We start from the raw sequence: 57,671 nt of genomic DNA, 5'->3' as shown, positions 1-57,671 counted from the left end.
TATCTAGACCCAATGGATCGAAACTTAGCCAGTCAGCGCTAGATGATTTTTGCGAAGTATCAATGTTAGTGTCAGTATTAGTAACAATGTTAGGATTAATATCAGTCGCTATGTGGTCTTTTTTTTTAGCCGTATCTGCTTTACTGACTATAGCTGAATGGCCGCTGTTTGAGGTGACACCTAAGTTTGCCAGCTCATCTGCTTTTTCGTTACCAGCATGTCCAGCGTGACCCTTGACCCAATGCCAGCTAACATCACGCTGTTGGCAGAGCTTATCCAATTGTTGCCATAGGTCTTGATTGGCGACGGGCTTTTTACTGGCAGTTTTCCAGCCCTTTTTCTTCCAACCTTCAATCCATTCAGTTATGCCTTTTTTGACATAACTGGAGTCAGTCCAAATCTCAAGAGTATGCTCATGCGGGCTATGCGTCAGGGCTTGTATCGCACCCATTAGTTCCATACGGTTATTGGTGGTTTCTTTGTCGCCGCCGTATAAATCTTGTGTGCTGCCATCACTAAATATAAGATGTGCGCCCCAGCCGCCAGCGCCAGGATTGCCTTTGCAAGCACCATCAGTATAGGCCACAGTGGTGTTTGTTTTAGCAGCCAATGGATCAATCGCGTTGTCTTTATGAGTGTTTGGCATTGAATTACGGTTGTCTGACATAAAAGAGTATGGACCTGATAAGTGGTAAGCATAGGGTAGTACTAGAGCATCTCGTTTACGTTATTCGAACGATGATGATGACGTTGTGAGTATAGCAAATCTATCATAAATATGGGCAGTCGTGACGCACAAAGTCAGAAAACCGTTACGGTAACTTATAACATAATAGTAACGTCCTAGTTTTCTGTTAAAATAGCGAAGCTCACTGAAAGCCACTGGTTTTTAATGACTGAGCTGTCTTTGCTACCAAGATGCCTAAGCGCATTTTTCTTATACAGCTATCTAGTGACATTTTGATAATAGTACACTTAATAAAAGTTTTTAATGCATGATTGCAGGATAACCCCATTATGTCCTTACGCTCGAATTTATTTAATAAGAGACTGACGTATCTGATGCTCAGTGTAACTACTAGCAGCGCGATTTTTCTGAGCGCTTGTAGTGATACTAGCCTTCAAGCAGATACCGAAGTTGCGGCAGATCTTTCTGTCTTTGAAGGTTGTTATACGGTGAGTCAAGATGAGCCTGCTCAGATAAAGGTCAGCCAGCAAGATGACACTTGGGTGATGCAGATGAAAGAGCCCGTCACTGCTAAGCGCGTCTGGGATACTCCAGAGCCGTTAGAAGTGATTGAAAATAGCGATATACCGCAGTTTTTCTCTATCGATCCAGACAATGTCGATGCAGTCATTGGTCGTCCTGATCGAGTGCTTGTACTGGCTCATGTCAAACCAGCTTACGCAAATATTGATCCGCTCTTAGACAGTGAGTACTTGTCGTACATTTATCGAGGCGCCAACACGATCTACCGTGTAGAGTGCGATGAGGTGAATACCGATATTTTAGCCAATCCACATGCCAATCTTGTTATCGATAATGTTGATGATAGTATTTAAATAAGCATTAACGATAGTACTTGGATAAGTATCGACTATAAATATCATTGTTGGTGGATGATATTTGCATAGACAGTATTTTGTTATAAACAGTCATACCATTAGAGTTAAGCAATATGAATTTTTTTAGTTACGTGGTGTTAGGTGGACTCTCTTATGCAGCTGGTTGGGCGGTAAGAACGTATGTATTAGACAAACAACCGACGCCTGAGCAGCCTTATAATTTGAAACATCCTGCGATTTTGGCATATTTGGGTGCATTCTTTATTATCATGTTGATCGTCTCTTGGCTGCTTGGTCGCTATGCACTTGGTCATGCTGCGATTGATTTACCTTTCATTATTGTCAACAGCCTCGTTGCGACATTCGTTTACTCGTTTGGTCTTAACCCAGAAAAAGCCAATTATGAAGTGCCTGATTAAAATATAGTATTGAATAAGTCAAAAATAACAAAAGCCACGACCGAAATATTAATTCGCGGTTGTGGCTTTTTCGATAGTGCAGTTTTTAATCGCTGAAAGTATTAATATTTATGAGGCTTTCTTCAGATTCGTACCAGTCTCGTCGCTGTCTTTCTGATCACTACTAGTTTTATCGTTATCAGTCTTATCCGTGTCGTTCTTATCTTCTAATTTATCCTTAGTAGCTGATTGTTCCTGCTTCCATTCTTTATATTTTTGCAGATCTTTTCGGGCCTGCTTTAAACAAAATTTAAGTACTAACGCATCATCGATATGGCCGATAAACGGAATAGAATCAGGAATGAGGTCAATTGGATTTAGCACATAGAGCGTACCAATAACGCCAGCTGAGATTGTCTTAAAAGGAATTTTACGGTAGTCACCTTTGTAATAGTCTTTGACAAGACTCATAAATAGCATTAAATCATCACTAAACGGCTCAAGGTAGCCGTTGTCCTCTAACTTTTCTTTCAGCTTGTCTTCTTTGCCCAGCAAGTATTCCAAATTAGAATCAAGTGACTTGTTTTTATCGGTTTTTTTATTAAACATAATTATTACCCTTTGTTTTTTGCGATGAATTTGTATTTACAGTAACAAATCTAGTCGACCTATATTGTGTGTCTCAGTAGCGAAAAAGTAAATATCGGTAAAGATCAGGCAACCATCAATGTCAGAAAAGCGTCTACAATATGCTGTCATAAGGTTTAAAAAAATCATAAAAATAAAAGCGATAAGGTAGCAGTAAGATATGGGGATTAAGCGTCAGTCATGGAAAGATGATAAAAATAATCGTGCAACTGAAACAACATCTGGGCTAAACCGTCGGCAGTTTCTACGTCGAATCGGTGTGAGTGCAGGCACAGCAGTACTAGCGAGCCAAGGTATGTCTCAAGCGCTGGCAGCCAGTCCTATCGAGTCTGGTCATAGTACGCAGCTGACCAAGGATGATCTGCCAACTTCGTTATTGGATGATAGCTCATCATCACAAACGTCACAGGAATTATTGACGCAGACAGGTTGTATCACGGCTATGATTGAGACGCGACTTTTTGCTAGCTCTAACGTTGGTGGTAGTGATGAGCGTAATCAATTGGCATTAGATCGTGTGGCTTGCGCTGGGTTTAAAGTAGAGAATCCTGCTATTACCAATCGTCAGTATTTACGCTTTGCGGGAACGGACTCACAGCGTGCTAGCGATTTTCAAAATCTTGCCACTGGGGCAATAGCCGCGCCAAAGCTGCTGCTAGGTGTGCGCGGTGGTTACGGTGCCATGCGCATATTGCCTATGGTGGATTGGGCGACGCTAGGACGGATTATGAAGGAGCGTGGCACGATACTCGCAGGCTTTAGCGATGTAACGGCTATTCAGTGTGCGCTATTGGCAAAAGGGTCAATGAGCTCGCTTGCCGCGCCAATGCTCTATAGCGAATTTGGTAAAACCGCGCCCGATAAAGTCAGCTGTCAGCAGTTTGTTGAAGCACTAACCAATCCCAATCTAACTATCAGCATACAAGATGCTTCATTAACCAGTCAGCAGCTACCTGTCATACTGACAAAGGGTGAGCCGAAACCATTAACTGGTACGATTTGGGGTGGCAACCTAAGTGTCGTATCGGCGCTGGCAGGTAGTGAGTACTTACCGCGTATCGATGGCGGCATTGTGTTTTTAGAAGATGTCGGCGAGCAGGCGTATCGTATTGAGCGCATGTTATATGACTTATATCTCGCAGGTGTGTTCAAAGGGCAGCAAGCGATTGTATTTGGGGCATTGTCTGGTACGGGCGAGGACAGCTATGACAAACGTTATGATGTCGCCACAGTCATTCGTCAGCTGCATGAATTAACAGGATTGCTGATATATAGTGGTATGCCTTTTGGTCATATCGGCAAAAAATACAGCTTTCCGCTGGGAGCGACTTGCCAGCTTATACCTAATACAGATGGTGGCTATCAGTTATCATTTAACGATTACCCAACTATTAAAGCTGATGCTATCCAAGTAGAAGGCTTGTGGCAGACTGCTTAAACGTTAATCACTGTCCTTTTTAAATAGCCAACCGCGAAAACTTATCTTGATACTCTTTAGGCGTCAGCTCTGTCGCGCGTTTAAATAGACGCGTGAATGAAGAGATATCATCATAACCTACTTGATCGGCAAGCGACTTTATCGATACATCGCCTAATTCAAGTAAGCGTTTGGCTTGTTCAATTCTGACAGCCTGAATATACTCAATCGGTCGCATCGCCACGCAGGACTGGAAGCGCCTGTTTAAAGTGCGCGGGGTAATATTTACCATAGCGGCTAAACTACTGACCTGTAAAGAATGCTGAAAGTTTTCTTCAATATATTCTTGTACTTGTTTAATCAAATGATCCGAATGTGGCTTGTGCAAGGTCACATTGGTATAGCTATTTTGACTACCTCTTTTGCTATCGATAATTTGGGTTTTTGCCACCTGTGTAGAAATCTCACGTCCGCAGTACCGCTCTATCAATAATAGCCCCAAATCATAAAAGGCGCTGCCGCCAGCTGCACAAAATATATTGCCTGATTGGTTTGTTGACTCGCTTCTTGAATGGGTCACAAACTGATTCTCTTGTAGATCCACCAATGGAAAATCTGCCTTAAACTTATTGGCATAGCCCCAGTGTGTGGTGGCTATCTTATGATCTAATAATCCCGCCTTTGCCAAAAAAAATGCACCGCTACAGTTGCTTGCTATATCGGCCTTGGTATTCGCAAGCCGTACTAAGTGTGGCAATAGCTCACTGTTTTGCGTCAATACCTTATCAATAGAGTCGCCAATAGTGGGTACGAGCAATAAATCGCACTCTGTTACGTCTCGAATATCGCAGTGGGCTTGCATGATTAACCGATTACTGCACCTAATATCGCCACCACCTAAGCTTGCAATCTGCACATTAAATCGTGGTTCTACAGACTCATTCGAAAAGCGTTGCCAGCTGACCCCTGTGAATGAAAACAAGTCCAATGCGCCAGAGAGCACACTGCCAAGTACACCATCAAAGCCAAGAATAATCATTTTAAAAGGTTTGAAATAGGGCATAAGTCACTCTTTTCCTTTGCTGTACTGACCAAAATAGCCATTATTTGGTTGATTTTAACTGGTTAGATACTCTGTTTATGTCTTATTTAACCATAATTATGTCATAAATGACAATACGGACAGGTGTCAAATTAGACTAATATCAATTGATAACCACATTTAATCAGTTAACGAGAATACTATGGCCGCAGATACCCTCCTAAACGATTTTGAATTACCTTTCCAATTGTATGATGTACTAGGCACAGAATCACTCACCGAGCACGCAAAGTTCTCAGAACATAGCCGCGAGACATTTGATGCTGTGTTAGAGACGGCAAATAAGATTGCGACAGATTTATTTTTACCACACAACCATATCGCAGATAAGAACGAGCCGCAGTTCGATGGTAAAAAAGTCAGCATGATAAACGATGTAAAAGTCGCTTTTGATGCGTTCCGTGAGTCTGGCTTTATCGCAGGTCGTTATAGCTTCGAAGATGGTGGCATGCAGTTACCTGAGACGGTTATGACTGCTGTGGCAGGCTACTTTATGGCAGCCAATCCATCAACGACTGCCTATCCATTTTTGACCACTGCGGCAATCAACGTTATCTCGCATTTTGCTAGCGATGATATCAAAGCAGCCTTTATGCCGCGTATGCTGACAGGTGAGTTCACCGGCACCATGGCACTGACTGAACCACATGCAGGTTCATCGCTTGCCGATATCAAAACCATCGCGGTAAAACAAAACGATGGCTCGTACCGCGTCAAGGGCAGCAAGATTTATATTTCAGCAGGTGATCATGAGCTATCTGACAATATCGTGCATTTGGTATTGGCCAAAGTGCCAGGTGGTCCAGGTGGCGTAAAAGGCATCTCTTTATTTGCCGTGCCTAAGTATCGCTTGAACGATGACTTGTCTGTTGGCGAGCGTAACGATGTACATCTGACTGGACTGATTCATAAGCTTGGTTATAGAGGTGCGACTTCTACGGCATTGAGCTTCGGCGATGAAGGCGATTGTTATGGTTATTTGATCGGCGAAGAGCATTTTGGCTTGCGTTATATGTTCAAGATGATGAATGAAGCACGTATCGCAGTTGGTTTTGGTGCTTCTATGATTGGTTATCGCGGCTATCAGTATTCGCTAGATTATGCCAAAGACCGTACACAAGGTCGCATTGCGCCAAACAATAAGCCTGAAGATGATGCAACGGCCATTATTCAGCATGGTGACGTAAAGCGCATGCTATTGGCACAAAAAGCTTATTCTGAAGGCGGCATCTCATTATGCTTATATGGCTCAAACCTAATTGACCGTATCAATACCTGTGAAGACGAAACACTAAAAAATGAGCTAACTGAACTATTAGATTTGCTAACGCCAGTGCTAAAAGCATGGCCATCTGAATATGGTCCAAAAGCCAATGATTTGGGTATTCAAGTATTGGGCGGCGCAGGCTATACACGTGAATATCAGGCTGAGCAGTTTTGGCGTGACAATCGTCTAAATCCTATCCATGAAGGCACAAACGGTGTGCAGGCGCTAGATTTGTCATTCCGTAAGTTATGGCAAAAAGGTGGGTTAGGCATTCAAATCCTAAAACGTGAAATTACACAAGATTTAGAAAGCATCACTACGCCTGAGAGCGCGCAACTTGCAGGCAAGCTGATGCCTTATATGGGTCAGTTGCATGAAGTGCTCGTGCATTTGGGCAAAGTGTTGCAGACAGAAGAAGCACTGACATTGACTGGTAATGCTCAAGCACTAATGAATATTTTTGCCTCAATTGTACTGAGCTGGATTTGGATTCGCCAAGCCAGTAAAGCCGAGCAGCTGCTAAGTACGACGCAAGATGTCGAGCAGCAAAACTTTTACAAAGGCAAGATACAAGCAGCCAAATACTTCATCGATTGGGAACTACCATTAGTTAAACGCGACATCGAATTATTAACCAACACCAATTCAGTTTGCACTGATATGCAAGCGGACTGGTTCTAAGGACAACTCTAAGGAAAGAGACATGACAAAGATAAATAAACAATGGCGCCTAAAAGCAAGACCAGTAGGCGAGCCGAGCGCTGAAACTTGGGATTATACCGAGACAGAAATACCGACGATTACTGATGGTCAGCTACTGATCAAGGTTGAATACATCTCTATCGATCCGGCGATGCGTGGTTGGTTGAACGATGCCAAATCTTACATCGCGCCAGTACAAATTGGTGAAGTGATGCGCGCCGGTACTGTGGGCGAAGTGATTGAAAGTAAGCATGAGAAATTTGCAGTAGGTGACTATGTCGCAGGTCACGACGGCGTGCAGTCATATGCAGTCAGCGATGGTACAGGTCTACATAAAGTTGATCCAAGTCTAGCGCCGCTGTCTTACTACTTAGGCGTCCTCGGTATGCCGGGGATGACAGGATATTTTGGGTTGCTAAAAACGGGTCAGCCAAAAGCAGGCGAGACGATAGTGGTATCAGGAGCTGCTGGTGCGGTTGGTAGCTTGGTCGGTCAGATTGCCAAAATTAAAGGCTGCCGTGTCGTTGGTATCGCGGGCGGCGCTGAGAAATGCAAATTCTTGGTCGATGAGCTTGGGTTTGATGCGACGATTGATTACAAAAATGAAGATGTGAAAAAAGCACTAAAGAAAACTTGCCCAGACGGCGTCGATGTATACTTTGACAACGTAGGCGGAGATATCTTAAATGACGTGCTTACCCAGATTAATCTACATGCGCGTATCGTTATTTGCGGAGCTATCAGTCAATATAACAACACCACAGCAGTAAAAGGCCCATCGAACTATTTATCATTATTGGTCAATCGTGCTCGCATGGAAGGCATCGTGGTGTTCGATAATATCAAAGAATATCCAATCGCAATGAAGGATATCGCTGGCTGGATTCAGTCAGGTGATATGAAAGTAAAAGATCATATCGTTGAAGGTATCGAGACGTTCCCAGATACTTTGATGATGCTCTTTAACGGTGAAAATTTCGGCAAACTAGTACTTAAGGTAGAGGGATAGATCATGACACTGAATACAAACGGAATTGCATCAGATGTAGCTGGCAAACGAATTTTGATCACGGGCGGTGCATCAGGCATCGGTGCAGCCAGTGCATTGTTGCTGGCCAGTCGTGGCGCAAAAGTCGTCATTGGTGATATGGCAGAAGAAATGGGCGAAGCAGTTGCCAAACAAGGTCAAGACGCTGGCAACAGTATCGTCTTCAAAAAAGTAGACGTGACCAGTGGTGATGAAGTACGTGCGTTGTTTGACTTTGCAGTAGAAACGCTTGGTGGCCTAGATGTTGTAGTAAACAACGCTGGTATCGACCACAAGCCTTCACCAATGCATGAGCTAAGCGATGATGATTTTGATCGTAATATCGCAGTGAATTTAAAGGGTGTTTGGCACTGTATGCGTGCTGCGGTCAATTGTATGATACCTAATGGCGGTGGTCATGTGATTAATGTCGCATCTATTGCAGGTCTGCGTTCAGCGCCTATGATCTCAGCTTATAGTGCAGCTAAACATGGGGTTATGGGTCTGACCAAATCTGCTGCTCATGAGTATGCTCGTGCCAATATCCGCTTTAACGCGGTATGCCCAAGCTTCATTGATACGCCGATGGTACGCAATACCATGGCAACGATGGATGAGCGTACGCAGCAAGCAACGATTAAGGCCAGTCCACTGCGCCGCCTAGGAAACGTCAGTGAAATCTCTAGTGCAATTGCATGGCTTGCCAGCGATGAAAGCAGCTTTATGAACGGTCATGCCTTTACACTCGATGGTGGTATGCTAGCGTAACCGTGATCGTTGAGCGCTCTTTGTTCAGTTCATTAGTGCTCGATAATCGCTGTTAGTTGTGACAGCGATTATCTGCGTTTAGTTATCTGATTTTAGATACACGTTTTAGATACATGAGTTCAGCGCTCAAAAATTATTGAAAATATAAAGTTTATAAAAATATAAGGAATAACGATGAAAGATTTATTTGATTTAACCGGTAAGGTTGCTCTAGTAACTGGTGCTAGCCGCGGTATTGGTGAGTCTATTGCTCGTCTATTGGCATCAAGAGGCGCACATGTGATTGTCTCAAGCCGAAAAATCGATGCTTGCCAAGCAGTCGCTGATAGCATCAAAGCTGACGGTCATAAGGCCAGTGCTTTTGCTTGTCACGTAGGAGACATGGAGCAAATTGACGCAATTTTTGAGCATATCAAAAGTGAATTTGGTCAAATTGATATCTTAGTCAATAACGCTGCAGCTAACCCTTACTATGGTCATATCTTAGATACAGATTTAGCCGCCTTTGATAAAACGGTTGAAGTTAATATCCGTGGTTACTTCTTTATGTCGACTGCTGCTGGCAAAATGATGAAAGAGCAGGGTGGCGGTGTCATCTTGAATACCGCATCGGTCAACGGCTTAGTAGCAGGCGATAAGCAAGGTATCTACTCAATTACCAAAGCGGCAGTCATCAGCATGACCAAAGCATTTGCTAAAGAATGTGGTCCACTTAATATCCGTGTCAACGCGCTATTGCCAGGTTTGACGGATACTAAGTTTGCCTCTGCATTGACTACTAACGATAAAGTCTTAAAAATGGCATTACACTCGATTCCGCTAGGACGCGTGGCTGAACCTGACGAAATGGCTGGTACCGTATTGTATCTAGTGTCGGACGCTTCAAGCTATACCACAGGCGCGACTATCGTTGTCGATGGTGGCATGCTAGCTTAATTAGCTAATCTATAAGACATAGGTTAGATAAGAAAGTAATTGTTCAAAACTGCATTAGACTCAAGAGCCGCATGAAATTTATTTTCATGCGGTTTTTTTGATTTATTTTTTAATAAAATGTCTAAGTAATCTTGGTTTTGCACTATCGAATAAATTGCTAATTTTAAATGAGCATCAGCTGTATAGTGGCATAATAAATATGCTAATAGCTACTTGGACAATATAATGGAGTCACGCATGGATTCAATTATCCACAATAAAATAAAAACGATTTCTCAAAATAAAACATGGCTGTTTGTGCCAGCGACTCGCATTGATAGAGTAGCGAAAGCCTTTGCTAGTGGTGCAGATGCGGTTATTGTCGATTTAGAGGATGCTGTTGCGCCAGAGGATAAAGCATCCGCACGCGAAGCATTACAGCAATATCACGACAGTGCAGGTTATCAGCCGATTTGGGTGCGTATTAATAAGGCAGGTAGCGAGGAGTTTTTTAAGGACATAGTGCTCTGTCAGAAGATGCCTAATTTGGCTGGCGTGTTATTGGCCAAAGCCGAGCAAGCAGAAGATATTAATAACGTACATCAGCTTACCAATTTACCCGTGATTGCACTGATTGAGAGTGCGATAGGATTGTATCAAATCGATAGTATGGCAAAAGCAGTCGGCTTGGCCGCGTTTAGTTATGGATTTTTAGATTTGTGCAATGATTTGCAAGTACAAGTAGGAACACCTGCCGCAGATATCATCGCCAATCAAATCCGCTATCAACTAATCCTGACGTCAAAAGTGCACCAATTATCGCCGCCTATCGATACTATTTATCCTGATTTCAATGATAAAGTAGGCCTAAGCGCCCGAGTACAGCTATGGTCACAAATGGGTATGTCTGGAATGTTGTGTATTCATCCTAAACAAGTGGCAGCTGTGCAACAAGCATTGCAACCAACAGATGAGGCCTTATTATTCGCACAGCGTGTGATTGAAGAATACGACCGAAGCGGGCAGGCAGTATTCAAAATAGATGGCGAGATGGTAGATGCACCTGTAATTGAGCGCAGCCGTCAACTGTTGGCAAAGTAGCAGACCAATCCGTATATAGTTAAATATAAGTAGTCGGTTCAGTATAATTTAGATACTAGGGCGTGTCCTCAATTCAATCGATAGTTATCTAAATGGGTTAAAAATGGCTAAATCTTGCCAAATGGCGTCAAATATCTGACTAATATCTCGATATTATCTGCGCTATTTTCCTTGTTTGACTGCGATTTATCTCATTTTTATTATCATTCTTAAAATGAGGACACGCCCTAGGAAGCCGAGTGAAAGTATTACAAGCAGTATACTAAGCGAGACTGACACCGTACCTAATTTATAGAGGATTGACTATATAATGCTTTATCATAAACCATATCCATTCACATTCGATAACAGCATACTATGATTTTCATTAATAATAATATCAGCCTCAATGATAATGAGGTAGAGATCAGCGCCATACGAGCGCAAGGCGCAGGTGGGCAGAATGTCAACAAAGTATCTTCTGCCATTCACCTACGTTTTGATATTAACAACTCAAGTCTGAGTGATGAGTACAAGCAGCGACTGCTAAATAGCAAAGATAGTCGAATAACTAAGGAAGGCGTACTGATTATCAAGGCGCAGCAGTTTCGAACGCAAGAGCGCAATAAAATAGATGCGCTTGAGCGTTTGCAAAGCTTTATCACCAAAGCCACTTACGTTAATAAAACGAGAAGGCCGACCAAGCCAAGCAGAAATGCCAAACGTAAACGGGTGGATAAAAAGACACAGCGCGGTAAGACAAAGGCTTTGCGCGGTAAAGTAGATTTTTAGAGAACTTGTGATAGTAGATTTTGTCGTTGAGAAGTTGTGCGGCAGAAAACTTGTAGAGCAAAAGCCATAGTAGGTTATGAGGTTTTTTTGAATTTATAATGGTATAGGCGATTAATTACCACCTATACCATTATTCTAGATTAACGACTTATTTAGAATGCACCATTAAGTCCAACGAATAAGCTGGTTGAGTCGTCGTCATCACCTTGTGAATGTGTGACACCAGCGTTGGCATTCAATAGACCAAAGCTTCTAGATAGGCCAAGTGTCATAGCAACGTTATCATCATCAGTTTCGACCATAGGCGTCTCAAAGCTGATATTTGGTAGCGTATTCAAACGTGCGGTTACTGCTTCGCGATTGTCACTCAGCTGCTTTTGGTAATGAATATCGCCAAATAAGTTGAGGTTCTCCATTAAGCTATGATTAGCCTTAAGACCAAGCTTGCCATATGTCGTAGAGTATTTCTGCTCATCGAACTGCATAGCAATGCCAGACATCTCTTTTTCTTTGAGTCCGTCAATTTTTACGCGGCTCGCTGTGGCACCGATATAAGGCGTAACGGCAATATTGCTCACTTGCATCGGATAGCCTGCCTGCAAGTTGGCATAAAAGCGCTTGCCATCAGCATTTGACTTAAACTGCTGTTGGTTACTGCCTAGTGTGACAGCACGTGTGACATCGACATCCATGTTGCCAAATCCTGCAGCACCATTGATTTGTAAACCACCAAACTTGTTGCTATGATAGACACCAAAACCGATCTCTCCCAGATCAATATCACTCAAACCTGTGCCGACGTCTGAGTTTTCAAAGTCTTTCTGAGTGATGTTGCCGTATAAGCCTGTCACTGCATTTGCTGAGTTAGGATGAGCAAAATCTACGCCAAGCAATACTTGGGTATTATTATCACCATCAAACCCTGCAATTTCTTGATTAGCGACTTCACCGACGGCCCATAGTGTACGGGCAGGTTTTTGCTCACTGCTTTGGATTTGGTTAACATGTGACTGTAAGAGCTCATTGGTTGCAAGTCCGGTTGTCGTTGCAATATGAGGCAGTACACCGATTAAGCTAGGCGCTGTGACTACAGCATTTGCATAGTCGGCAATCATTTGATGTGCTTGACCAGTCGGGTGAATGCCATCAGCGAAAAAGTAGGTTTCGTTGGCATCAGGTATTTTTAGGTTGCTTGACCCGCAAAATAGTGAGCTATCAGTAACCAAGTCTTCAGTACAGGCTGGCGTGGTCATATTAGTAAATCCATAAGCCGTAGGATTACTAGCGATTTGTTGTAATAAGCTAAAAGTGTCTAACGGGATGATATTAGCACCAGTACCCGCTACGCCACTCAGCATAAATTGATTGTATAGCCTGGTAGCGCCAGTACTTTGCGCCTGAGCAATAGGTCCTTGACCAATAGCTTCAGGGGTCAAACCAATATCAGGAATATTAGGCACTAAAATATATTTGGCACCATTGTCTTTTAGTGCCTGAATCGTTTCGGTCTGTCTTTCTACTGCGCCAAGTATGGTCGCTTGAGCATTAGCAGGATCTTCAGCTTCAGCCGCTTCACGTAAATCATTTGCACCGGCCCATACTACATATAGACCATTAGGGTCTACTTTGTTATTGGCTAAATAATTGTTTGTTTGAGTTTTGGCAGAGGCTACATCCACTGGAAATCCAAAATCTGTATTTATAACTTCTTCACCGGCTCTTGCCCCGCCAATAGCGTAGTTATTGCCAGTTTGATTTCCAAGATAGACAATGGGAACAGCCGTGGTACCTAGCTGCTCAGCGAATGAGGTCGCCCATGTGTTATCGGGATTGGTAGTGAACTGACCTGATTCTGTGAGTCCTAAGTTACCTTGAGTTATAGAACTAAAATAGCCCCCATCGGTCAGGCTATCACCGAAAAAAGTGACACTGTCATAAGCATTTGCGTGAGAAATACCAGCGATAGATAGGCTGACAGCCAGCATGCTTTTGGTAAAAATTTTGAGAGTGGTATGGCTAATTTTAGAACCTGAGGTATTACGAGGCATAGCGACTTCCTTGTCATCAATGTAATAGTTTGTCAACCGAGTGTAACCACTTTTTAGAAAGCTAGCAATCGTTTTGATTGCAAAATTGCAAGAATATTGCCTTATCTAAGTAAGTTTTTAGAGCATAAAAAAGGGGTATTCAAGTATTAAAAAATCATACTGTCTCGCTCACATAATATTTTGTTTCCTTCTATGTAATTATGCTGTAAGCACCTAATTTTTATTCAGTTATTTTTATTGAAAGTATAAGGCTTATCTATTGATATTGCTTGTTTAACCCAAGTAACTGCCCAATTATATATAGTATAAACTCCGCACTCCATAATAAGATAATCAGGCCAAATGCGCATACAGATGTCACTGGCGGTAATAGCAAAGTATAGCTAGCAGTATCAATACTATAGAAACTGAAATTAAGCTTGTTTTTGTGGACGCAATAATAAGGCAAGTCCAAGCGCTACAAAAGCGGCGATACCAGATATCATATAACTGATACTAAAGTCTCCAGTGGCTTCTGCAAGATAGCCTGCTGCCACTGGCCCGAGAGCCTGTCCACCTGAAAAGGCAAAAGTCAGTGCCGCAAGTGCACTCGCTGCTGCCGCAGGCCCGAAATAATCGCCTGCAGAAGCTGCCATAATGACAGGCACACTCCAAACCACTAGGCCAAACAAGATAATGGACAAATATAGCCCTAAACTCCAATCAGTAAGTCCGACCAACAGATAAGCGATGGCAAGGAAGAAAAAAGCCAGCGTCAGACCAAGGCGTCTACCAATATGGTCAGAAATCCAGCCAAACAACATGCCTGAGAATATGCTCAGCAGTCCAATCCATGCCCAAACACCACCAGCAGTCGCTTCACTTAGTTGATACGAGCCAACCATACTGGTGACAATGAAGGTGACGTAAACCATATAGGTGGCGCCATAAATAGCAAAGATGACACCTAAATGTACGAGCAGCTTAATATTGCTACGTTCTAGCTTTTTCTTATTTTTAACAGGCAAGATAGGTGCGCGCCCAAAAGGGCTTTGGCTGACATCATCTGGATGATTGCGAATCAAAGTAAAGGTAAGCCAAGCTACCGCAACATTAATCACGGCAAAAATTAGCCAACCTGTTTGCCAAGACAGTAGAGTAGAGATGGGTAAAAGTTTGGGTACGACAAAGCCTGATAAAATGATACCAAAGCCGGGTCCCGCCATGACCAATCCTAGAGCGAGCCCGCGGTGTGAAGGAAAAAACCAATGCGACATGACGCTCATCATTGGTAAGACCACGCCGCCGCTACCAATGCCTGTCAACACATAGAGTGCGCAAAGTATTGGAAAACTGGTGGTAAAAGCCATACCGAACATAGAGACTGCAATAAGGAGTAGGCTAGCTGTCGCAGTCGTTCGTGTACCCAACCGAGGTAGAATAAAAGGGCTTAGAAGCACCGCAACCAGATATCCTATCAGGTTGGTAAATCCCAAGATTCCGCTTTGAGTATAATTTAATCCTAAAGAGGATGACATTGACGGTAGTAACATGCCAAATGCGAATCGTCCTAACCCAAGTCCGCAGAACATTGCTACAGAGCCTGTCGCAGCAACGATCCAAGCATAGTGTAATCTGCCTAGCTTAGGGGGCGCAGGGTTATCTTGATTTCCTTGATCTCGACTGTCTCGTTGAGTCATTCCATCAGGCTCTCCAACAAGTTGAAAACTCGCAGTATATATCGTCACTAAATTTAGATCGTAGGTAATGACTTCCTTGTTTTGAATAGTATCCATTTCACACTCATCCTTTTGTGCTTAATCCCTATCAGTCCTTTATTAAATATACTTATAGTTTAAGTATACTTATGTCCAATAAAATTAGTATAACTGCACCTGAACGTTCGTTCAATCAGTGTGTAAGAAATCTTTGAAATGTTTTATGGGCTACATTGTTGTATTCATACATAAAGAAAATGCCAGCCTATTTATATGGCTGGCATTCTGCTTATTATTTTCTGACGGTTACTTACTGACTACTGTTTTTTGGGTATCCTTTAATATCGACTTATTATTTAGCCAAGTCGTTTACTCAATTCAGGAAAACGCTTTATCATAAATAGCATCAAGAGTAACGCCACAACTGCGATAGCCGCACCTGTGTACCCTACGCTAGATAGTGAAATGTGCGTCACGGCATAACCGCCGAATAGTGCACCCGTACCAATCCCTAAGTTGATAATGCCTGAGAACATCGACATCAGCATGTCTTGTGCATTGACGTCGACCATGATGACTTTGGCTTGCATTGAGATAATTAGTAGCATGAGCGCCGCGCCCCACAGTAAGGCGATAAAGCTGAGCGCCCATACAGAGGTCACTGCTAGCAACAGCGCAAGCATAGACACGAGCATCAGTATGGTCGATATTAGCATCAATCTGGTATTGAACCGATCGCCCCAACGACTAAATATCACACTACCTACAATTCCTGCTGCACCGAATAGTAACAGTACAAAAGTCGCAGCGTTTTCACTGATATTGCCAACTTGGCGCATGAATGGTTCTATATAAGAATAAGCCGTATAGTGCGCTGTAAAGACCAATAAAATAAGCAGGTACAGACAGACCAATAAAGGGTTTTTGAGGAGTTCTGGAATCTTTCTAAAAGATCCTTCAAACATACTAGGTAGCGTTGGTAAGAGTCTCGCTTGTAGAATAAATACAACTAAGGCAATCACACCAATACCGCCAAATGTCGCCCGCCATCCAAACCATTGGCCAACTAAGCGTCCCAGCGGCACACCCAGTACCATTGCTAACGACGTACCCGTTGCTAGTACGCTAAGCGCCATGGCTTTTTTGCCTTCAGGTGCGACGCGTATCGCGATTGCAGCTGTGATCGACCAAAATATCGCATGCGATAACGCAATTCCAACTCGGCTAATGAGCAGCACGTCAAAGCTCCATGCAAATACGGACAGTACGTGACTGGCAATGAATACGGCAAAAAGACCCAAGAGTAAGCGTTTGCGCTCAAATCGACTGGTCAATAGCATTAGCGGCAATGACATCGCTGCGACAATCCAAGCATAGAGTGTCAACATCCAGCCAGTCTCTGCCGTCGTAATAGAGAAGTCTTGGGCAATGTCGCTCAACAGCGCCACAGGGACAAATTCTGTGGTGTTCATAATAAAGGCACTAACGCCCATCAAAAATACTTGAAAATACTGAGTTCGGCGAGCGTTTGAGCTGGCCTCAAGGTTATGTGTCATAAAATCCAATACAGATGCAGATACTACGTGTGATAGGTCAAAGTGGGGTAGGTTTAATTAGAATACAAGGGTTGCGCGGCAAGATAGCAAACCCAAGCCAATCGTGGAAGTTGTTTTTTGATAAGGATTGTTAATCGAGCGTTTGGTAAGGATACTTGAGTAATATGAAACTATCGTTAATCATATTTAATGCGTTGGGATACTTGCTAACGACTAAACTACAACTCATTGAAAGAAAAGCGACACCAGTTGTCGTAGAAGGTTTTAATCGGCTTTATTTTTATGTGAGCCTATATTATAGTTATTAGGTCAGGCAAAATGACATGAGATAAAAACCAGTTAACCCTCGGAGCGCAACGCTTCACTTTTTAACTGAGTTTTTAAACGCTATCTTAGCGAAGTCTTTCTAGTAGTGTTATTTACGTTTAATCCTAAACTTCTGTGCCTGTACAAACCTAAAAAACCATATTTATTAATAAACAAAAAACTTAGCAGAAAAAAGCTCGTTAACATTGCAAAAATATCAGCGATGTGACAGCAAAAAACTGTGGCTAAAAAGCCTATCAGAATTAAAAGCTACTACCTTACCAAGTCGATTAATTTACTTAACTTTATAGATAATGACGTCATTTAAACAATGGCGAATAGGCTCGGCTGGCTTGAAATCAGCATTCAGAATATAACAACAACGAAAAACTGCAGCTAAACAACCAAAATCAAAATAATAAGGATATAACGATGACCACATTAACGTATCAGTTTGAACAAAAACGGTTAGACAATATGCAATGGTCGGATGGCTCAAAGTTATCTGGTATAACGGCACTGGCAAATGATGAGAAAGGCCGAATACGAAAACAGCCATTGTTTTACCTCGAAACGGTTTCTATAGACAGTTATGAAGATGATATTTATTTCGTGAACAATACTAATGAGATGCTCAGATGGGTAGCGCCATTTAAACCCTATCGAAACATAACTGAAGCACGAGCAAAGTTGGGCGATAGCAGTGATGAAAATTTACGTAAAGTGACGCTCTATAGTGATGACATAAATAGCGTATATCAGGATGTACTGCCTAAGCAGGGCGTGCGGATTGGTAGTACTCATATTATGTATGACAGTGATGTGATGATGCAGTGGTTCGTACATGTGCCTTATAAAGGGCCAGATACTCATTATGCGATTTGGCAATTTAATGTAGTGGAAAAGGGCGGGATTCGAGGAACTTATCCGTTGCTGTGGGATGATTTTAGTAAACCCTCGCACATGGTGAATTGTGACTGTTTGTTTGATCAAGCTGATATGCCGATAGAGGTCAGTATTTATGAAGAGCGCTGTGCAATGCTTGACAGGCTTATCGGGTCATTTGGCATATCAAATGCCATATTCATATTGGCAATCAATGATGTGCTCTATCGTTATGGCGTGGGCTGGAGCGCGCCCTATAGCGAGTCGGATATACAAGCGCAAGACATTGCGATGAAACTAACAGAACAAAAGCCAGAAAATGCAGAAGCGGTGAAAGCTATTGTCCAAGCGGTTTATGACTTTTGGTTTAACGAAGGCTTTGCAAGAAATATCTCAATGCAGGCTTGTGAGGAGCTTTTAAGCTTGTACCAAGCGCAGGTTGCTAGTCAAAAATCGGTTTAATTCATAAACTAAATTACCAAGAATAAGCCTAAATAATAATTAAAAAAGGAGAACCTTATGATGTTCCCTATCGAAAACAATGATACGTTTTTACTGTTTTTTCATGGTCTTGATTCAAGCAATAAGACCAGTAAATATACTTGTATCACGCGTGAGCCAAAATACTGTCAAACGGTCAATTATCGAGAGAATTTTGCAGAAATATTTGAGATTTATGATGCATTGATTCGCGAGAAAATCGCACAGTACCCGCGAGTGGTGTTGGCAGGGCACTCGCTTGGTGGTTGGTTTGCCAATCATTTTGCTCATAAATACAACTTGCGCGCGCTGTTGATTGCGCCTTGTATCTATCCAAATGAGGTATTAGCGGACCGTATCCCTGACGTGGTTGATATGAAGCTGTCATTCCCTACTATCAATATCGAGATGGTGCGGGTCATGGTCGAAGTTGATGATGAAAGTCTCGATGTGGCAGTTGCTAGACGAACTTTAGTGGATTTGCCTGACAGCTGGGAAGTCGATTATTTTGCAGACGGTCATCATCGTATCGCCCGTAGCAGTGATATCTGGTATCACTTAACTGATTTGTGCGAAGATCCCATCGTTTGGATGGATGAGGCGACGTATCATGGTGAAGACTGATAGCAATGACAGTCAAAAAACTAGAGCAGCCAATGGATAAATAAACCGCTAAAAATAATCGATTGACATTAAAGACGATCGGTCATAATATCTATGCATGACGATTACTAAGCCAAAAGCCCGTCGAGGGCGTCCACCTAATGTTGAACGAGAGTTTACGGATACCCGTGAAGCTCTTTTGAGATCTGGGATGGAGATGCTGATAGAGCAAGGCTTTGCGACCACTGGTATCGATGCCATACTCAAACGTATCAATGTGCCTAAAGGTTCCTTCTACAATTACTTCAAAAACAAAGAGGCGTTTGGACAGGAAGTATTACGGCAGTACGCGTTGTATTTTGCTCGCAAGTTAGATTATTGTTTTTTAAACGAGCAAGTGTCTCCTATGCAGCGCATTAGTGACTTTGTTGAAGATGCTAAGTCGGGAATGATCAAGCATGAATTTCGACGCGGCTGTTTGGTAGGGAACTTGGGTCAAGAGATTGTCGTGTTGCCTGAGAGTTTTCGCTGTGAGTTAGAAAACATACTGCTTGATTGGCAGGAGCGTTTAGCGGCTTGCTTGCGTCTTGCAGTACAACAAGGACAAATACATTCTAATAGTGATTGTGATGAGCTTGCTGCTTTCTTTTGGATCGGATGGGAAGGTGCGGTTTTGCGTGCTAAGTTGACGCAAGATGTTGGTCCATTAGATGCTTTTTTCCGAGGTTTTGTAGCAGGAATACAGAAGTAATTTTTTATCTATATTTTTAGACGACCGGTCTAAATTATTTTTTACTCATTTATAGACGATTGGTCTAAATAGGAGCTACCATGTTTAATGCAATATTAATTGAAAAAAATGACGATGTTTATCAGTCTAATTTGACAGAGATACAGGATACGCAATTGCCAGAAGGCGATGTCACGGTTCGTGTGGCATTTAGCACGCTTAATTATAAGGACGGATTGGCCATCACAGGCCGTAGTCCTGTGGTACGCACATTTCCTATGGTTCCAGGGATTGATTTAGCGGGAACTGTGGAAATGAGTAATCATCCTCGCTACAAAGCTGGCGACAAGGTGTTGTTAAATGGTTGGAGTGTGGGTGAAAAGTATTGGGGCGGTCTGTCACAAAAAGCCAGATTAAACGGTGACTGGCTTATCCCGCTCCCTGAATCGATGACTGAACGTCAGGCGATGGCGATAGGTACAGCAGGATATACTGCGATGCTTTGTCTAATTGCATTAGAGCGTCATGGACTCACACCAGAGCGCGGCGAAGTATTGGTGACTGGTGCTAACGGCGGTGTTGGTAGCTTTGCCATCGCACTTTTGGCAAACCAAGGTTACTCTGTCACAGCCTCTACGGGTCGCTTAGAGGAAGCAGAATACTTAAAGAGCCTTGGTGCAACGACGATCATTGACCGTGCTGAATTAAGTAGCCCAGGACGCGCACTTGGTAAGGAAAAATGGGCTGCCGCAATTGATTCTGTTGGTAGTCATACACTGGCCAACGTTTGTGCCAGTACGTGTGAAGATGGTTTAGTCGCTACTTGTGGACTGGCTCAAGGCATGGATTTCCCTGCTACTGTTGCGCCATTCATTTTACGCGGTGTCAGTTTGCTTGGTATCAATAGCGTGACGCGACCTTATGATGAGCGTATAGAGGCATGGCAGCGTTTGAGCACAAGCTTGGATATGACACAATTGGATGCAATCACTAGAGAGATTGGACTAAGCGAAGTCATTCCGACAGCAAGCGAGTTGTTGGATGGTAAGGTTCGTGGTCGAATAGTCGTTGACGTCAATCGTTAGGCGTTAAGCGTTAATACTTCAACCCTAATATTTCGATGTTGAACCTCGTGTTAACACATGAATAAGTGGCGCATCGAAACGTCTAAGATTGAGTGCTCAACGTGAAAAAAAATTATTCACAAACGGTCACAAATATCGGTATTTATTTTTTGTCATCTGATGTGCTATCATCGTTGAACAATCTATCGTGGGTTTAACAGTTTTGTTATCGCCGACCATGACAATAGTCTAATGGCAGCGTAACAAACCTTGCAACTTCCAGCACGATATAAAACAACTCTGGTAAAGCGCATGAGCCTGTACTCCGACAACCTCATTTGTGCCTGATTTTTTGCCTATTTGGGCGTATATCATACTTTTTCGTCGGAGTTACAGGAGTCTAAGGTGTTCAATATCATGAGCCACATTGCTAACCCATCTAAATATACCCGTCGTTATCACCCACGCCATTCTCTAGCGCAATATATTATCAATCAAATAGAGTCGCTTGAGCTGCGCCCGCAAGATATCGTCAAGCAAATGGGCTATCCTCTTAAACATACTATACCTGCCTATGACCGTCTGCGCCATGTACTGTCGAGCAAATTCCTTGGACTTGATGGTAGCTATATGGACAAACACTTTACCGCTGATGAGTTTTTAGCAAAACTGTTTGCTGTACTTGAGATACCATATCAACCATTCGCAGAAGATATTGCGCAGATTAAATATGACTTGGCGAATCACTCTAACACGCTACCTAGATATAGCTTACGAGCGGAAGTAGATTTTACATTTACGAGTGCTGATAACTGGCTGTCTCGTGGCGCGGCTTCACGTTTTGCCCAAGTACACTTGCCTAGCGGTTTTGCCAAATTAGACGATGCTCAACGTAAATCAGTGATTCAAGACAGCATCTGCGAGCATTATCAGCAGTATGAGGGCAGTTTGCCATACGACGGTATCATCAAAGGCTATCGACTGACGATTGAACAAAACAACCATGTGGTTGATCATGCAGATTATGGCTTACCAAAATCCAGCAGTATCTAAAATGCTGTGAGTATATGAAGAGTGTAATAATCTAAGCTCATCGACTAAGAAGCCTTAGTATAAATTAGAAGACTCAGTATAAAAAAGCCTCACTTTATCGTGGGGCTTTTTGGTTCTTTGCATTAAATTTTTTGTTTAATGCTTCAGGTTTAGAGATGGCGCGCCATAAAATCACAAATAGCGCATCAAACTCTGCATTTAATGGCGTCTCTGTTTGGCGAATGGTATGCATTAAGCCAAGTCGACTAATAAATCCCATAAACACATCGAAGAGTATGTGCAGTGGGACAGTGTCATTGAGCACCCCACGATTTTGACCATCTTCTAATACCGCCAAAAACGCGCCAATTAACTCTTTGTTTTCATAGATTGCGATATTACGTATACGCGAGGCCGACACAGAAGACAGCACCATCACCGCATCTGGATGCGAGTCTACAAAATCAAAGCAGACCCACAGCGTCTTACGTAGACGATCTTGTACGCTATCAATCCCTTGCAGGTGATCCATAATCCGAGCCGCTAATCTGCCGAGCACAATATCCATAATGGTATAAAACAGCGTTTGCTTGTCCCCGAAGTACTTGTAGAGCGTTTGCAAGGAAACATTTGCAGACTTTGCAATCTGCGCCATCGTCACCTCATTAGCATCAAATCCTGCAAAGACTTTACGAACGGCTTGCTCAATTTTATCCAAAGTTGCGGGCCGCATATCGGATAGGGGCGCTAGAGATCGAGTTTGCGTGAGGCTATCTGAATGATTAAAGGTTTTCATATTTATCGCTTCTTAAAGTATTGGCTATTTGATACGTCCTATCAGTTAAATGATTTGCTCAGTAGTTTAACGTGATTAAATCAATAAGTAATGTAAATTACCATTTTTGTTTAATTGATTGCGAAGTGGTTTTTCGTAGCCTAGTATAAGACTCATGTATTAATAAATACAAAGAATTTATAGCATATCTATAACGGTAATATAAATTACCATAATTCACAAAATGGCTTAGCTATAGTCAGTTCAATATAATTTCGATACAAGGAAACCGAGTGCAAGTTATACATTAGTATGCTTAGCGAGGATGACGCTGTAGCGGATTTATATAGACTTGACTATATAGTTGGCATTCACTCCACCTTGTCAAGGATAGACATTATGAGTATCGAAAAATTCACTCCGAACTGGATGACCGAAGAGCATCAGATGGTGCACGACAGTGCCCTAAAGATGTTCCAATCTTGGGATCCCAAAGACGAGCAGTGGCGCAAAAACGGCATGATCGATCGCGATGCGTGGGAAGAGGCGGGAGAAATGGGGTTTCTGTGTGCTGCGATACCAAGCGAGTATGGCGGCGGCGGTGGTGATTTTGGTCATGAGGCTGCGCTTATCTACGCACAGACTGAGGCCAATCAATCGGGATTTGGTGGTATGGTGCACTCAGGCATTGTCGCGCCTTATATTTTAGACCACGGTACTGAGGAACAGAAACAAGCGTGGCTACCAAAAATGGCAACGGGTGAATATATCGGCGCTATCGCCATGACCGAGCCTGGCACTGGCTCCGACCTGCAGAACATCAAAACCTATGCAGTAAAAGACGGTGATGACTACATTATCAATGGTTCTAAGACTTTTATCACCAATGGTCAGCACGCCAATCTCATCTTGTTGGCATGCAAAACAGACCGTGAAAAAGGCGCGCAAGGCGTCTCACTTATCATCGTAGAGACGGACAACGTAGAAGGGTTTGAGCGTGGACGCAATCTCGACAAGATTGGTCTTACCTCTCAAGATACCTCAGAGTTGTTCTTTAGCAATGTACGTGTGCCGCAAACCAACCTATTGGGCACGGTAGAAGGTATGGGTTTTATACAGATGATGCAAGAGCTGCCACGTGAGCGCCTCATCATTGCGCTATCAGGGGTTGGTTCGATGAAGCTGGCGATCAATCTAACCCTAGATTATGTAAAAGGTCGCGAAGCTTTTGGTAAGCCTATTTGGAAGTTCCAAAATACGCGCTTCAAGATGGCAGAGTGCTATGCCGATTATCTCGCTGCCAGCAGTATGTGTGATGCGGCAGTCGATGCAATGTTAGATGGCAAACTGTCTGTACCGCATGCGTCACTGATCAAATACTGGGTCACCGAAAAACAGTGCGAAGTCATCGACGAATGCGTACAGCTGTTTGGTGGCTATGGCTATATGACAGAATATCCTATCGCACGTCTATACGCTGATGCGCGCGTACAAAAAATCTATGGCGGTACCAATGAGATTATGAAAGAGCTAGCTTCACGATTTATGTAGACGCTTATATTATAAGACTACGATAATTATTGTTTATTTACAAAATAAAAAAAGGATTTTTTATGACTGAGACTGCATATATTTATGATGCGATCCGCACGCCACGTGGCAAAGGAAAAAAGGACGGCTCCTTGTATCAGGCATCACCGATTTGGCTGACACGCATCTTATTAAAAGAGATGCAACAGCGTCACAACTTGGATACCAGTTTGGTCGACGATGTGGTGCTTGGCTGTGTGACGCCAGTGGGCGAGCAAGGTTCTGATATTGCCCGCATTGCTGCTATTGATGCTGGCTGGGCGCAAAGTGTGGCAGGTCTTACCTTATCTCGTTTTTGTGCCTCTGGTTTAGAATCTATCAATTTAGCTGCGGCCAAAGTCATGTCAGGTATGGAAGACATGGTAGTGGCAGGTGGTGTGGAGTCTATGAGCCGCGTGCCGATGGGCTCTGATGGCGGGGCTTGGTACATGGATCCGCGAGTCAATGAAGCGACGCATTTCGTACCGCAAGGAATAGGTGCGGATACCATCGCAACGCTCAAAGGCTTTAGTCGTAGTGATGTCGATGCCTTTGCCACCGAGTCGCATCGCCGAGCGGCACAGGCTTGGGAGAGTGGCTATTACGACAAATCGGTCGTCCCTGTCACCGATATCAATGGCATGATGCTATTGGATAAAGACGAAACCATCCGTCCTAATACCAATGTCGAGACCTTAGCTGGGCTAAAGCCTTCCTTTATCATGCCGGGAAAAATGGGCTTTGATAGTGTGATATTAGACCGATACACCACGATAGAAACCGTCAATCACGTGCATCATGCAGGCAACTCTTCGGGCATCGTCGATGGTGCGGCCATCTGTTTGGTCGGTAGCGCGGCAGCTGGTCAAAAAGCAGGGTTAAAACCACGCGCCAAAATCACGATGGCGTCAGTCATTGGCTCAGAGCCTGCCATTATGCTGACAGGTCCGACGCCAGCTTGCCAAAAAGCTCTCGATAAAGCGGGCATGCAAGCTTCTGATATAGACCTTTGGGAAATTAACGAAGCCTTCGCTGCTGTCCCGATGAATACCGCTGATGATTTTGACATCTCGCTTGATATCGTCAATGTAAATGGTGGTGCAATCTCCATGGGTCATCCGCTTGGAGCAACAGGAGCGATGCTAATGACGACCGTCCTTGATGAGTTAGAACGCCGCGATCTACAGACCGCTATGATTACGCTATGTGTGGGCGGTGGCATGGGTATTGCCACCATTATCGAGCGCGTTTAACTTTTTCTAAAATAGACTAAAGCACAATTAGATTAAGAAATAATAGATAAAGAATCATTTAAGGGATAAAAATGATGACAAATAACCAGACAGCAGATAGCGTGACAGCCATTAATGCACTAGAAAACTTCTCAGCTCAGCGTGATGAGGATGGTATCGTCACTGTCACGATTGACCAAAGCAAACGCAAAATGAATGTCATCGGTGGCGGTTTTACAGAGTCGTTCGCCACGATAGTTGATAGTTTTATCAAGGATGGCACAGCCACAGGCTTGATTCTCACATCGACCAAAGACACCTTTGTGGTTGGTGCAGATATTGATCAATTGAACCAGATAAAGACAGCCGAGCAAGCATTTGCACTGACTGAAGAATTAAAAGGTAGTTTGCGTAAGCTTGAGACCTCAGGCAAACCTGTCGTCGCTGCTATGACAGGAACCGCATTAGGCGGTGGTTTAGAGTTGGCACTTGCCTGTCATTATCGTATTGCCATTGACACGCCTAAGACCAAGCTAGGTTTGCCTGAGGTGAAATTGGGTTTGCTACCTGGCGGCGGTGGTACTCAGCGCTTACCGAGGTTGGTCGGTATTCAGACGGCATTGGAGCTCATGACGCAAGGCAAAAAATTAAGACTAGCAGCGGCAAAAGACATTGGACTTATTGATGCAATAGCTACTGATCAAGCAGATATGCTGAAGCAAGCAAAAGACTGGATTCAAAATAATCCAAGTGCGCAGCAGCCATGGGATAAGAAAGGCTTTAAAATTCCTGGCGGCGATAGTAAGCATCCAAAGGTGGTTCCTATATTCTCTATCGCCCCAGCCATGGCCAATCAAAAGTCACATGGCAACTACCCAGCGATTACTCATATCATGTCTTGTGTGTTTGAAGGATGCCTCGTGGATATCGATACAGGGCTTGAGATCGAGTCGCGTTATTTTGCCGCTTGCGTACTGTCCACTGAATCTAGAAACATGATCAACACCTTATGGACGCAGCTGAATAGCATCAAAAAAGGTCAGTCTCGTCCTCAAGGGTTTGAACGCACAACCACCAAAAAAGTCGGTATTTTGGGTGCTGGTATGATGGGTGCAGGCATTGCTTATGTCACTGCCAAAGCAGGGATAGACGTCGTTTTATTGGACACAGAGATTGCCAATGCTGAAAAAGGTCAAGCGTACTCTGCTGATATTTTGGATAAAGCCATTAGCAGAAAGCGTGCTACCGAAGAGAAAAAACAAGCTCTCTTAGAACGCATTATGCCAACCGTTTCTTACGATGATTTGGCAGATTGTGATCTTATTATCGAAGCAGTGTTTGAAAACCGAGAAATCAAAGCCAAGTGTACCCAGCAAAGTGAGGCAGTGATTTCAAACACGGCCGTCTATGCTTCTAACACCTCAACGCTACCGATCACAGGACTGGCAAAAGCCAGCACTCGTCCAAACCAATTTATCGGTCTGCACTTTTTCTCGCCAGTAGACAAGATGCCGCTGGTTGAGATTATCATGGGCGAGAAAACCGACGATGCAACGTTGGCCCAAGCTTTCGATTATGTTGTGCAAATAGGTAAAACGCCTATCGTCGTCAATGACAGTCATGGCTTCTATACCTCGCGGGTATTTGGTACCTATGTGTCAGAGGGCATTGCGATGCTAGGAGAGGGTGTGCATCCGCGTAGCATTGAAGTTGCCGGACTGAAAACAGGTATGCCAATGCCGCCGCTAGCATTACAAGATGAAGTGTCATTAAGCCTCGCATTGCATGTCAGCGAACAGCAGCAAGCGGATATGGTAGCCGAAGGTAAGCCAATCGTAGTGCGTCCTTCTTATGACATACTAAAAACACTGGTCAATGAGCATGGGCGCGAAGGTAAGAAAAATGGCAAAGGGTTCTATGACTATCCAATAGAGGGTGATAAGCATCTATGGCCTGATCTGATAAATTTATATCCGCCAAAATCAGAGCAACCGTCGCAGCAAGATTTGGTTGATCGCCTGATGTTTATTCAAGCCAATGAATCTGCTAAATGCTATGAGGAAAATGTTGTGCGCTCAGTAGCTGATACCAATATAGGGTCTATCTTTGGTTGGGGGTTCGCACCGCAGCATGGTGGTACGCTACAGTTTATCAATGCAATGGGTGTTAGTGCGTTTGTTGAGCGGAGTCGTGAGCTGGCTGCGAAATATGGTGAACGTTTTGAGCCAGCTCAAATCTTGCTAGACATGGCAGTCAAAGGCGAGGCGTTCTCTGATGACTGATAGATATGTATCAAATCCTGATCAAATGAAGGACTGTCTACAAGGGTTACGAGTGATCGATCTGACTCGTAATCTACCTGGGCCTTTTGCCACGCGCCTGCTTGCGGACTTAGGCGCGGACGTTCTTAAAATCGAGCCCAAACAAGGCGATCCTGCTCGGGTATTTGGTGAGCTCTTCGCAGCTCTGAACCACGGTAAGACTACCGAAAAATATGACTTTCATGACGCTAAAGCGATTGGAGCTATAAAAGCACATCTTAAAGAAGCTGATGTGATGCTAGATAGCTTTCGCCCAGGTATTTTGGCAGAAATGGGACTAGATGCTAAGACCTTGCATACCATCAACCCAAAGCTAGTAATGGTATCTATTACTGGTTATGGCTTAGCAGGCAATTACGCGAAAGAAGGTATCTATTTAGAAGATGCTGACTCAAAAAATAGCTCTCAAGTGAATCATGACTGGTCCAATAAGGCAGGTCATGATATCAACTTTATGGCCATGAGCGGTGTGCTGGATCAGTTAAAAACAGCGCAGGGTGAGCAGGCCATGCCCAATATCCAGTTTGCGGATTTGGCAGGTGGTAGTGACACAGCAGTGATAGCACTGTTGGCTGCCGTATTTGCCGCCCAGCGTACTGGCAAAGGACGACATATTGCGATTAGCATGACGCATAGCCTTTACAATCATATGATTATGCCAAAGGTGACGGGTAAGCTAATCAGTCGTTTTTCAGGTGACAATTCAAATAGTGCTTCAAATAATACTTCAAGTACAGCTCCCATGCCACAGCATGACTTTTTAGGCGGTGCATTACCATGTTATCGACTGTACCAAACCGCTGACCAGCGCCATATGGCAGTTGGTGCATTGGAGTTGAAATTTTGGCAAGGTTTATGTGAGGTATTGGAGCTGCCGTCGCTTAAAGAAATACACTGGCAGCTTGGTATCATGCCAAATAGGCCTGAGAGCCAAGCAGCGACTAAAACCATAGCGGAAAAATTCGCCAGTCAAACGCTTGAGCATTGGCAAGGTGTATTTGCGGCAACGGATGTCTGTGTGACCCCCGTGCTGAGTCTACATGAAGCCAAGGTTCACCCTTTGTTTGCGCATCAAGATGAACATCAGGCAACCTCAGGATGGCAACAGGTGAATTAACAATTAGTATGTAAGTAGCTTTAGATAAAAGTGAAAGTTGGATTAGCACTTGAAGGCGATATTAAGCCGCTGCTGGCTAGTATCGTCTTTTTAGTCTGTGTTATTTAGACTGCATTTCTAAATGAGAGTGATTGAACTTGTATATTTATAACTGTCTATCTAAAATTGCCTGAATAAGAGACAATACACCTATAAATCCTAAAGTCTTACGGTACCGAAAAATAGTAGCACGTTCAAAGGCTCTTAGAGATTGAGCAACACAGACATTTAATAAATTTAACTTAAGTAAAAAGGCAGTTTTGAATGACCAAACATAACCCGTATAATTTTTTACCTTTGCAGCCAACAGGTAGAAACGAGACCAATACTGCTAATACCTATGCTCCTGAAGATATGATTAAAATATACGAGCAGCAGTTTCTCATTCAAGTGCCTGAAGAAGAGCTGACCGAGTTTTTGCCAGCGTTAAAAGCATTCTATGATATCGATAATCATACCTTAGATGTCAGTGCCATTATTTTTGATGCAATCGCAGACTCTGCTATCATTTATAATCATAAAATCAAAGTCGGCGACTATCAGATATTAGGTGAGTTGATAGAAGAGGCGATTGAATATGATGAAGACAACAAAAGTGATGAAAGCGCTGAGAGTGAAGAGATTCAAGCCTATACGTTAGAGTGCCAACGTACTTTCTTCATTAATGATGTAGAAATACCTTATCATTTCAATCTATTTATTTATGGTGATGGTTATTCTACTTTAACCAAAAAAGAAACCGTACTAGAAAAAATGTACTGGTTTGTCAGAGGTAGATTTGAAGAGGATTTATTAGATGACGCTGAAGATAACGACAGCTTAGAATCTATTAATTCGCAACTAGCCAGTTTAGGTATTCGTGAAATGGATCTGACGACTGTGGATGAGATAATCAGCTATGTAGAAGGTAGCATCATTGACGATCCAATGGTGGACGAGCTTAACAAACTGTTAGATGATGCTGAGTAGTGTGGAAGATAAGTTAGTAGAGTAATCAGCAAAAGAACAGATTTGAAAAATTATATAGCTGAAAAACTAGAAAAAAGCCTCACTGCTCGTATGATGAATGGTGAGGCTTTTTAAATTTCTAACCTCATAAACCAGTTCTTTCGACATCATCCAAAATTACATGACGCGATACATTTCTAGGTTTTTACCCATCTCCCCTCAAAGGGTCAGTCGATTTCATATATAATGTGAGCTATTTCGTTATTGTTGATCCATTCAATTTAGGCTTTTTTCTTAGCAAAAAAAGCTTCATATCAGGTAAAACGGTGCTTTATGTTCAACGCTTCCTCGACTCGTTTAAATAAATACATCAGCGAAAGTGGTATTTGCTCTAGGCGAGACGCTGACCGCTTTATTGAACAAGGTAATGTATATATCAATGGCAAACGTGCGTCGGTAGGTGATCAGGTGGTCGCTGGTGATGCAGTAAAAGTCAACGGGCAGCTTATTGAGCCACGAGAGCCGGATGATTTTATTTTTATTGCGTTGAATAAGCCAGTGGGTATTGTGAGCACCACGGAAAGCTCTGAGAAAAATAATATTGTCGATTTTGTGCGACATAGTTTGCGTATTTTTCCGATTGGTCGTTTGGACAAAGATTCTCAAGGTTTGATATTTTTGACTAACAATGGTGATTTGGTCAATAAGGTACTACGTGCTGGTAATAATCATGAGAAAGAGTATCTAGTTACAGTAAATAAGCCGTTAACTGATAGTGTTATCGAAGGTTTAGCGGGCGGTGTGCCGATGCTTGGCAAGATGACCAAAAAATGCCCAGTGACTAAAGTGGCGCCTAATGTATTTAACATCACGCTCGTTCAAGGTCTAAACCGTCAAATTCGCCGTATGTGTGAGCACTTTGGCTACGAAGTCGTCAAGCTTGAACGTACGCGGATTATGAATGTAAGTCTCAAGGGTCTTCCTGTTGGTGACTGGCGAGACTTAACCCCAAAAGAGCTGTCTGTGTTACTTAAATCTGTAGAAGACTCTTCTTCACAAGACAATCACTCAAACAAGAAATCTCGCAATACGCCACGAAAAAAACCTCGTGCTGATGCTTCATCAAAGTCAAAACCATCTACAAAATCGGCAGGGGCAGCAAAGGGGCGTAGCAAATACGCCAAAGATGATGCTAGAAAACCAGCAGGTTCTAAAGGTAGGGATGGACGTCCTACTGGTCGTGGTAAGCCGTCAGGGGGTAATGGTAAGTCCGGAGGCAATGGCAAACCTACTACCAATGGCAGGCGTCCTTCAAAAGGAAGAGGCTCTTCACGGTAATAATTTTTCACAATGTGGCCACTATATTTATTTCTAAAATAGCAGTAAGCTAAATAAATTTAGTCTTAACGAGATCATATTATGTTTAAAATAAAAGTAGAGCGCATTGTCAAAAAACCGATTGATGAGGTATTTGAAGCACTGAGTGACCATGCCAGTTATGGCTCATTTAAAGCGGTGGGGGCTGCTAAGTTAGTAGCTGAAGGTAATGAAGAGCGCAATGGCGTCGGGGCTTTACGTAGCATTCAAACGGGACCTGTTAAGTTCTGGGAGCGGATTACGGCGTTTGAGCGTCCTACTCATATGCAATACCAAATCGAGAAATCTAAACCTATAAAAATGCAGCATGATAAAGGTATCATTGATTTAAAGGACTTGGGCGATGGCACCACACACGTGACTTGGGTATCTGAGGGTCGATTGATTGTACCACTGCCATTAGTCGGTCGCCTATTTGACCGTCAAATGCAGAAACAAGGAACCATAGGGTTTAGTAGCATCCTCAAATCCATAGAAAGCCGCTAATCTAGCGGCAATGTTGGGTTTTTTGATATTACTTTCTACTGGTGGCTTATTTTATCTGAGCCATCACTGTCAGTTTTAATTCGCTTTATTTTTAGCAGCTTCAATCTCGTTAAAACGCGCTAACTGCTCTGGCGTTGCTTTCTGTTGATATTTCTCTTTCCACTCAGCATAAGGCATACCATAAACAAGCTCGCGCGCATCCTCGTAGTCGATGCCAATACCACGCTCTTCACCAGCCGCTTTATACCATTTGGATAAACAGTTACGACAAAAGTCGGCAAGGTTCATCAGTTCGATATTTTGTACATCTTTACGTTCATCTAAATGAGCTAGTAAGCGACGAAATGCCGCGGCTTCTAGCTCAATGTTTGATTCTAATTTTGCCATAATATTTTCCTAATTGTAGTTGAGCTACTTCTAAACCAACATGATACTAACGACATAAATATTGCGCAACCTATGTCGTTCTATATTAAAAACGTGCACATCGAAACTCATCATAGCTTCGGCTCATTTGTTTAAACCTTTTTAATCATAATATTAAACCATGCTTTATTTCTATTCGTTCTTTGATCAATCGTAAGCCAAGTTTCTTCTTTGAACTTATGATTGATTTTTTGCTTTAAGGTTTCCCAGCATTCTTCATTCATATCGCAGAAAAAACGTCCATTATCAACGTACTCACTATTGCCATACTTGAAAGATGCGTAAAAACTACCTTTATCTGTCAGCGTAGTAAGCAAATTATCTACTAATTCAGGAAGCTCTTTAGAAGGTACATGAAGCAGCGAAGCACATGCCCAAATACTCGTAAATCGTTTATACCAATTTTGAAATGGAATTTGCTCGAAAGTTAAGCATTGCCAATAAATCATATTATTGTGATGGATTTTTGCCCGCTCAATCAGCTCTCGGCTACCATCAATAGCAGTAACATTGAAGCCTAAGTTAGCAAAGTGAATACTGTCACGACCTGAGCCGCAGCCTAAATCTAGTATGTTTTGCTGGTGTACTGGTCTAACAGGCAAGTTGTCTATAAAGGGTTGGTATAGTCGATGCATATCCACACTAATGGTTTGCTCAAAGAATGAATTTGCGTTGCTATTATAAAAATCTAGGGTATTTGATTGATTTATCATGGGCTATATATCGCTGTTCATTATTAGAAGAGACTGTTTCCTTGCTGTCTAGGTTGCCAGACATGAATCAAATGTTCTTTTGAAAAGTTGAAGGACTTCTGCAAAAACTGTTGACGTGTCTTCTCATTTATACCCGTTTGATTGATTAAGGTTTCGCGTAGTGGGTGGTGACTGCCAATCAAATATTCGTTGCGTGTATGTAGTCTTTTCAACAACTCAATATTAGGTAATTTAGCAGCTTTACCATCTATACCACGGTTGCAATTAGAGCAAGCAAGTACTAAATTCCAAACCCCATCGACATTAACTGGCCGACAGCAACTAGCGGTTGCTACTTGGGCTTTTAAAGTATGCGGAAAGAAGTGGTCAACGTCTGCTAGCATCACATCATTAGAAGCAATACTGATTTCTGTAAAGCAGTAAAAGCATCTGCTCTTTTGATATCCGTTTAATGCACCTCTTGAACTGGTAATATCAATGCGGCAATGTTTAGTATCTTTAGTAAATAGCTGTTTGGTATCTTGGTCAAATTCAACTGAAATTAAACCTTTATTAATATTGAGCTCCCACGCTTTTTCTACCAAGTTCCAGCGTGATTCCGTCTCAAGATTTAAACTTTCTGCTGATCTATCAAATACATGAAATAATTTGAATAAGTTATCTGTTAGACGTATCCCTTTATTGTGCTTACGCTCGTCAACAAAAAACTCTTCATCAATTACATCATAAAAACGTTCTTGCACTGCTTTAGTATTGACTACATGAAATGCGTCCAAAACGTATTTAAATCCTTCTTTATTCGTGACATGAATGAGTTCATCTTCGCTAATCTGTTGATGGTTGAATTGAATGCAAGCATTGATAAACTTACTACTATTAAAAGTGCTTTGTTTAGGGCTATGTTTTAGATGTTCACATAGATGAAAGGCGTAGGGCAGCGCTAAATCTTCGAGCGAAATCAAGTCAGAATCTCTCTCTAAGCTGACATCGATTAGAGTTTTGGCAAGCGCGAATTTATAAGAAGCAGTGTTTCTACCAAACAGAATAATAGCTCGCCAGTAATTTTCTAGCGTGGGCTCAACGTCTATGAAGTTCATGAATGGCTCAATCTGTCGTTAATTAGAATGGACTGTAGTGATAGTCAACTCTAATAGTACTATAACTTTGACAATTGAAATGATATTTCCACTTTAGAGGGTTAGTTCGAAATGGTCACGTTTTGGTCACGGTGCTGATTTTGAGACTTTTATCTGGTTAGATTAACTTAATGATTTGATTGGGTAATAAGATACAGAAACGCTGTAGCCCCTGAAAATTGGACAAAAAAAATCCTCACTTCTTATTCAAGAAGTGAGGATTTTAGTGCTTTTTCAAGCCATATTTGGAGCGGGAAACCCCAACCTTGGCAAGGACGCCGACCAAAGTAACATTGATATTAATAAACCTTAAACCTATTACTTTAAAGGGTTTAAGGTTTTTTTATGTATACAAATATTTATGAATAACAGGTATTTTAATAGATTAAATATATTTATAGACACTGTTATATTATGGTAATATGACACCAACCAAATATTAATTATAGCATACCTACCCTATCGGCGATAATTGATTTTGTACGGTACATGCAACTGACATATGGACATGATCATGGCAAAGCTAGCTAATAAGACAATGAGACGAAGCGTCAAGAGTATTAACGCATCGGATGAATTAATAGTGCACGAATGTGCCATTAAACCGTACCAAATATTCTGTGAGTTAATTGAGGCTGAGACTAATGAGTTCGTCTCAAGTAACACGCTGTTGTTGGAAGTCGTAGATGAGTCTGATCAGTATAGATTTTTTGATGGTTTTAGAGAGGTAAGTATTCTGACGAACAGCTCTGAGATATCTATTAGAAGAGTAATTCTATCCAATGCCGAAATAGAGCGGCGCGCTTGGTCTTGTCTTATGAACGAGTTTATAAACTTAGATCCTATTAATCCAAATATTTTCAATGCTATAAAAAATAGTATGCCTATTCAGGTGCAAAGAGCGCTATTTGATAATTCTCTAACTATACAGCGTATTTTAGATATTAAAAATATCGAGCGTTATCAATATGATTATCAGGTGAATCTCATGCATAACCAATACGCTAGTGAAATCCCTTCATTCTCCGAATTAATTGATGAGGTGCGCTATGCTGACAGTAAGTAATGTGAAAAAGTTAATACCAGCCACTGACGATGTTTATACCGATGATCTTAGTAATTTCTTTTTAACAGTTGCCAATTTAGTCTCAAATGAATTTATGGACATCACCATTGAGGTTGAACAATTAGAGTTTTTGACTTCAGCATGTTTAAAAAAGATATACGACTCATACAAAGGTAAGTTGACTAAGCCCGAAAATTTGACACGAGCATTTATTGCTAGTACTTATCATCTACCAGAACTTAATGCTGGTAGTCCAAGTAAAGAATGGTTATGGGTCGCTAAATTGAGCCATTTACTAATCTATTTTGCTCAAAATGACTTGCCTAGACGTATTGGTGAGACAACGGCTGAAGCTAGAAAATGGATGAATCCAGTAAGTGGTAATTACGGTATTTGGAAGCATTGCTATTTAACACTACAAGCTGATACGTTACAGGCTACCTATGAAAGGTTTGAAAGTTATCGAGTCGAACTAGAAAGCAATAATACTCCTACTCTCAAGTCATTTATCAAAATTTATCGAACTATTGACTTCGCATTCAACAATAGGGATAGCATAACGCGCACTTCCTTAGGCAGAAAACAGACTAAACAGAGCAAAATTGATGAGCCAAAAATTGAGTATGTGACGCAAACGGATGTAGATGATGATACAGATGAGCTAGTATCAATCACAAGCTTTGAGAAAACAGAGAGTGGTAATGATATTAATCGTGAGCGATTAGATGATCCAATTCCTGATTTCAATTATATCGAGCAAAAAACTCTAAAAGAGACCGAGAAGTTCTCAAGTAATCAGATTTATCGAAGAACGCGAGCGAAATTTGCGCATGCAAATAAAAATGAGAGGTTTGTGAGTAGCAATATCCGTCAGTTACCGTTAACTGCTATTAAAAATATAGCATTTAAATTGTGGCAGTGGTTCGATGACTATAATGACAGTGAAGCTGATAGGGACAAAAAACGAGCTATAGCTTATTTGCTACTTTCTTTATACACGGGTCATTCAGTCGCTAGATTAGCTGATGATATTAACAATAATCATAAAGAGCTCATTGATATCAGTGCTCGTAAAGCAAAGTACGAATTTATCATTAATCTAGATATCACGCCGCTACGAATTAGAACTACAGGAATAGAGTCAGTTATTGCTAACCGATTGACACAGTTCAAGCTACCAATACCTGAGGCATTGGGCATATTTTTAACTTATAAAGGTTATCCGGATTCAGCCTTGATTAATGAGGTCATTGCTGATCTACGAGTAACTTTAGAGCTGCCAGTTATTAGTTTGGTTAGAATTGAAAAGTCTCTGTACACCATTATCATTTATGAAGTTGGTAGCACTCAACTGGCGACTATCATTACTTCACGTAACAGTAGAAAAAGAGCTGATACTTGGTATAGCTCGCACGATCTTAAGAAGGTAAGAGCAGTCTATCATGATGCGATTAAAATCCTTACAGAGCGCTGTAATAAAGAAAAATTTAGCGTCGTTGAATATTTATCCAATGTAGTACTCAGTGATGATGCTATTGGCAGTCAAAACAGCCCTGACTATCCGATAGTAAGGCTGTTCATTAACTATCTGTATCAAAAGGTAGTAACCACCACAAATTATAGAGAAAAATTCAATTTTTATAACTTGTGGTTGTGGCATGTGTCCCTTTTACTGACGTCAGTAAGAGCAGTGGAAGGTGCACCAGGTTATTTAAAACAAATAGATCTGCAAGCAGGTATTGCTTGGATTTCTGATAAAGAGGAAAGGGTAACAGGTAATAGTCAGCGCCGAGTGCCCATTTGCTCATTTTTGACAGAAGCTATTCAAAACTTTTTATATTATATAAGTGGCTTTGCTAAGCGTTACGGACGGTTAGATCCTAACTTCAATGTTGAAGTTAATAAAATTATGACTTCTGAGCGCCCACTACTAAATTTTATAGATAAAAAAAGTGGCTTTCATTCTTTGCGTCCTGCTATTGTCAGTCAAGAACTGGGTGAAAACTTTCGCTTTAAAATAGACTGGACACGGCACGTTGGACAAAGGTTTTTACACGAATTTGGGTTGGATGAAGCAGTGATCTTAGCGATCTTTGGTCATGAAATGATAGGGCAAGAAGCATGGAGAAGAAACTCAGCATTGTCTATAGGGCACATACTAGCCGCTAAAAATACTTATCAACAGCTGGCAGTAAAGCTTGAACTACAGCAGGTTACTTTATGACAAAGACACAGCAAGATATTCTCTACGGTTATCTAAGACGGTCAGCAAAATCGCAAGATCAGCGCAAGCAGGCATTACAGTATACTAAAGAGCTGTGTCAAAACGCGTGGGATGCTTTTGTTGAAGAAAATCAGTACTCAGAGGCGATAACGGATGAGCAAATTTACGATTTATACGAATCAATCTACAAAGAGATTGAGAAAAATTTGTCAGCACATCTACTACCATTTGCATTGTTCGAACGTATGCGCTTTTTTGACAAAGTTAATGAAGTACGTCAAAAAAGATATCTGCCGTTATTTCCAAAGCCAATCATAGCTGTACGTCCACAGCGCCCTAAGAATATCAATGATTTCGATGAGTTTTTATACTTGCCTAAAGCCCAAAATATTGTCACACAAGCGTTTAATACATGGCAGAAAAAAAATACCTTTAGCGTACTTGATTGTGTAAGTTGGTTTTTATTTTCACTAGTTAGTTTTGCAGGTTATAACGATGAAAAGATGCTCAAGGCAATATACGAGTATCTCAAAGATAGTAAACCGATATATCAGTTATTTGACGACATGCTTATTATGCCACTCAGGCTATTATCACCTGACTATGGCAACGAGGTTACTCCTATAGAAGGGGGTAGAGATGAGGTGTATCAAACGCGCTTGATAATTATAGATGATATTAGCCGTTTGTGGCTGCTCAAGCTACAACACCAGCGTCAAGCGCAAAGCGATTTTCCTAAATACCGTCAAATTATTCAAAGGCTAGGTGAGTTTGTTGGAGAAAACTTCACAGTTAAATCAATCCATAAATCTAACTATTTGCAGCACATTGCAATCTACTGGCAAACGCTACCAGACGTGTATTTGGACATTCAACTAGTCCAAGTACTAACAGGTCAGCAAAAGCAAACATCAATATCAACATCGCAACTACTGAGGTATTTCCAGAGCATTAAAACACCTAAGGTTGTTCTGTCTGATGAGCATGTTAGTAAATTAATGATCGGGCCTAGTACTAGTAACAATGGTGATAACGCACTTGATGCTGTCAAAGTCGAACGGTTTAGGTCTGATGCAGTTAAAGAGATACGCACGATACTTAACAACGATAAAAAACAGGTTCAACCACAGCTAGTAAGTCTACTAACCCAAAACCTATATCCCAATCAACAACGATTGGTTAGATGGATGTTGGATCTGTGTATTAATGGAAGGAAAATTAATACTTTAAAGCGGTATTTGTCCGAGATCGGGAATGGCTTTATCGCAGGGACACGCACTGCTGACTTTTTACAATGGTCAAAACATGACTATCACTATATATATAACGAAATTATTGCAGAAAAGAACCCAAATAAATTAGGATATACAAAAACAGTTATTTGCTCACTGCATGATTCTTTAAAGAAGTATAACAAAGCGCCTGAAATCGACATCAGAGGAGGCGGTGATGCGCAAATAGTATCGAGCTACCTGATTCCTCAGAAAGTTTATCATACTATTCTTGATTGTATCGCTGAGCAACAAGTGCTGAGTGCGTACTATAAACAAGCGCTTAGTATTGTCATAATATTGTTATATCGTACTGGCATGCGTATCAGCGAGATTTTGGGACTACAAGTTACAGATATCGAATATGACAATCAAAGCTTTACCGAATATAACGTTATTGTTCGCCCTAACGCGCATCGAGACTTGAAATCAGATGACGGCACACGGCGAATATATTTATCAGTATTACTTTTGTCAGAAGAGCTAGAAGATTTTAAAAGGTTCTTTCACTTGAAAAAGCGACAGTCTTCTCGTTACTTATTTACTTTAGCGTATCAGTCCTCTGTTATGTCTCGTTATAGTATTGAGCAGCCACTAAAACGCATACTAGAAAATACTGCTTATCACGACATTACTCTGCACAGCTTTCGTCATAATGCGATATCAAATATGGCGCTTATACTTAGATGTAACCCAATGTTAGTCATGCAGTTCACAGATTATGATGAGATAAAAATCTATGATATTAAAACTCATTTTTTAGGTAGGGTGCGCAGCGTCTCGACAAATTACTGGGCCGCGCTAATGGAGTTTGCCGGTCATGCCGATCTCATCACGACTTTTAGCTCATATATTCATACCGCTGATATCGTCGCAAGTCATCAATTGCAGCAGGCTAAATTGACCCTGCCTTTGGATGTTGTTAATAAGTTGATTGGCACCAGTCGTATGGACTTAAAGCAGCATAACAAAAATGCTTTAGAGAGCAGGGACAACGCTGTTAATCTCAATCGTATCAGACAATACGTGAATCGTAAGGTTGATTGTGAAAAGTTGGTGCTTGCTAATGAAGCGAATATACCTCTATCAAGTAATAGTTCTATTGATACTGATAAAAAGCAGTATTCAACTGTGTTCGGTAGATATAGCCGTGAAATGATAGAAAAGCTTTTATGGGACATTGAGGATGGTCAAACGCTAGGTGAGGCCAGTAGTTTAAACTTTAGGTACGATGATGCGTTAATGATTTATGAGCGAGCAGTGAGCTTAGTTAAAGATACTGAGGGTAATCTGAACCATAAACTGATCTCTAAAAAACGTAAACAACGCTCTGACCATATTTTACTAGCGCCAACACCGCTGCATTATCATGAAGAGCAAGCCCTAGTGAACTTATGCTTTAATAATCTTGAAAAATTATATGAGGATAAGGAGGGTCGGCGTAAGGTGAAAGAGATGCTTCAAGTATTCTATGAGAAGGTTAACAGCTCTAAAAGTGAGATTCGTTTTACTTTTAAGCAAAAAAAGAATTTTTATAAATACTTAAGTATTATGTGTCAGATACTACCAAGTAGGCATTGGCGCGTTAATATCAGCTTCCTTAAATCAGAGCCTTACCTCAATGAGAATAATAAAAATGTATATCGCTCTGTTGTTGATAAACCAGCTAAGCGTAAAAAAATGGAAGAGTTTGAAAAGGATATGCCTGAATTCGAAGGTGACCTAATTCATTTAGACACTTACAACGGCTATTCATTAACACTTATTAGTCCACTACAGAAAAAGGGTAGTACAAAACTATCTTCTGCTTTGATGAGTCATGTTTTGCATTTTTTGCTCATCGTAGATGGTTTGACTGATTGATAGCTCTATCTTATATATATGAATTTGACGGCAGGGGACATCAGATAAACAGAAGAATGAAGATTTTTTATAGAAAAAATGCATTTTTGGAAGGATAATCTTAACTTTAATGATAACATAACAACTGTTTGTTATTTATGAGGGCTACTTAAAAGTAATAGTAGTTGCACATAAATCAATATGAATTTGATATCAATAACAACTAACTCTAAAACCATATATTAAGTAGTCACCATGGAACTCATAAATTATATTAATTCGCTTCATAATCTTAATGCTTCAGGTACGAACAGCCTAGCAGAGTCTCAAGTCAACTCATCTTACTTTAAAGACATATATCATCCTTTTCCCATCGTTGAATCTTTGAAGTCAATTATTTCTGAAGATCAGGATGCTGTCATCATTCTAACCGGTCATGCAGGGGATGGAAAATCTACAATAGCATTTGAGTTGCTGAGAGAGTTAGGTACAGAACACTATCCACAAGGATATCAATTCAAAGAGCACGAATACCTCGAAAAAAACGAATTAAACGTACTCAAGGATATGAGTGAACTAAGTTTAGAAAATAGAAGAAGTTGGTTAAGAAAAGCATTTAACTCATCAGGAAATTGGTTGATTGTAAGTAATACAGGCCCTTTGTTAACTTCAATAGCTAGCTCATTGGAAAAGACTAATTGGACTTCCAGTTTTAAAGCTCACCAAATAGAATCTAAAATACTAGAATTTCTTGATAAAGATATTGCTATTGAAGATATAAGTAACTTAAGACTAGATGACGTCAACTCAAAAGCATTTTATATTGTAAATATTGCTAAGTTAAATAATATAGAAGTGGCCTTGAATATTTTCAAAAATATTATTAACCATCCAGGGTGGCAGCAGATTATACAAGAGCATCCCACTCATCCTATTATTATTAACCATATCACCATCAAAAATCACTATCAAGATGTCGAAGAAAGTATTCGTTTAACATATCTGTATTTACTGAATTATGAAAAGCGTATGACTTTGCGACAGATGTTAGCGCATTTAAGCGTTTCTTTGACTGCTGGTATGAGCCTATCAAATGATGATATACCATTTAAGAATAGTGCTGAAACTCTATTATTTAGCGATACTTTTTTCGGCTACATTGGTAATAGGATTTGGCATAAAGCAAAAGACTTGAAGGCGATAGATCTAGTTTCTCGAATTCATGCTGGCAAATATACAGGTATAGAAATTGAGAACTTTATTACAGATGAGAGCAAGTTTGAGTTAGTTAATGAGCCTTTAAAGTCTATTATTATAGAATATATCAACAGCGACAAGAAAAGTGAGTCCCATCACGAAAAAGCAGCGTTACGTAGAATTTTATTTATGTATGGTATTAATAAGAATAAAAACACTAAGTCTCTATTCTTAGGTTCCACAAGCATATACAAATTCAATAACTGGCAAATAAACCCTAATAGTTTTAATGATGAATCCAGAAGAGTTAAGAGATTATGTGAGAAAGCATTGAATTTATTTTATTCGGGTTCAGATGATAAGGATAATATTAATATCACGCTAAAGCGTTCAGATTCTTCAGTATTTCAGATCGCTCAATTAATGGTTTGTAGTATTGCTAAAAACGCCTTTCGTATTGATTACGATAATCAAAAAAAGTTGCCTTTTATACACTTAAAGAAACCTAAAGATTCAGAAGATGTTCGCTTAGACTTAAGCTTGCCACTATTAGATTACATTGAAAATATTGTGATTGGAGATGTTACCGAATCATTAAATCCTATCTATAAGACTCAGTTAGAACGTTTTAAATTAAGTCTTATCGATTATGCTCAAGACGTTGATGATGATGCAATTACTCTGGTTAGAATGAAGTCTGATGAAAGTGTTAATAAATTAGAAATATATTTTGAACAATCGGGCGATCACAAGATTATTAGAATGGAAGGGTAGTAATGACTGATATTAATGCAATTCAATTCCCTAGTGCTAGCTTTAGAGCTGATAGTAAAACCAATATTGCTATTCAAGTCTATGGTAGAAGATTCTTAGCTGACCAAACTCCTATAGAGTATTTATCAGAATTTCTCTTGGTTTTTCACTCTAAAAAGAGTGAAAAGAAGATTACTACCGATGAACTTAAAATAAACCAAAGTGAAAACTCATTTAATGTTAGTGAAGATAGTAGATATTATTTCCCAAAGTCTAGACTTCCACTTAAACTTTTTAGTTTTTTTAGCCAATCAAAGCTGGATACGCGTCACCCTGTTCATCAACAATCTTTTTTAGACGCTTTAGATGAGTTAGGAGCTAAAACTCAGCGAGGTCTGTCTGATGCAGAAAAAAATAACCTGGTAAATACACTACAAAATCTACTATATGGATTTGTTGGTGTTGCTAATAACCGAACATGGTCTACTTATAGCTTTATGCCAATCACTCCTAGTTTTCTTGGAAGAGAGGTAACCTGGCCACATTCTTCTGAAGAATATGAAAGTTGGTCAGATAGCGCTGAACGGTTCCAATTAGATCGTCATAATTTTATGGCTCGAGGTGGAGAAGCATTGTTTTTGCAGATAGCATTCTTATTTACTAATGATATTGATATTAAACTAACATTACAGAAAATTGAAGAAAATAGTGCTTATCAACATTTGGAATTTAATTTACTAAATTTAAAGCAGAAGCTTGAGAATGCGCTAGTAAAACTATTAAAAGACGAAACTCATCAATTAGAAGAAATCTGCAACTTCGTAGAAAGTACTTTAAGTGAATATGATATTGAAGATAACGATAATCGTTCAGCTACTCTCGCAACTATTCCTAAGAGTTACATTATTGAAGGCTTTTTATTCGCTAATGAAATGCTCAATTTATTAAGCTCTAAAATAAGTAAGCTTGAGAAAATAGAGCTGTTGCAGCAGCTTTGTGTACTCCAAGTCTTACGCTCTATCATGGCTCGTTCTACCCAAATTGATAAGAGTAATCAAACAACTGATAACTATCACGGAAATTATGCGTGGATTGTATGTAATCCTAGCGCGACCACTAAGGACAATATAAGAAAACTTGCTGAGTCCTCTTTTAGTAAGTCTGAAGAAATTATTTACAGAGTGATGCGTTCAGTTGGTAAAGAGAAAAATATCAATCCAAACGATTATACGCAAGTTGATAAACATAGCTCAGACGTATTTAGAAGAATGTCAAAAAATATAGGGTTAGTAATTCCACACAAAGGTTCAGGACAGCGTTTTATACTAACACCTAGCTTAATAAGACTGTTTGTATATTCTTTAATTGAAAGCGGGACACGTATTAAACTTAATGATTTTTTGAGTAGAATTTATACTCATTTTGGTATTGCTATAGAAGGTCAACAGATTCAAGAGGCTATTGCTTGGCAATTAGAGCGTAATGATGACTCAGTACTTAATATAGATGTCAGCTGGGTAGAAGAAGGTCTGAAGCAATCTGGACTATTAATCGAGCTATCAGATGCTATTTCAATAGTTAATAACCCTTAAAATTTATCTAGATAATGATTAATCAGCTTCAGCTATTAGATAAAAAAATAAATGATTAAAGAAGAAATAATTATGAACCTTTCAAGTGAGTTGTTTTTATCTGCTTACACTGACTATTTACAAAATACCATTGATAATTCATTAACTCATGCTGGTGAAACTAGAATTATCACTCAAAGCTTGATGCCTAATCAAGTACTGTCAATTTTTAAAAAAATGACAGTATTATATCCTGTAAGTGTTTGTGCATCATATTTGAAGGTCGCTCATGGCTTGGTTAAGTATTGGGAGACTTTAAAGCTAAGTAGTAATGATACTGAAGCTTTTACTATACTAAGACTTAACTCATGGTTGGATGAAGAAGATAAGTTAACTTGGTATCGTAATAGAACCACTGTTGATGAGGGCGTTGAAAGACTATTTGTTCTACTAGTAGGTATTGATCATACAACTGATAAAGGAGGACTCGCAGATTTCTTTGTTTGTACAAGTAACAAAGTTTGGGACTCATTAGGAGGTAATTATAATAAATGGTTAAAAGAAATAGCTGAAAACGAAGGTCTAACGCTTGGAGAGCAACATTATAATCAGCTAAATGATTATTTAATGTTGATAAACAGTCTAGTACCTCTGACATTGAGCCAAAAAGCAGACTTACTTGAAGAATGGTTAGCGAAGTACTCTTCAAATGACGAATATAGTGAAGACTATGATAGTTTGTTATGTAGTTTATTCTCAAGCTTAACTAACTTAGGTCTTCCTTATCTACATGTTGAGGATGATATAAAGTTGTTTAAGAGTAAAAAAGGCCATCAATATTTAAAAGCTGCTCATCAATTTATTTCTCATCGCCTATATAATCAAGGTAGTAGAAAAATAAAAGATCTTGATAAAATTAGAAAATACTTAATGGAAAATTCTGAATTCGAAGTATCTGATATATCAGGTAATAAAATAGATGCTAAGCTCTATTTTTCTTACATAGAAAACTTTATGCTTAATGCAGATAACAATTGCAAGTCAAAACTCATCGAAACAGATTTATTGCCTGTATTAAAAGCTTTAAATATAAAAGAAGAAAAGGAGGAGGCTTCTTCTAATACAAGTATACCTTCTTTCAATTGCCATAGCTTTGAAGCTGTATGTAAAGGTTTAAATTTTTCCTTAGAGAGATTTAGTAATGAGCATCAATCTCGTAGTATTTCGCTAGTTACTATTAGAATCAAGCATTTTCAGCACGATTTCAATAATAAAGATGCTCAAAATAATAATATAAATAAAGATGAGCTGGCTAGATGTGTATTGAAAGGAGTGTTGGGTGGTATAGAGGATTATATCGGGAATTTAGATTTAGCGATCGAAAATTGTGTCGTGGATTTTTTACCACTTAATAAAGATACCACTTATCGTTCGTCTACTTCCAATCCACATGTAGTTTTTGAGACAGAGATAGTTGGAGAAAGTACTGAAGTATATTTGTTTAAATGGAAGCTATCAGAGTTTCAGATCGAGCGGTTACATGTTCAACTCGCAAAAACAATACTACAAAAAATAGAGGCTAATAAAGGATGTCTTTTACCTATATTAGTCATGAACAAAAAAATCTATCAAGCAATTTATCATGCTTCAAATCAAGAAGAGGCTTGTCGCTTAACAAGTTTAGGCTTGAATGATATGAAAGTCATCGATATTTTCAAAGATTATGATTTTTCACAAGCAGAAGATATTCATTTATCACTTCAGAATTTAAGCAACACCTATATAAGTTTACTAGAATGTGTTGTCGATGAAGGATTATATGTTGCCAGAAATCAATCTCAAATATTTTTAAATGCCTATAGCTCCGTATTAAAAAAGATAATGGCATCTGAAGCCTATATCGCACAAGACATTAAAGAAAGATTCTATTATGGTTTCTTTATGACCGAAAGTTTAGGCTATAGTGGCTTTAATGCAATAGAGGGAGTATTAATTAATGCTTATCATCCGGCAGTATTTGAATTAGTCTCGGCTCAGATAGATTTTATTACTTTTGCTGTTTCTGATGTCTATAGTGGTTCAAACTATATATTTAACAAAAATAGTATTGATGATGTTTTTGTTCAGTCTGAGATTGAAACACCAGTCCTTGCCCTAAACCAAAAACAGGGTATTAGTACTCATGCGAAGTCTTTTAGTTGGCTGCATTATATTGGTAAGCCACTTGATGATAATATCGATTTATCTGTACAGGCTTTGCTGAAAGAAAATGATGATGAAGACACTCAGGATGTACAAGCTATTACTCCTGAAGAAAGTATTGTTTATAACACACTCAATGATTACCAGAAGGTCTACTTTCATGCAAAAGATGGACTACGTGTATTAGCAACAAATGTAACGAATCTACCCTCGCTACTAGCTGGAGTAACAAAATATTGCCAAGACTCTCTAATCAAAGACCCAAATCGTATTCATTATTCATTACATATTTCAGTCTATACCATTGGCTTATCCAAATTAACTGCAGTGAATACATTAAAAAACTGGCAAGAAGATTTAGTCGACAAGTTTGCTAAAAAGGACAAGGTTATAGAATTGAAAATTAGCCATTTTAATTCTGAAGTAGGTCATATCAAAAGAAGTTTAGAGTCAATACTTGAAATACAAGATGCAACCGGTCTTGGTTGCTTTGATATGGTGTTTAATTTTAGCTTTTTACAAAATAGAACTTACGGTAAGACTGATCCAGCACCTATTATATCCTTACAATCAAATGAGGATCGTGGCTTAATCTTTCCAATTATTTACTATCCAAAACCTATTATCCAACAGCAAGATAACCTACGCGAACTACGCCTTAGTCAGCGACAGATTGCCATCCAATCTGAACACGCAAACTTGACTGCTAACCTCGAGGTATCCAATCGAAGTGAAAATGAGCAGTATTTTGTCGTATCTAAAATGGAATATGAGCAAGCTGATATTGAGTTTATTGAAACGCTACATCAGATATCGCAGTGGGTAGTCAATATTGATGAATACTTTGATTATAATCTACTGCAGAAAGGTAACAATGAAAACCATAAAGTTATCAGTTTTAGTTCTGGTCATGGTCATTATGGCGAGCTAAATGTTACTTTATCAACTGCACACGACGCCCAACAGAAGCTTAAGGAAAGCATATATAATCATATTTCCGGTATCATGCATTATCTTCATAAAGAAACACTATTACAGTTAGTTGATGAAGTATTATGTCTGAATGAGTCTTTATCAGGTGTTGCTAATATTAAAGCGGTTCTAGGTAATAATGAAGCTGTAAGAAATTTGTATGGCTATGCGTTGTCTATCAAAGCAATCTCTAAACCAAAGGATTGTCTACTTAGCCAGTGGATACCTCTAGATTCATGCCAACACTGGTTTAAATTACAAGATAGCTATAATAGAGCAGACTTATTGCAGTTATCACTGAAATTAGATCAAAATAATAAGCCGATATTAAATGCTCATATTGTCGAAGCTAAAGTTGGCTCGCCAAATTTGGTAAAAAAAGCTGAAGATCAAATTGAGGCCAGCATCCACTATTTAAGTAAATTGTTTGCGCCAAAAGACAGTAAAAAAAGTAATCATGGCTATAATAGAAGATATTGGTGGGGACAGCTGCACAGGGCTTTAGTAATACGCTCACATATTAATCAGACCGAAGTTGAACAGCTGAATATTGCCCTTGAACGATTAAGCGAAGGTGATTTTACAATTCATTGGACATCTAGTGTAGTGATATGCCATACCGAAGATAATAGTAATGACTCTTCGATAATAGAAAAATTCTATGCTGATGAGTTTAATAATCTAGAAGAAGATTCAAAGAAGTATTTTGTTAGACAGTACTCAGAAGTCAGTTTTGAAAAAACTATCCTAAATAATTTTTATTCGGAAGGTTTTTCGGGTCCTAAAACAAAATCGATAAGTAAAGAAGATAAGAATGACAATGCCTCTAAATTTATTGTTAAAACGCCAACTATAGATATAGGTAGGGCAGATGGCTCTATTTTCGACGATGTATCTGTTACAAAATTAGCAACACGTCAGGCGACGATTGAATGTACAGTATCTGATACGTCTGATACGTCTGATACGTCTGATACGTCTGATACGTCTGATACGTCTGATACGTCTGATACGTCTGATACGTCTGATACTGTAGAGAATATTGAAGACAGAAAGATAATGTTCGGGAGAGAAGGTAGAAGAGAAAATCCGATTTATTGGGAATATAATCATGCGAAGCTAAGTAACCGGCACTTGCTTATTTTCGGCTCTTCAGGTTCAGGAAAAACGTATGCAATTCAGTGCTTACTCTCTGAATTAGCATTAGCAGGTGTTTCTTCTTTTATTATTGATTACACAGATGGATTTTTGAAGCATCAATCAGAACTTATATATCAAGATATCTGTAAGCCCCAAGAGTATTTCGTCATACAAGATCCATTGCCCATTAATCCATTTAAAAGTTACTCAACAGAAATCTTCCCTGGCCAAACTATTATAGAAAAACCTTTTCAGGTAGCGATTAGAGTAAAAAATATTCTAAATTCTGTATATTCAGACTTTGGAAGCCAGCAAGTTGCAATTATTGATAAGGTACTTGAAGCTGGGCTAACAGCTAACCCCCGCTACAATTTAGAAGGATTTGTTGAGGATTTAGAAGATGAAGGTACGCGGGGCGAAAGTGTTGCTAATAAAATTCGTACCTTAGTAAAAATGAATTGTTTTGATAACACTGCTTCTACTAACTTGTATGAAGATAAAGTACGTAAGGAACACGCTGTACAAATTATTCAGCTCACTCAGATTCCCAAAGATTTACAGAGAATTATTACTGAGTTTGTTTTGTGGGATTTATGGGCATATGTGCAAAAACATGGTCACAAGAGTAAGCCTATTACAATTGTGTTAGATGAGATGCAAAACCTTGATCATAGTGCAGACTCCCCAATTGATAAGCTACTACGTGAAGGCAGAAAATTTGGTATCAGTTTGGTTTTAGCAACGCAAACAGTTAGTAATTTTACTAATGAACAAAAGGATAGGTTGTTTCAAGCTTCTACGAAACTATTTTTTAAACCTGCAACTACAGAAATAAGCAGTTTTGCTGATCTATTATCTAAAGTCCATCCTGATTTGAAAAAAAGTGACTGGATTGAACAACTCAATAGTCTTGAAAAGGGTCAATGTTTCTTTGTAGGTTATATTGATGATGGAAAAGGCCAGTTTAAAGAAGTTGTGAAGAAATTAGATATTACTGCGCTAGAAGAGCGTGGCTTTAATAGCTATATCAATGATGAACAATCTGATTCATTTTTCATAGGTATATGATAAAAAGTCAGGCGTTGTAATCGATGAATAAAATTATTTAGTATAGATTCAAGTCCTAATAGGAAGCACACAAAACTCTTTGTGTGCTTTTTATGATTGTGCTTTTATATAGAGTGACTTCGTTGCAACTAGAAGTGATTAGTTGATATATACGAAATTTAGCTAACTTTCTTAACTTCAGCTATTATCATGTCTATTGCCAAATCAATCTCTGCAGTAGTAGTCATCCGTCCGATACAAATTCTAAATGCGCATTCAGCGAGTTCCTTTGGAACACTCATCGCTTTCATGATAGGGGAGTATTCACGACTCAAACCGTCGCAAGCGGAGCCAAGCGAAAAAGCGAGGTATGGTTGCAAATTGTTCAGCAGTTGCATGCTATCGAAATTTTCGATTGCTAAGTATAAGTTACCAGGGTGGCGGTCCTCCATGTTACCAAATACTCTAATTTCAAGCGTTTGATTCAAGCCATCTAACAAGGCATCTCTCAGTTTTTTCAATCGTAAAGCTTCAGATTCTCTAACCTCATCTAGTACTTTAGCTGCGTCAGCGAATCCAACAATCAATGGTACAGGCAATGTGCCAGCACGAAGACCATCTTGTTGGCCACCACCAGAAATCATAGGCATAAAATCAAGGTTCTGAAGATGCTTTGAATACAAGAGACCAATGCCTGATGGACCATATATTTTATGAGCTGATAGTGTCAGGAAATCCACTTCTAAGTCATGACAGGAAATATCAAGATAACCTGCTTGTGAGGCATCTACATGCAGCATCGCATCATAGCGCTGGCATAGCTCAGCGACTTGATAGATAGGCTGATTTGTTCCTATAACGCCGTTGGTCATCGTGCACGAAACCCATAGCACGCTATTCTGCTTAAACTTGGTCTGCAGATCCTGTAAATCGATAATACCGTCCGATGTGATGTCCACATAGAGTAGTTTGAGACCATGTTTACTAGCAGCTATCTCTAATGGGTTTAAGACGGATTTATGTTCTAAGTGACTGGTTAGGATGGTGTCTGCTTGTGGGTTCGTTTTTTCGGCAATAGGAATGCCTGAATAGATAGCTAAATTATTGGCTTCAGTTGCTCCTGAGGTAAATAACAGTTCTTCCTCGAAGCAGTCATATATATCAGTGAATATCTTAAGGCTATCACTGACTAATGTTTGCTTATTCCACCCAAAAGAGTGCCCATCTGAGTGAGGGTTTCCAGGCTGAGACCATATATCTTGCATAGCTTTAATGACTGATATATCGCATGGAGTGTGTGAATTATAGTCTAAATATATGTTTTTCATAATATTTTCATTATTTATTTGTATAGGATAGTTTTTAGGATAAAAAAAAGAGAATCTCATTACATAAAGTTAGTAACATGATATAATTTTGCATTGGAGAGTTGTTCCAATATAGAAAGCAACTATACAAGTTTATTAAAAATTATATGGATTGATTGAAATTTATGCGTTACTTTGCATCTTTGATAGATAATATAAAACCAACTCTTTCAGGCCATGATACTTTCCCATTAAGATATGGCTGGTTGAAAAAAGTCCATGATCAAATTGCAGTACAGCCAGAATCTGAGGAAATCGAAAACGTTTTTTCTCAAGACACGGCTATTGCTGACTTTGGTGTTGGTAAAAATATGTTGAATGCTATGCGATTTTGGTCAACACAGACGGCCATGATTATCAGAGATAATAGTGCTTATTATAATACACAGCCTACTACGATAATTGATGAAATTTCGAAAAACGATACTGTAGATGTAACTAAGCAACTCAATTTTTTCTATAACTCTGTCAATATTTTCGCTGACCATGGTTTAGACCCTTATCTAGAGTCGCCTTCGACCATTTGGCTATTGCATTTATGCCTTGTCACAAATCCTAATTTAGTAACCTACTATTGGCTATTTAATATCAATACGAAGTCAGAGTTAAGTCGAGAAGAATTTGCTCGATTATTAAAAGATTTTTTTAAAGATCATGGCTTATCTGCTCCTTCAGATTCAACCATAAAGAAAGATATTGAATGCTTAATTCAAAATTACACAACAAAAGCTCGTAAAGCGAATGATGATTTTGAAAATGTATTAGAAGGTCCGCTAGTCGAGCTTGGGCTATTGACTCGTGTTAATAAGCAAAATATTAGAGCGTTACGAGGTGAGAAGAACTCTTTGACGCTGCATGTTTTCGTTTATTCGTTAATCAACTGTTGGCGAATTCATAATGGGGCAGCTGATACCTTGTCACTAGAGATGTGTACTTATGACGAATGTTCTCCAGGTCGGGTATTCATGTTAGATGAAGATGCGATTATAGATTATGCAGAGCAGCTACAACACTCTACATATTCTTTGACGTGGACTCAGTCTGCTGGGATTCGCCAATTTCAAATAACTGATGGTAGTAGTCTTGATGCCATTTTTGAGCAATGCGTAGAGCATATGCGAAATGAAGACTATAGCCATTAATAGGTCCTAAAAAATATTTAATTACGGTATTTTTAATAAATTAATTATAGAGTTATAAATAGTCATGAATACTAGCCCTAATGTAGATAACTACCTTATTGACCACATAGAGCGAAATCAATATTTCCAACGCTCTATCAATATCTATGCTGATAGCAACAATAAAGGTCCTATCAGTAACTTTTACTGTACTGCGTCGTATGAACAAATTCTAATTAATATGATTGCTCATATAAACGGCGGACAGACAGCATTTACTTGGACAGGCCCGTTTGGATCTGGCAAGTCGAGTTTGGCCTTGTTTCTACAGGGCTTGGTAAGTGATGACAAAGAGATTGTGGAAATCGCATCTTCTAAGTTAAGTAAAAAGAATAAGAATGCTATTGTTAAACACTTTAACTCTAAAGACCAACAATGGAAAACGCTTAACCTAACAGGGCAAACTATAGCGCCAGAGCAAATATTTAAAGATGCGCTAGGATTACCCTCAAGTGCAGATGCTAAGGATATTTTAGAGGCATTGGATAACTATATCGATGATGAACAACGTCTGATTGTTTTTATTGATGAGCTAGGTAAGGTGTTTGATGGTGCAGCCAAAAGCCATCGTCCAGATGACATTTATTTTCTGCAGCAGCTTGCTGAATTTGTGAATAGAACCAATGGAAGAATGCTTTTAATTGGTATGTTGCATCAATCTTTTACAGCTTATGCACGTCAAGCAACTGCTAAAACACATAATGAATGGATGAAGATTCAGGGTAGGTTTGTCGATTTCGCTATTACATTATCGGTCGAAGAGCAGATTTTTCTTATTGGTCAGGTCATTAATATAACTAATGAACAGTTAGAACAATCCAAAAACAACGATGAGTTCACAACGCAAATCCAATCGCTAGTTGTTAATATTGCTAATTACCGTCAAACCAACTCAGAGAGTTTAACCAAGTTGCTAAGGAATGTATTTCCCCTACATCCGCTTGTAGCAATTTTACTATGTAAATTGTCTCAAAAGAATTTCGGCCAAAATCAGCGTAGTATTTTCTCTTTCTTAATGTCTTCTGAACCAAATGGGTTTGGTTATTATCTAAAAAACACTACGTTGGATGAGTTTGCCTTATTTAAGCCTCATCAGTTTTGGGATTATCTAGATAGTAACTTGAATAGCGCTATTATTGCTTCTGAGTACAGTAAGCAATGGCTACTGTCTCAAACGGCGGTCAACCGTTATGAAGGACTTGATGACGAGGCTGCTGTTAAGTTAATCAAAATAATTGCTTTGATTAGTATTTTCGCAGATGGTACAGGAGTGCATGCGAGTCCTGAGTTATTAAAGACACTACTAGATATAAATGAAGAGCAACTGAATCAGCTTATCAAGTCTTTAGAATCTGCTTCGATTATATTTTATAGTAAATTTAAACAATCCTACGTGCTGAGTGAAGGTAGCGACTTTAACCTAAACGATGCGGTGAGAGAACAGATTCAAGATCTTGACTCGCTACCATTTGAGCAGCTAGAACAGTTTGAACCTATCGTTGCAAAAAAACATTATCAACTTACTGGTAGCCTCCGTTGGATGGAAGTGAAATTACTTCCAGTGACCGATGCATCAGAAAGTGTACTTACGGGTCTGCAAGATAGTATCAATGCGTCGTTAGTCGGATACTTCTGCCTATTGATACCTAAAAATGATGAAGAAGTATTGTTGGCAACAGAGGTTTGTAAAAAAATAGATAACTCTGATGAATTTAATAATTTGGTGGTTGCCGTCTTAGATAGTCATACGATTATCATAGATATGTTAAAAGATAAAATCGCTTTAAGTAACATCTTGAAAAATGAAGAGAGATTGCTGAACGATAAGATTGCACGTCAAGAAACTGAAGGGCGTTTGGTTGAAATTGAAGATGCCTTGAATACGCTGCTTGATAAGAGTTTGAATGCCTCGAAATGGTATAGCAGGCATTTAGCAAGTCCTGAAACCCAGTTGAATCGATTCAAGCTTTCAGCACTTGCATCAACCATCGCCGATAAGCAAGTTACTGAAAATTTCATTTGTAATAACGAACTGGTCAATCGCAATAAACCCTCACCTAGCGCAAAAGGCGCTATTCGTGAATTGCTTAAACGTATGATTGAACGTAGTGAAGAAGCAAGCTTAGGAATTGATAAGTACCCACCTGAAAAAGGCATATATGAATCAGTTATTGTCAAAAATGGTTTGCATAAGGCGGATAGTGAAGGTAACTATTATTTTTCTAAGCCCGATGATATACAGTTACAGGCTATCTGGACGTGTGCTGATAACATCATTGCTGAGGCTAAAGGAGATCTGGTTACTGCTAAGGAGATCTACGAAGCCTGGCAGGCACCTCCTTATGGCGTTAAAGCAGGACTTCATGAAATTCTATATATTGCCTATATATTGTCGCGTCATAGTGATTTAGCTAATTATATTAATGGTGAATACAAGCCTTCGGTTCAATACTTATTGGCTGAGTATCTAATTAAAGTCCCTGCTGATGTAGGTGTAAGAGAAGTATCTTTCTTAGAGGGTGTCCAATCGTGGATTCATGTTTTAAGAGATAGATTGCAAGAAGATTTCGGCGCTCGTCTAAATACTCAGATTGAGGATGAACCTTTACCTATTGCTCAAGCATTAGTCAGTATTTTCTATGGCTTGCATCCATGGATTCAACGTACCAATAAATTATCACCTAAAACTAAGCAGCTGCGTGATATTTTGAAAAAAGCAAATGATCCTAACCAATTACTCTTTGATGACTTACCAAAGTTCTTTAGCGCAGCAGATGATGATGATGCAAAAGTAGAAAAAATCATCGAAGGTCTACAAGAGTTAGATAAGGTTTATCCAGACCTCGTATCTGAAATAAATATGGGACTACAGAATTATCTTAAAATAAAAGAAGATAGTATTAACCCTTATACTGAAATCAATCAACGTTCTGAAGCTTTATTTGGCAAGTCTGGTGATTATTTGTTAGATGCATTTATAGCTAGACTTGTTAAATACGATGGCTCTATGAATGATGCTGAAAGTCTCATTAGTTTACTAGCAGGTAATAAGCCTTCTAAGAAATGGATCGATCAAGACATTATCAAGGCGCAACAGCGTATTGCGACGTATGGATTTCAGTTCTTGGAAGCAGAGGTCAATGCAGATGTGAATGCCAGCCCAGATAGACAAAAAGTCGGGGTGATTACTAAGTCTCCTAATGCAACGACCAGCCGAGTACGAGAAGCGCATATTACGTCTAAAAATATAGAACCTATCAATCAAAAAGTAGAAGAAATTGCAAATGCTCTGAAAGCGAGTCAATTCGATATGAATGATAGGATCGCTGTGATTGCAAAGCTTTTAGAAGCTCTAAATGATGAAGAAGATGCTGAAAAGGAAGAATCTTAAATGTCAAAAATCAAGCACGTATTAGGTATATCAGGTGGTAAAGATAGTGCAGCATTAGCTATTTATATGCGTGATAACTACCCGGATTTAGAGATTGAGTATTTCTTTACGGATACTGGCAAAGAACTCGATGAGGTGTATGAGTATCTCTCTTATTTAGAGGGTTACTTAGGTAAGCCCGTACAACATATTAATCCTGACAGAGATTTTGATTTTTGGTTAACTCAGCATAATGACTACTTGCCATCTCCCCAGGCTCGCTGGTGTACTATTAAAATGAAGCTAAAACCGTTCCAAGACTGGGTGCAGGGCTTTTTAAATGATGGTTATGAGGTGCATTCATATGTCGCTATTCGTTCAGATGAGCCGTACCGTACTGGTTATGACTCTAGTGATGAAAAACTTGTCATTAAATTACCTTTTAGAGAAGATGGTATCGATAAGCCAGGTGTGATGGATATACTAGAAAACTCTGGAGTAGGGCTACCGTCGTATTATGAATGGCGTACACGCAGTGGCTGTACCTTTTGTTTCTTTCAACGCAAGATAGAATGGGTAGGATTATTAGAACGTCATCCTCAAGCCTTTAAAGAGGCTATGGCTTATGAGAAAGAAGCGCTCGCTAATCAAACCCCTTTCACTTGGTCGGAGCGTGAGTCATTAGAAGAACTCAGTCGCCCTGAGCGCATTGCTGAAATTAAAGCCGATCATGAAAAAAGAATAGCAAAAATGAAAAAGCGGATTAAAGTTAATCCTCTTAGACCTGATGGTGAGCCTGAGCTAGATATGGATGATATCTATGGACAAGGTAAAGCATGTGTAATGTGTCATAAATAGCTTTGAGTTTTAGTGATATCTCTGTTTCTGTTTGAATGCATGATGCTGTATCACAGTTAGGCTATATTAGCTACTAGTCCATTCCATCATGAGCATTCGCTGTATAGAGGTATATTCGTTCCAGCTTGCCTGTGTGACACGGTACATCTGATAAGTCATCTCCCAACACTCATCATGACAGTTGTCAGCGAAGACCATTTCTTGACGCAATATGTGAAAGCCTGCCTGTGCTTGTAGATACTTCGGACAGGTAGCTAGTAAGAAGTTTTTACCGACAGAGGACTGTATTTGCTTTGCTAGATTTGGTAGAGCGCTCTGCACTGTCTCTATATCTATGATATTAGATAGTAGGTGAAAGGTTTCTCGGCATTCACTATCCAATTGCAATACTGCATCATCCAGAGTGCACTGCTGGCAATGGATAGACACTTGCATGCCATAGACATATGCTAATCGTTCAATCAGGCGCTTAGCAATGTCTAAGCTAACTTTTGAGGGTTCGATCAGATGCACCTCAAGTGTACTTTGTTGAGCAACGCCTTTATGTGCTAAATAATCTATAAATGCCAAGGTTGCTACGCCTTGACCACAGCCATAATCTATCACGCGCAGGTACTCTGGCACATCACTGGTGACATCGATCGTTTCGGCTAATAGATGTTGCATACTTTGGTGATGTTGCCACCCATAAGCAACGATATAGAATATGGCTTCTTCTTCAGAGATAAGCGCATTTGTCGCTCTATTAGTACGGTTAGAAAAAGCGCTATAGCTTAGATTTTGAGCAGGATTATGATGAAAGTAGCTGACCATGTTTTGATAATAATCAGAAAAGCCACCAGTCATAGAGTCGCTAGCAGTATCAATTTGAAGCTGAAAAGGTGTTGGCATAATGGTAATCCCCAAGGTGGTCATTTGATATCTTGAGACTATTATTGACTTCTTTAGATGATGTTTGATGAATCGACAAGCTTGCGAGTCCGCATCTAGTGAGCACAAAAAAGCCGTCTATCACTGATAGACGGCTTTTTTGTGGAAGTGTTTTGACGTATTGCTCTTGGTTTACCATTCAGGTAAGTATGCCCACATACTTACTAACCCTTCAGAAAATTCCATTTAAGGAATTTTCTCTTGCGAGACTAAAATTGACATGCAATTTTTTAACGTCTTGCTCGAGCATAGCTCTGCACCTTGCGCTTCGGGTAAGTGTCTCCCAGACACTTACTGATCCTCGCTCACTTTAGAAATCAGGGAGCGTTTCTGTAGTGGTCAACTAATTTAGGACAGCTGATAAGAGGTTTTGATTAAAGTAACGTCTCTCTTTTTCTGCTGGCGGCAAATAATCGTTGAAAGCATGCGGTCTCACGGTCTGATAATAGCCCCAGATG

The 57,671-nt window shown here is 40.0% G+C and carries 42 protein-coding genes (1 of these 42 running past the window's edge); 30 read left to right on the top strand and 12 right to left on the bottom strand.

Annotated features, from left to right (window positions below; genetic code table 11):
• A protein-coding gene (dnaQ, locus tag JMX91_RS03875) for a DNA polymerase III subunit epsilon (RefSeq protein ID WP_201547743.1) crosses the window boundary here: on the bottom strand, positions 1 to 667 show its start. The gene continues 992 nt to the left of window position 1, outside the view; 667 of the gene's 1,659 nt are visible here — the first part of the coding sequence; the start codon lies at positions 665 to 667; the stop codon falls past the left edge of the window.
• A 350-nt stretch (positions 668 to 1,017) separates the two neighbouring features.
• Between dnaQ and JMX91_RS03870 the strand changes: the two genes are divergently transcribed.
• Both JMX91_RS03870 and JMX91_RS03865 read left to right on the top strand, forming a co-directional pair.
• Positions 1,018 to 1,563, top strand: a complete 546-nt coding sequence (locus tag JMX91_RS03870; RefSeq protein ID WP_227679256.1) for a hypothetical protein — start codon at positions 1,018 to 1,020, stop codon at positions 1,561 to 1,563.
• A gap of 116 nt (positions 1,564 to 1,679) precedes the next feature.
• Positions 1,680 to 1,985, top strand: coding sequence for a hypothetical protein (locus JMX91_RS03865; RefSeq protein WP_201547742.1), 306 nt, complete (start codon positions 1,680 to 1,682; stop codon positions 1,983 to 1,985).
• Between the two features lie 108 nt (positions 1,986 to 2,093).
• Here JMX91_RS03865 and JMX91_RS03860 read toward each other — a convergent pair whose 3' ends face one another.
• The gene (locus JMX91_RS03860; protein WP_160021296.1) at positions 2,094 to 2,573 is read right to left on the bottom strand and encodes a YkvA family protein; all 480 of its coding nucleotides are present in this window, start codon (positions 2,571 to 2,573) and stop codon (positions 2,094 to 2,096) included.
• A gap of 199 nt (positions 2,574 to 2,772) precedes the next feature.
• Here JMX91_RS03860 and JMX91_RS03855 point away from each other — a divergent pair, with 199 nt between their 5' ends.
• On the top strand, positions 2,773 to 4,050 hold the full coding sequence (locus tag JMX91_RS03855) for an LD-carboxypeptidase (protein WP_201547741.1): 1,278 nt from the start codon (positions 2,773 to 2,775) through the stop codon (positions 4,048 to 4,050).
• A gap of 19 nt (positions 4,051 to 4,069) precedes the next feature.
• Here the strand turns inward: JMX91_RS03855 and JMX91_RS03850 are convergent, their stop codons facing one another.
• The gene (locus tag JMX91_RS03850; protein ID WP_114700239.1) at positions 4,070 to 5,092 is read right to left on the bottom strand and encodes a GlxA family transcriptional regulator; all 1,023 of its coding nucleotides are present in this window, start codon (positions 5,090 to 5,092) and stop codon (positions 4,070 to 4,072) included.
• A gap of 181 nt (positions 5,093 to 5,273) precedes the next feature.
• Between JMX91_RS03850 and JMX91_RS03845 the strand changes: the two genes are divergently transcribed.
• The 6 genes from JMX91_RS03845 (at position 5,274) to arfB (ending at position 11,682) form a co-directional block, all read left to right on the top strand.
• Positions 5,274 to 7,079: an acyl-CoA dehydrogenase gene (locus JMX91_RS03845; RefSeq protein WP_160021293.1), complete on the top strand. Its 1,806-nt coding sequence runs from the start codon at positions 5,274 to 5,276 to the stop codon at positions 7,077 to 7,079.
• 22 nt (positions 7,080 to 7,101) lie between these two features.
• Positions 7,102 to 8,109, top strand: coding sequence for an NADP-dependent oxidoreductase (locus JMX91_RS03840; protein ID WP_160021292.1), 1,008 nt, complete (start codon positions 7,102 to 7,104; stop codon positions 8,107 to 8,109).
• A 3-nt stretch (positions 8,110 to 8,112) separates the two neighbouring features.
• Positions 8,113 to 8,895 (top strand): SDR family NAD(P)-dependent oxidoreductase, encoded by a 783-nt coding sequence (locus tag JMX91_RS03835; RefSeq protein ID WP_102078818.1) that lies wholly within the window; start codon positions 8,113 to 8,115, stop codon positions 8,893 to 8,895.
• 174 nt (positions 8,896 to 9,069) lie between these two features.
• The gene (locus tag JMX91_RS03830; RefSeq protein ID WP_101205627.1) at positions 9,070 to 9,831 is read left to right on the top strand and encodes an SDR family oxidoreductase; all 762 of its coding nucleotides are present in this window, start codon (positions 9,070 to 9,072) and stop codon (positions 9,829 to 9,831) included.
• Positions 9,832 to 10,068: 237 nt separating this feature from the next.
• Positions 10,069 to 10,911 carry an HpcH/HpaI aldolase/citrate lyase family protein gene (locus JMX91_RS03825; protein ID WP_201547740.1) on the top strand — a complete coding sequence of 281 codons (843 nt, stop codon included), beginning with the start codon at positions 10,069 to 10,071 and terminating at the stop codon, positions 10,909 to 10,911.
• A gap of 357 nt (positions 10,912 to 11,268) precedes the next feature.
• Positions 11,269 to 11,682: an alternative ribosome rescue aminoacyl-tRNA hydrolase ArfB gene (gene arfB, locus JMX91_RS03820; RefSeq protein ID WP_102091188.1), complete on the top strand. Its 414-nt coding sequence runs from the start codon at positions 11,269 to 11,271 to the stop codon at positions 11,680 to 11,682.
• A 152-nt stretch (positions 11,683 to 11,834) separates the two neighbouring features.
• On the opposite strand, the gene JMX91_RS03815 is transcribed toward arfB, so the two are convergent.
• The 3 genes from JMX91_RS03815 to JMX91_RS03805 all read right to left on the bottom strand — a co-directional run bounded on the left by JMX91_RS03815 (position 11,835) and on the right by JMX91_RS03805 (position 16,983).
• On the bottom strand, positions 11,835 to 13,730 hold the full coding sequence (locus JMX91_RS03815; protein ID WP_201547739.1) for an autotransporter domain-containing protein: 1,896 nt from the start codon (positions 13,728 to 13,730) through the stop codon (positions 11,835 to 11,837).
• Between the two features lie 413 nt (positions 13,731 to 14,143).
• Positions 14,144 to 15,505: an MFS transporter gene (locus JMX91_RS03810; RefSeq protein ID WP_201547738.1), complete on the bottom strand. Its 1,362-nt coding sequence runs from the start codon at positions 15,503 to 15,505 to the stop codon at positions 14,144 to 14,146.
• Positions 15,506 to 15,783: 278 nt separating this feature from the next.
• The gene (locus JMX91_RS03805) at positions 15,784 to 16,983 is read right to left on the bottom strand and encodes a sugar transporter (RefSeq protein ID WP_201547737.1); all 1,200 of its coding nucleotides are present in this window, start codon (positions 16,981 to 16,983) and stop codon (positions 15,784 to 15,786) included.
• 738 nt (positions 16,984 to 17,721) lie between these two features.
• Here JMX91_RS03805 and JMX91_RS03800 point away from each other — a divergent pair.
• The 5 genes from JMX91_RS03800 (at position 17,722) to JMX91_RS03780 (ending at position 22,104) form a co-directional block, all read left to right on the top strand.
• On the top strand, positions 17,722 to 18,636 hold the full coding sequence (locus JMX91_RS03800; RefSeq protein WP_201547736.1) for a hypothetical protein: 915 nt from the start codon (positions 17,722 to 17,724) through the stop codon (positions 18,634 to 18,636).
• 57 nt (positions 18,637 to 18,693) lie between these two features.
• Positions 18,694 to 19,278 (top strand): alpha/beta hydrolase, encoded by a 585-nt coding sequence (locus JMX91_RS03795; protein ID WP_201547735.1) that lies wholly within the window; start codon positions 18,694 to 18,696, stop codon positions 19,276 to 19,278.
• Positions 19,279 to 19,375: 97 nt separating this feature from the next.
• The gene (locus JMX91_RS03790; RefSeq protein WP_201547734.1) at positions 19,376 to 20,008 is read left to right on the top strand and encodes a TetR/AcrR family transcriptional regulator; all 633 of its coding nucleotides are present in this window, start codon (positions 19,376 to 19,378) and stop codon (positions 20,006 to 20,008) included.
• An 80-nt stretch (positions 20,009 to 20,088) separates the two neighbouring features.
• Entirely contained in the window at positions 20,089 to 21,072 is a 984-nt protein-coding gene (locus tag JMX91_RS03785; protein WP_201547733.1) for an MDR family oxidoreductase, read from the top strand.
• Between the two features lie 396 nt (positions 21,073 to 21,468).
• Entirely contained in the window at positions 21,469 to 22,104 is a 636-nt protein-coding gene (locus tag JMX91_RS03780; protein ID WP_201547732.1) for a hypothetical protein, read from the top strand.
• A 94-nt stretch (positions 22,105 to 22,198) separates the two neighbouring features.
• Here the strand turns inward: JMX91_RS03780 and JMX91_RS03775 are convergent, their stop codons facing one another.
• Positions 22,199 to 22,879: a TetR/AcrR family transcriptional regulator gene (locus JMX91_RS03775; protein WP_201547731.1), complete on the bottom strand. Its 681-nt coding sequence runs from the start codon at positions 22,877 to 22,879 to the stop codon at positions 22,199 to 22,201.
• A 378-nt stretch (positions 22,880 to 23,257) separates the two neighbouring features.
• On the opposite strand from JMX91_RS03775, the gene JMX91_RS03770 reads away from it, so the two are divergent.
• From JMX91_RS03770 to JMX91_RS03740, 7 genes are all read left to right on the top strand, one after another.
• Positions 23,258 to 24,409 carry an acyl-CoA dehydrogenase family protein gene (locus JMX91_RS03770; RefSeq protein ID WP_201547730.1) on the top strand — a complete coding sequence of 384 codons (1,152 nt, stop codon included), beginning with the start codon at positions 23,258 to 23,260 and terminating at the stop codon, positions 24,407 to 24,409.
• Positions 24,410 to 24,471: 62 nt separating this feature from the next.
• Entirely contained in the window at positions 24,472 to 25,680 is a 1,209-nt protein-coding gene (locus tag JMX91_RS03765; protein ID WP_201547729.1) for an acetyl-CoA C-acetyltransferase, read from the top strand.
• 71 nt (positions 25,681 to 25,751) lie between these two features.
• Positions 25,752 to 27,941 carry a 3-hydroxyacyl-CoA dehydrogenase NAD-binding domain-containing protein gene (locus JMX91_RS03760; protein ID WP_227679255.1) on the top strand — a complete coding sequence of 730 codons (2,190 nt, stop codon included), beginning with the start codon at positions 25,752 to 25,754 and terminating at the stop codon, positions 27,939 to 27,941.
• Positions 27,934 to 29,097 (top strand): CaiB/BaiF CoA transferase family protein, encoded by a 1,164-nt coding sequence (locus JMX91_RS03755; RefSeq protein ID WP_201547728.1) that lies wholly within the window; start codon positions 27,934 to 27,936, stop codon positions 29,095 to 29,097. Before JMX91_RS03760 ends, JMX91_RS03755 begins: the two co-directional genes overlap by 8 nt.
• A gap of 303 nt (positions 29,098 to 29,400) precedes the next feature.
• Positions 29,401 to 30,105: a hypothetical protein gene (locus JMX91_RS03750; RefSeq protein ID WP_201547727.1), complete on the top strand. Its 705-nt coding sequence runs from the start codon at positions 29,401 to 29,403 to the stop codon at positions 30,103 to 30,105.
• Between the two features lie 312 nt (positions 30,106 to 30,417).
• Positions 30,418 to 31,422: a 23S rRNA pseudouridine(2604) synthase RluF gene (gene rluF / locus JMX91_RS03745; protein WP_201547726.1), complete on the top strand. Its 1,005-nt coding sequence runs from the start codon at positions 30,418 to 30,420 to the stop codon at positions 31,420 to 31,422.
• Between the two features lie 81 nt (positions 31,423 to 31,503).
• Positions 31,504 to 31,947 (top strand): SRPBCC family protein, encoded by a 444-nt coding sequence (locus JMX91_RS03740; protein ID WP_160021278.1) that lies wholly within the window; start codon positions 31,504 to 31,506, stop codon positions 31,945 to 31,947.
• A gap of 75 nt (positions 31,948 to 32,022) precedes the next feature.
• Here the strand turns inward: JMX91_RS03740 and JMX91_RS03735 are convergent, their stop codons facing one another.
• From JMX91_RS03735 to JMX91_RS03725, 3 genes are all read right to left on the bottom strand, one after another.
• Positions 32,023 to 32,334 carry a DUF1244 domain-containing protein gene (locus JMX91_RS03735; protein ID WP_160021277.1) on the bottom strand — a complete coding sequence of 104 codons (312 nt, stop codon included), beginning with the start codon at positions 32,332 to 32,334 and terminating at the stop codon, positions 32,023 to 32,025.
• 131 nt (positions 32,335 to 32,465) lie between these two features.
• Positions 32,466 to 33,086, bottom strand: coding sequence for a class I SAM-dependent methyltransferase (locus tag JMX91_RS03730; RefSeq protein WP_160021276.1), 621 nt, complete (start codon positions 33,084 to 33,086; stop codon positions 32,466 to 32,468).
• A gap of 23 nt (positions 33,087 to 33,109) precedes the next feature.
• Positions 33,110 to 34,183 (bottom strand): HNH endonuclease domain-containing protein, encoded by a 1,074-nt coding sequence (locus JMX91_RS03725; protein ID WP_201547725.1) that lies wholly within the window; start codon positions 34,181 to 34,183, stop codon positions 33,110 to 33,112.
• 553 nt (positions 34,184 to 34,736) lie between these two features.
• On the opposite strand from JMX91_RS03725, the gene JMX91_RS03720 reads away from it, so the two are divergent.
• The 6 genes from JMX91_RS03720 (at position 34,737) to JMX91_RS03695 (ending at position 49,528) form a co-directional block, all read left to right on the top strand.
• Positions 34,737 to 35,288, top strand: coding sequence for a hypothetical protein (locus JMX91_RS03720; protein WP_201547724.1), 552 nt, complete (start codon positions 34,737 to 34,739; stop codon positions 35,286 to 35,288).
• Positions 35,272 to 37,512 carry a hypothetical protein gene (locus tag JMX91_RS03715; RefSeq protein ID WP_201547723.1) on the top strand — a complete coding sequence of 747 codons (2,241 nt, stop codon included), beginning with the start codon at positions 35,272 to 35,274 and terminating at the stop codon, positions 37,510 to 37,512. Before JMX91_RS03720 ends, JMX91_RS03715 begins: the two co-directional genes overlap by 17 nt.
• A complete protein-coding gene (locus JMX91_RS03710; protein WP_201547722.1) occupies positions 37,509 to 40,646 on the top strand; it encodes a site-specific integrase in 3,138 nt (1,045 codons plus the stop codon). Before JMX91_RS03715 ends, JMX91_RS03710 begins: the two co-directional genes overlap by 4 nt.
• A 234-nt stretch (positions 40,647 to 40,880) precedes the next feature.
• Positions 40,881 to 42,596, top strand: coding sequence for a hypothetical protein (locus tag JMX91_RS03705; protein WP_201547721.1), 1,716 nt, complete (start codon positions 40,881 to 40,883; stop codon positions 42,594 to 42,596).
• A gap of 2 nt (positions 42,597 to 42,598) precedes the next feature.
• Positions 42,599 to 44,167 carry a hypothetical protein gene (locus tag JMX91_RS03700; RefSeq protein WP_201547720.1) on the top strand — a complete coding sequence of 523 codons (1,569 nt, stop codon included), beginning with the start codon at positions 42,599 to 42,601 and terminating at the stop codon, positions 44,165 to 44,167.
• Positions 44,168 to 44,239: 72 nt separating this feature from the next.
• Positions 44,240 to 49,528, top strand: a complete 5,289-nt coding sequence (locus JMX91_RS03695; RefSeq protein ID WP_201547719.1) for an ATP-binding protein — start codon at positions 44,240 to 44,242, stop codon at positions 49,526 to 49,528.
• A gap of 158 nt (positions 49,529 to 49,686) precedes the next feature.
• Here the strand turns inward: JMX91_RS03695 and JMX91_RS03690 are convergent, their stop codons facing one another.
• Complete coding sequence (locus tag JMX91_RS03690; RefSeq protein ID WP_201547718.1) at positions 49,687 to 50,835, bottom strand: cysteine desulfurase family protein; 1,149 nt, start codon at positions 50,833 to 50,835, stop codon at positions 49,687 to 49,689.
• A 164-nt stretch (positions 50,836 to 50,999) separates the two neighbouring features.
• Here JMX91_RS03690 and JMX91_RS03685 point away from each other — a divergent pair, with 164 nt between their 5' ends.
• From JMX91_RS03685 to JMX91_RS03675, 3 genes are all read left to right on the top strand, one after another.
• On the top strand, positions 51,000 to 52,016 hold the full coding sequence (locus JMX91_RS03685; RefSeq protein WP_201547717.1) for a DUF4007 family protein: 1,017 nt from the start codon (positions 51,000 to 51,002) through the stop codon (positions 52,014 to 52,016).
• Between the two features lie 64 nt (positions 52,017 to 52,080).
• Positions 52,081 to 55,446, top strand: a complete 3,366-nt coding sequence (locus tag JMX91_RS03680; RefSeq protein ID WP_201547716.1) for a hypothetical protein — start codon at positions 52,081 to 52,083, stop codon at positions 55,444 to 55,446.
• Positions 55,447 to 56,283 (top strand): phosphoadenosine phosphosulfate reductase family protein, encoded by an 837-nt coding sequence (locus JMX91_RS03675; RefSeq protein ID WP_201547715.1) that lies wholly within the window; start codon positions 55,447 to 55,449, stop codon positions 56,281 to 56,283. It abuts the gene before it with no gap.
• Positions 56,284 to 56,349: 66 nt separating this feature from the next.
• Here the strand turns inward: JMX91_RS03675 and JMX91_RS03670 are convergent, their stop codons facing one another.
• Positions 56,350 to 57,174: a class I SAM-dependent methyltransferase gene (locus tag JMX91_RS03670; RefSeq protein WP_201547714.1), complete on the bottom strand. Its 825-nt coding sequence runs from the start codon at positions 57,172 to 57,174 to the stop codon at positions 56,350 to 56,352.
• Positions 57,175 to 57,671 lie beyond the last annotated feature (497 nt).

This window comes from Psychrobacter sp. Pi2-1 (genome assembly GCF_904846645.1).
GTDB lineage: Bacteria > Pseudomonadota > Gammaproteobacteria > Pseudomonadales > Moraxellaceae > Psychrobacter.
The sequence above is the reverse complement of the archived record's forward strand: the minus strand, read 5'-3'. Positions and strand labels throughout refer to the sequence as shown.

What these genes read in the sequence shown, in the direction of transcription:
- JMX91_RS03865 (WP_201547742.1), top strand. Translation starts at nt 1,680, where the DNA reads ATGAATTTTTTTAGTTACGTGGTGTTAGGTGGACTCTCTTATGCAGCT.
- rluF (WP_201547726.1), top strand. Translation starts at nt 30,418, where the DNA reads ATGTTCAACGCTTCCTCGACTCGTTTAAATAAATACATCAGCGAAAGT.
- JMX91_RS03755 (WP_201547728.1), top strand. Translation starts at nt 27,934, where the DNA reads ATGACTGATAGATATGTATCAAATCCTGATCAAATGAAGGACTGTCTA.
- JMX91_RS03830 (WP_101205627.1), top strand. Translation starts at nt 9,070, where the DNA reads ATGAAAGATTTATTTGATTTAACCGGTAAGGTTGCTCTAGTAACTGGT.
- JMX91_RS03765 (WP_201547729.1), top strand. Translation starts at nt 24,472, where the DNA reads ATGACTGAGACTGCATATATTTATGATGCGATCCGCACGCCACGTGGC.
- JMX91_RS03795 (WP_201547735.1), top strand. Translation starts at nt 18,694, where the DNA reads ATGATGTTCCCTATCGAAAACAATGATACGTTTTTACTGTTTTTTCAT.
- JMX91_RS03835 (WP_102078818.1), top strand. Translation starts at nt 8,113, where the DNA reads ATGACACTGAATACAAACGGAATTGCATCAGATGTAGCTGGCAAACGA.
- JMX91_RS03675 (WP_201547715.1), top strand. Translation starts at nt 55,447, where the DNA reads ATGTCAAAAATCAAGCACGTATTAGGTATATCAGGTGGTAAAGATAGT.
- JMX91_RS03730 (WP_160021276.1), bottom strand. Translation starts at nt 33,086, where the DNA reads ATGATAAATCAATCAAATACCCTAGATTTTTATAATAGCAACGCAAAT.
- JMX91_RS03720 (WP_201547724.1), top strand. Translation starts at nt 34,737, where the DNA reads ATGGCAAAGCTAGCTAATAAGACAATGAGACGAAGCGTCAAGAGTATT.
- JMX91_RS03690 (WP_201547718.1), bottom strand. Translation starts at nt 50,835, where the DNA reads ATGAAAAACATATATTTAGACTATAATTCACACACTCCATGCGATATA.
- JMX91_RS03740 (WP_160021278.1), top strand. Translation starts at nt 31,504, where the DNA reads ATGTTTAAAATAAAAGTAGAGCGCATTGTCAAAAAACCGATTGATGAG.
- JMX91_RS03700 (WP_201547720.1), top strand. Translation starts at nt 42,599, where the DNA reads ATGACTGATATTAATGCAATTCAATTCCCTAGTGCTAGCTTTAGAGCT.
- JMX91_RS03760 (WP_227679255.1), top strand. Translation starts at nt 25,752, where the DNA reads ATGATGACAAATAACCAGACAGCAGATAGCGTGACAGCCATTAATGCA.
- JMX91_RS03845 (WP_160021293.1), top strand. Translation starts at nt 5,274, where the DNA reads ATGGCCGCAGATACCCTCCTAAACGATTTTGAATTACCTTTCCAATTG.
- JMX91_RS03780 (WP_201547732.1), top strand. Translation starts at nt 21,469, where the DNA reads ATGAGCCACATTGCTAACCCATCTAAATATACCCGTCGTTATCACCCA.
- JMX91_RS03725 (WP_201547725.1), bottom strand. Translation starts at nt 34,183, where the DNA reads ATGAACTTCATAGACGTTGAGCCCACGCTAGAAAATTACTGGCGAGCT.
- JMX91_RS03840 (WP_160021292.1), top strand. Translation starts at nt 7,102, where the DNA reads ATGACAAAGATAAATAAACAATGGCGCCTAAAAGCAAGACCAGTAGGC.
- JMX91_RS03800 (WP_201547736.1), top strand. Translation starts at nt 17,722, where the DNA reads ATGACCACATTAACGTATCAGTTTGAACAAAAACGGTTAGACAATATG.
- JMX91_RS03855 (WP_201547741.1), top strand. Translation starts at nt 2,773, where the DNA reads ATGGGGATTAAGCGTCAGTCATGGAAAGATGATAAAAATAATCGTGCA.
- JMX91_RS03685 (WP_201547717.1), top strand. Translation starts at nt 51,000, where the DNA reads ATGCGTTACTTTGCATCTTTGATAGATAATATAAAACCAACTCTTTCA.
- JMX91_RS03860 (WP_160021296.1), bottom strand. Translation starts at nt 2,573, where the DNA reads ATGTTTAATAAAAAAACCGATAAAAACAAGTCACTTGATTCTAATTTG.
- JMX91_RS03805 (WP_201547737.1), bottom strand. Translation starts at nt 16,983, where the DNA reads ATGACACATAACCTTGAGGCCAGCTCAAACGCTCGCCGAACTCAGTAT.
- JMX91_RS03775 (WP_201547731.1), bottom strand. Translation starts at nt 22,879, where the DNA reads ATGAAAACCTTTAATCATTCAGATAGCCTCACGCAAACTCGATCTCTA.
- JMX91_RS03790 (WP_201547734.1), top strand. Translation starts at nt 19,376, where the DNA reads ATGACGATTACTAAGCCAAAAGCCCGTCGAGGGCGTCCACCTAATGTT.
- JMX91_RS03715 (WP_201547723.1), top strand. Translation starts at nt 35,272, where the DNA reads ATGCTGACAGTAAGTAATGTGAAAAAGTTAATACCAGCCACTGACGAT.
- JMX91_RS03850 (WP_114700239.1), bottom strand. Translation starts at nt 5,092, where the DNA reads ATGCCCTATTTCAAACCTTTTAAAATGATTATTCTTGGCTTTGATGGT.
- JMX91_RS03670 (WP_201547714.1), bottom strand. Translation starts at nt 57,174, where the DNA reads ATGCCAACACCTTTTCAGCTTCAAATTGATACTGCTAGCGACTCTATG.
- JMX91_RS03735 (WP_160021277.1), bottom strand. Translation starts at nt 32,334, where the DNA reads ATGGCAAAATTAGAATCAAACATTGAGCTAGAAGCCGCGGCATTTCGT.
- JMX91_RS03710 (WP_201547722.1), top strand. Translation starts at nt 37,509, where the DNA reads ATGACAAAGACACAGCAAGATATTCTCTACGGTTATCTAAGACGGTCA.
- JMX91_RS03810 (WP_201547738.1), bottom strand. Translation starts at nt 15,505, where the DNA reads ATGGATACTATTCAAAACAAGGAAGTCATTACCTACGATCTAAATTTA.
- JMX91_RS03770 (WP_201547730.1), top strand. Translation starts at nt 23,258, where the DNA reads ATGAGTATCGAAAAATTCACTCCGAACTGGATGACCGAAGAGCATCAG.
- JMX91_RS03695 (WP_201547719.1), top strand. Translation starts at nt 44,240, where the DNA reads ATGAACCTTTCAAGTGAGTTGTTTTTATCTGCTTACACTGACTATTTA.
- JMX91_RS03750 (WP_201547727.1), top strand. Translation starts at nt 29,401, where the DNA reads ATGACCAAACATAACCCGTATAATTTTTTACCTTTGCAGCCAACAGGT.
- JMX91_RS03680 (WP_201547716.1), top strand. Translation starts at nt 52,081, where the DNA reads ATGAATACTAGCCCTAATGTAGATAACTACCTTATTGACCACATAGAG.
- JMX91_RS03705 (WP_201547721.1), top strand. Translation starts at nt 40,881, where the DNA reads ATGGAACTCATAAATTATATTAATTCGCTTCATAATCTTAATGCTTCA.
- JMX91_RS03870 (WP_227679256.1), top strand. Translation starts at nt 1,018, where the DNA reads ATGTCCTTACGCTCGAATTTATTTAATAAGAGACTGACGTATCTGATG.
- arfB (WP_102091188.1), top strand. Translation starts at nt 11,269, where the DNA reads ATGATTTTCATTAATAATAATATCAGCCTCAATGATAATGAGGTAGAG.
- JMX91_RS03815 (WP_201547739.1), bottom strand. Translation starts at nt 13,730, where the DNA reads ATGCCTCGTAATACCTCAGGTTCTAAAATTAGCCATACCACTCTCAAA.
- JMX91_RS03825 (WP_201547740.1), top strand. Translation starts at nt 10,069, where the DNA reads ATGGATTCAATTATCCACAATAAAATAAAAACGATTTCTCAAAATAAA.
- JMX91_RS03785 (WP_201547733.1), top strand. Translation starts at nt 20,089, where the DNA reads ATGTTTAATGCAATATTAATTGAAAAAAATGACGATGTTTATCAGTCT.